Source organism: Flavobacterium hankyongi (assembly GCF_036840915.1).
In the GTDB taxonomy this organism is placed as follows: domain Bacteria; phylum Bacteroidota; class Bacteroidia; order Flavobacteriales; family Flavobacteriaceae; genus Flavobacterium; species Flavobacterium hankyongi.
The window spans coordinates 2,191,188-2,248,858 of the sequence record NZ_CP085725.1 but is presented as its reverse complement, the minus strand read 5'-3'; the positions used below and the strand labels follow the sequence as shown (position 1 = coordinate 2,248,858).

43 protein-coding genes and 3 tRNA genes (2 of these 46 cut by a window edge) are annotated in these 57,671 nt (G+C 32.0%); 24 read left to right on the top strand and 22 right to left on the bottom strand.

Translation table 11 applies throughout. The annotated features are described in order from the left end of the window. From dnaE to LJY17_RS10375, 7 genes are all read left to right on the top strand, one after another. Nucleotides 1-3,658 carry the 3' portion of a DNA polymerase III subunit alpha gene (gene dnaE, locus LJY17_RS10405; protein ID WP_264543757.1) on the top strand. It extends 866 nt beyond the left edge of the window, so 3,658 of the gene's 4,524 nt are visible here — the last part of the coding sequence; the start codon falls outside the window, past its left edge; the stop codon is at nt 3,656-3,658. A gap of 98 nt (nt 3,659-3,756) precedes the next feature. Beyond that, nucleotides 3,757-4,707: a porin family protein gene (locus LJY17_RS10400; protein ID WP_264543756.1), complete on the top strand. Its 951-nt coding sequence runs from the start codon at nt 3,757-3,759 to the stop codon at nt 4,705-4,707. Nucleotides 4,708-4,868: 161 nt separating this feature from the next. Next, nucleotides 4,869-5,186, top strand: coding sequence for a thioredoxin (gene trxA, locus LJY17_RS10395; protein WP_073307592.1), 318 nt, complete (start codon nt 4,869-4,871; stop codon nt 5,184-5,186). Between the two features lie 179 nt (nt 5,187-5,365). Beyond that, a complete protein-coding gene (locus LJY17_RS10390; RefSeq protein WP_264543755.1) occupies nt 5,366-5,953 on the top strand; it encodes a DUF4082 domain-containing protein in 588 nt (195 codons plus the stop codon). Nucleotides 5,954-6,023: 70 nt separating this feature from the next. Next, on the top strand, nt 6,024-6,950 hold the full coding sequence (locus LJY17_RS10385) for a DUF58 domain-containing protein (protein ID WP_264543754.1): 927 nt from the start codon (nt 6,024-6,026) through the stop codon (nt 6,948-6,950). Nucleotides 6,951-7,036: 86 nt separating this feature from the next. Further along, nucleotides 7,037-7,113: transfer RNA gene (locus LJY17_RS10380), tRNA-Asp, on the top strand. Between the two features lie 300 nt (nt 7,114-7,413). Then, a tRNA-Asp gene (locus tag LJY17_RS10375) sits at nt 7,414-7,490 on the top strand. A 50-nt stretch (nt 7,491-7,540) separates the two neighbouring features. Here LJY17_RS10375 and LJY17_RS10370 read toward each other — a convergent pair. After that, nucleotides 7,541-8,044, bottom strand: coding sequence for a DUF456 domain-containing protein (locus tag LJY17_RS10370; protein WP_264543753.1), 504 nt, complete (start codon nt 8,042-8,044; stop codon nt 7,541-7,543). A gap of 70 nt (nt 8,045-8,114) precedes the next feature. On the opposite strand from LJY17_RS10370, the gene LJY17_RS10365 reads away from it, so the two are divergent. Continuing rightward, nucleotides 8,115-8,579 carry a hypothetical protein gene (locus LJY17_RS10365; protein ID WP_264543752.1) on the top strand — a complete coding sequence of 155 codons (465 nt, stop codon included), beginning with the start codon at nt 8,115-8,117 and terminating at the stop codon, nt 8,577-8,579. On the opposite strand, the gene LJY17_RS10360 is transcribed toward LJY17_RS10365, so the two are convergent. The 3 genes from LJY17_RS10360 to LJY17_RS10350 form a co-directional block, all read right to left on the bottom strand. Beyond that, entirely contained in the window at nt 8,580-9,074 is a 495-nt protein-coding gene (locus LJY17_RS10360) for a carboxypeptidase-like regulatory domain-containing protein (RefSeq protein WP_264543751.1), read from the bottom strand. A gap of 109 nt (nt 9,075-9,183) precedes the next feature. Beyond that, nucleotides 9,184-10,284 carry a glycosyltransferase family 2 protein gene (locus LJY17_RS10355; protein WP_264543750.1) on the bottom strand — a complete coding sequence of 367 codons (1,101 nt, stop codon included), beginning with the start codon at nt 10,282-10,284 and terminating at the stop codon, nt 9,184-9,186. Next, on the bottom strand, nt 10,260-11,216 hold the full coding sequence (locus LJY17_RS10350) for a hypothetical protein (RefSeq protein ID WP_264543749.1): 957 nt from the start codon (nt 11,214-11,216) through the stop codon (nt 10,260-10,262). The genes LJY17_RS10355 and LJY17_RS10350 overlap by 25 nt, the downstream gene beginning before the upstream one ends. Nucleotides 11,217-11,273: 57 nt before the next feature. On the opposite strand from LJY17_RS10350, the gene ruvC reads away from it, so the two are divergent. Genes ruvC through LJY17_RS10320 form a run of 6 tightly spaced genes read left to right on the top strand, consistent with a single transcriptional unit; the run spans nt 11,274 to nt 15,398 of the window. Further along, the gene (ruvC, locus tag LJY17_RS10345; RefSeq protein WP_264543748.1) at nt 11,274-11,828 is read left to right on the top strand and encodes a crossover junction endodeoxyribonuclease RuvC; all 555 of its coding nucleotides are present in this window, start codon (nt 11,274-11,276) and stop codon (nt 11,826-11,828) included. 56 nt (nt 11,829-11,884) lie between these two features. Beyond that, on the top strand, nt 11,885-12,736 hold the full coding sequence (locus LJY17_RS10340; RefSeq protein WP_338441267.1) for a hypothetical protein: 852 nt from the start codon (nt 11,885-11,887) through the stop codon (nt 12,734-12,736). A gap of 32 nt (nt 12,737-12,768) precedes the next feature. Further along, nucleotides 12,769-13,902, top strand: a complete 1,134-nt coding sequence (gene hemW, locus LJY17_RS10335) for a radical SAM family heme chaperone HemW (protein WP_264543746.1) — start codon at nt 12,769-12,771, stop codon at nt 13,900-13,902. An 11-nt stretch (nt 13,903-13,913) separates the two neighbouring features. After that, complete coding sequence (locus tag LJY17_RS10330; protein ID WP_264543745.1) at nt 13,914-14,678, top strand: cyclase family protein; 765 nt, start codon at nt 13,914-13,916, stop codon at nt 14,676-14,678. After that, nucleotides 14,675-15,025, top strand: coding sequence for a bleomycin resistance protein (locus LJY17_RS10325; RefSeq protein ID WP_264543744.1), 351 nt, complete (start codon nt 14,675-14,677; stop codon nt 15,023-15,025). Before LJY17_RS10330 ends, LJY17_RS10325 begins: the two co-directional genes overlap by 4 nt. Nucleotides 15,026-15,029: 4 nt before the next feature. Beyond that, nucleotides 15,030-15,398, top strand: a complete 369-nt coding sequence (locus LJY17_RS10320; RefSeq protein ID WP_264543743.1) for an MmcQ/YjbR family DNA-binding protein — start codon at nt 15,030-15,032, stop codon at nt 15,396-15,398. 215 nt (nt 15,399-15,613) lie between these two features. Here the strand turns inward: LJY17_RS10320 and LJY17_RS10315 are convergent, their stop codons facing one another. From LJY17_RS10315 to LJY17_RS10300, 4 genes are all read right to left on the bottom strand, one after another. Beyond that, nucleotides 15,614-16,084 (bottom strand): response regulator, encoded by a 471-nt coding sequence (locus tag LJY17_RS10315; RefSeq protein WP_264543742.1) that lies wholly within the window; start codon nt 16,082-16,084, stop codon nt 15,614-15,616. Nucleotides 16,085-16,210: 126 nt separating this feature from the next. Beyond that, nucleotides 16,211-19,234: a PAS domain-containing hybrid sensor histidine kinase/response regulator gene (locus LJY17_RS10310; RefSeq protein ID WP_264543741.1), complete on the bottom strand. Its 3,024-nt coding sequence runs from the start codon at nt 19,232-19,234 to the stop codon at nt 16,211-16,213. A 2-nt stretch (nt 19,235-19,236) separates the two neighbouring features. Further along, nucleotides 19,237-20,376: an FIST signal transduction protein gene (locus tag LJY17_RS10305; RefSeq protein WP_264543740.1), complete on the bottom strand. Its 1,140-nt coding sequence runs from the start codon at nt 20,374-20,376 to the stop codon at nt 19,237-19,239. A 28-nt stretch (nt 20,377-20,404) separates the two neighbouring features. Then, on the bottom strand, nt 20,405-21,760 hold the full coding sequence (locus tag LJY17_RS10300) for a sigma-54-dependent transcriptional regulator (protein WP_264543739.1): 1,356 nt from the start codon (nt 21,758-21,760) through the stop codon (nt 20,405-20,407). A gap of 139 nt (nt 21,761-21,899) precedes the next feature. On the opposite strand from LJY17_RS10300, the gene LJY17_RS10295 reads away from it, so the two are divergent. Beyond that, nucleotides 21,900-22,628 (top strand): PH domain-containing protein, encoded by a 729-nt coding sequence (locus LJY17_RS10295; protein ID WP_264544904.1) that lies wholly within the window; start codon nt 21,900-21,902, stop codon nt 22,626-22,628. A 23-nt stretch (nt 22,629-22,651) separates the two neighbouring features. Beyond that, nucleotides 22,652-23,212 carry a lysozyme inhibitor LprI family protein gene (locus tag LJY17_RS10290; protein WP_264543738.1) on the top strand — a complete coding sequence of 187 codons (561 nt, stop codon included), beginning with the start codon at nt 22,652-22,654 and terminating at the stop codon, nt 23,210-23,212. 56 nt (nt 23,213-23,268) lie between these two features. Here LJY17_RS10290 and LJY17_RS10285 read toward each other — a convergent pair whose 3' ends face one another. The 4 genes from LJY17_RS10285 to LJY17_RS10270 all read right to left on the bottom strand — a co-directional run bounded on the left by LJY17_RS10285 (nt 23,269) and on the right by LJY17_RS10270 (nt 28,038). Next, nucleotides 23,269-24,369, bottom strand: coding sequence for a DUF4407 domain-containing protein (locus LJY17_RS10285; RefSeq protein ID WP_264543737.1), 1,101 nt, complete (start codon nt 24,367-24,369; stop codon nt 23,269-23,271). A 90-nt stretch (nt 24,370-24,459) separates the two neighbouring features. Continuing rightward, nucleotides 24,460-26,028: a flavin monoamine oxidase family protein gene (locus tag LJY17_RS10280; RefSeq protein WP_264543736.1), complete on the bottom strand. Its 1,569-nt coding sequence runs from the start codon at nt 26,026-26,028 to the stop codon at nt 24,460-24,462. A gap of 63 nt (nt 26,029-26,091) precedes the next feature. Beyond that, complete coding sequence (locus LJY17_RS10275; RefSeq protein ID WP_264543735.1) at nt 26,092-26,643, bottom strand: class I SAM-dependent methyltransferase; 552 nt, start codon at nt 26,641-26,643, stop codon at nt 26,092-26,094. 6 nt (nt 26,644-26,649) lie between these two features. Further along, nucleotides 26,650-28,038 carry a dipeptidase gene (locus LJY17_RS10270; RefSeq protein ID WP_264543734.1) on the bottom strand — a complete coding sequence of 463 codons (1,389 nt, stop codon included), beginning with the start codon at nt 28,036-28,038 and terminating at the stop codon, nt 26,650-26,652. 181 nt (nt 28,039-28,219) lie between these two features. Between LJY17_RS10270 and LJY17_RS10265 the strand changes: the two genes are divergently transcribed. From LJY17_RS10265 to LJY17_RS10245, 5 genes are all read left to right on the top strand, one after another. Continuing rightward, nucleotides 28,220-28,301 (top strand) — tRNA-Leu (locus tag LJY17_RS10265). 227 nt (nt 28,302-28,528) lie between these two features. Further along, complete coding sequence (locus tag LJY17_RS10260) at nt 28,529-28,990, top strand: T9SS type A sorting domain-containing protein (RefSeq protein ID WP_264543733.1); 462 nt, start codon at nt 28,529-28,531, stop codon at nt 28,988-28,990. Nucleotides 28,991-29,084: 94 nt separating this feature from the next. Continuing rightward, nucleotides 29,085-35,381 carry an RHS repeat-associated core domain-containing protein gene (locus tag LJY17_RS10255; protein ID WP_264543732.1) on the top strand — a complete coding sequence of 2,099 codons (6,297 nt, stop codon included), beginning with the start codon at nt 29,085-29,087 and terminating at the stop codon, nt 35,379-35,381. Continuing rightward, a complete protein-coding gene (locus LJY17_RS10250; RefSeq protein ID WP_264543731.1) occupies nt 35,372-36,118 on the top strand; it encodes a hypothetical protein in 747 nt (248 codons plus the stop codon). Before LJY17_RS10255 ends, LJY17_RS10250 begins: the two co-directional genes overlap by 10 nt. Nucleotides 36,119-36,134: 16 nt before the next feature. Continuing rightward, the gene (locus LJY17_RS10245) at nt 36,135-39,944 is read left to right on the top strand and encodes a T9SS type B sorting domain-containing protein (RefSeq protein ID WP_264543730.1); all 3,810 of its coding nucleotides are present in this window, start codon (nt 36,135-36,137) and stop codon (nt 39,942-39,944) included. Nucleotides 39,945-40,109: 165 nt separating this feature from the next. Here LJY17_RS10245 and LJY17_RS10240 read toward each other — a convergent pair whose 3' ends face one another. Further along, complete coding sequence (locus LJY17_RS10240) at nt 40,110-40,457, bottom strand: toxin-antitoxin system YwqK family antitoxin (RefSeq protein ID WP_264543729.1); 348 nt, start codon at nt 40,455-40,457, stop codon at nt 40,110-40,112. A gap of 202 nt (nt 40,458-40,659) precedes the next feature. Between LJY17_RS10240 and aspS the strand changes: the two genes are divergently transcribed. Both aspS and LJY17_RS10230 read left to right on the top strand, forming a co-directional pair. Then, nucleotides 40,660-42,411, top strand: a complete 1,752-nt coding sequence (aspS, locus tag LJY17_RS10235; RefSeq protein WP_264543728.1) for an aspartate--tRNA ligase — start codon at nt 40,660-40,662, stop codon at nt 42,409-42,411. Nucleotides 42,412-42,535: 124 nt separating this feature from the next. Further along, nucleotides 42,536-42,733, top strand: coding sequence for a cold-shock protein (locus LJY17_RS10230; RefSeq protein ID WP_264543727.1), 198 nt, complete (start codon nt 42,536-42,538; stop codon nt 42,731-42,733). Between the two features lie 119 nt (nt 42,734-42,852). Here LJY17_RS10230 and LJY17_RS10225 read toward each other — a convergent pair whose 3' ends face one another. Continuing rightward, nucleotides 42,853-43,293, bottom strand: coding sequence for a nucleoside deaminase (locus tag LJY17_RS10225; protein ID WP_264543726.1), 441 nt, complete (start codon nt 43,291-43,293; stop codon nt 42,853-42,855). Between the two features lie 132 nt (nt 43,294-43,425). Here LJY17_RS10225 and LJY17_RS10220 point away from each other — a divergent pair, with 132 nt between their 5' ends. Beyond that, entirely contained in the window at nt 43,426-45,201 is a 1,776-nt protein-coding gene (locus tag LJY17_RS10220; protein WP_264543725.1) for a 1-deoxy-D-xylulose-5-phosphate synthase, read from the top strand. Nucleotides 45,202-45,251: 50 nt separating this feature from the next. On the opposite strand, the gene LJY17_RS10215 is transcribed toward LJY17_RS10220, so the two are convergent. From LJY17_RS10215 to LJY17_RS10180, 8 genes are all read right to left on the bottom strand, one after another. Beyond that, nucleotides 45,252-48,476 carry a T9SS type A sorting domain-containing protein gene (locus tag LJY17_RS10215; RefSeq protein WP_264543724.1) on the bottom strand — a complete coding sequence of 1,075 codons (3,225 nt, stop codon included), beginning with the start codon at nt 48,474-48,476 and terminating at the stop codon, nt 45,252-45,254. Nucleotides 48,477-48,811: 335 nt separating this feature from the next. Continuing rightward, nucleotides 48,812-51,487 carry a T9SS-dependent M36 family metallopeptidase gene (locus tag LJY17_RS10210; RefSeq protein ID WP_264543723.1) on the bottom strand — a complete coding sequence of 892 codons (2,676 nt, stop codon included), beginning with the start codon at nt 51,485-51,487 and terminating at the stop codon, nt 48,812-48,814. A gap of 91 nt (nt 51,488-51,578) precedes the next feature. Then, on the bottom strand, nt 51,579-52,919 hold the full coding sequence (locus LJY17_RS10205; RefSeq protein ID WP_264544903.1) for a deoxyguanosinetriphosphate triphosphohydrolase: 1,341 nt from the start codon (nt 52,917-52,919) through the stop codon (nt 51,579-51,581). Nucleotides 52,920-52,981: 62 nt separating this feature from the next. Next, nucleotides 52,982-53,425 carry a GNAT family N-acetyltransferase gene (locus LJY17_RS10200; protein WP_264543722.1) on the bottom strand — a complete coding sequence of 148 codons (444 nt, stop codon included), beginning with the start codon at nt 53,423-53,425 and terminating at the stop codon, nt 52,982-52,984. Beyond that, nucleotides 53,422-53,646 (bottom strand): hypothetical protein, encoded by a 225-nt coding sequence (locus LJY17_RS10195; RefSeq protein WP_264543721.1) that lies wholly within the window; start codon nt 53,644-53,646, stop codon nt 53,422-53,424. Before LJY17_RS10195 ends, LJY17_RS10200 begins: the two co-directional genes overlap by 4 nt. 91 nt (nt 53,647-53,737) lie before the next feature. Then, nucleotides 53,738-56,161, bottom strand: a complete 2,424-nt coding sequence (locus LJY17_RS10190) for a ribonucleoside-diphosphate reductase subunit alpha (protein WP_264543720.1) — start codon at nt 56,159-56,161, stop codon at nt 53,738-53,740. Between the two features lie 221 nt (nt 56,162-56,382). Next, nucleotides 56,383-57,360: a ribonucleotide-diphosphate reductase subunit beta gene (locus tag LJY17_RS10185; protein WP_264543719.1), complete on the bottom strand. Its 978-nt coding sequence runs from the start codon at nt 57,358-57,360 to the stop codon at nt 56,383-56,385. Nucleotides 57,361-57,638: 278 nt separating this feature from the next. Next, nucleotides 57,639-57,671 carry the 3' portion of a DUF3109 family protein gene (locus LJY17_RS10180; protein ID WP_264543718.1) on the bottom strand. The gene runs 540 nt beyond the window's last position, so only the last 33 of its 573 coding nucleotides appear in the window; its start codon lies off the right edge, out of view; the stop codon is at nt 57,639-57,641.

The window sequence follows — 57,671 nt, the reverse complement described above, 5'->3', positions numbered from 1 at the left end:
TAAGATGACTGCAGTGGCTATGACAGATACTGGAAACATGATGGGAGCTTTCCATTTTGTGAGCGCTGTAATGAATCATAACAAAACGGCTAAAGCGAAAAATGATGCTGCTATTGAAAACGGAGAACCAACTACCGAAACTGAGATCAAACCTATTGTGGGCTGTGAATTCAATGTTTGTAATAATCATAAAGATAAATCTCAAAAGGATAATGGTTATCAAGTTGTTTTTCTAGCGAAAAATAAAAAGGGTTACCATAATTTGGCCAAAATGGCTTCAATTGCTTATACCGAAGGTTTTTATTATGTACCACGCATCGATCGTGGTGTAATCGAAAAATACAAAGAAGATATCATTGTTTTATCTGGTAATTTATACGGTGAAATTCCAAGTAAAATTTTAAATATTGGTGAAAACCAAGCTGAAGAAGCACTGTTGTGGTGGAAATCACAGTTTGGAGATGATTTTTATCTCGAAATCATGCGCCACAATCAGGAAGATGAAAATCGTGTCAACCAAACTTTAATTGCTTTTGCTCGAAAGCATGATGTTAAACTGATTGCTACTAATAATACCTATTATGTAGCTAAAGAAGATGCAAATGCTCACGATATTTTATTATGTGTAAAAGACGGTGAAAAACAAGCAACACCCATAGGTCGTGGACGTGGGTATCGTTACGGATTACCAAATCAGGAGTACTATTTTAAAGGTAGTGCCGAGATGAAAAAACTCTTTACCGATTTACCTGAAGCGATAATAAATATTCAAGAAGTTATAGATAAGGTTGAAACTTATTCATTATATAGAGACGTATTACTTCCAAAGTTTGATATCCCAGACGAATTTAAAGTCGAAGAAGATAAAGTTGACGGTGGTGTACGAGGTGAAAATGCTTATCTCCGCCATTTAACAATGGAAGGTGCTAAAAGAAGATACCAAGAAATAACTACAGATATTCAGGAACGTTTGGATTTCGAATTATTAACGATTTCCAATTCAGGATACCCTGGTTACTTTTTGATTGTACAGGATTTCATTGCCGAAGCCCGAAAAATGGGTGTTTCTGTAGGGCCAGGTCGTGGATCGGCAGCAGGTTCGGCGGTAGCTTATTGTTTAGGAATTACAAACATTGACCCGATTAAGTATGATTTGCTTTTTGAGCGTTTCCTAAATCCAGACCGTGTATCCATGCCCGATATCGATATCGACTTTGATGATGAAGGTCGTGGTTTGGTTATGGATTATGTAATTAATAAATACGGGGCTAATCAGGTAGCACAGATTATCACGTATGGTAAAATGGCGACCAAATCTGCTATTCGTGATACGGCACGTGTATTGGATTTGCCTTTGTTTGAGGCGGATAGAATTGCAAAATTGATTCCAGGCATGATGCCATCCAAATGGAATTTGGCACGTTTCCTAAAAGAAGATGAAAGCGAAGTGAAAAAAGCATTACGTTCTGAAGAGTTTGATCGAGTAAAAGAGCTAATTGCTATTGCAAATGAAGGTGATTTAGCGGGTGAAACAATCCAACAAGCAAAAGTATTGGAAGGATCACTTCGAAATACAGGTATTCATGCTTGTGGTGTAATTATTACTCCTGATGATATTACCAATTTCGTTCCGGTAACCACTGCAAAAGATTCCGATTTATATGTAACGCAGTTTGATAACTCGGTTGCTGAAAGTGCAGGATTACTAAAAATGGACTTCTTGGGTCTGAAGACCCTAACGTTGATAAAAGATACAGTCAAACTGGTAAAATATCGAACAGGGATTGAACTTGATCCTGATACTTTTCCAATTGACGATCAAAAAACATATGAACTTTTCCAGCGTGGTGAAACAGTAGGTATTTTCCAATACGAATCCCCTGGAATGCAAAAATACATGAAGGAATTAAAGCCCAATGTTTTTGGAGATTTAATTGCAATGAACGCATTGTATCGTCCAGGTCCGTTAGAATATATTCCTTCTTTCGTTCGCCGTAAAAACGGTGAAGAACCTATTACGTACGATTTAGATGCTTGTGAAGAATATTTAGCAGAAACCTATGGTATTACAGTATATCAGGAGCAGGTAATGCTTTTGTCACAAAAGCTGGCAAATTTCTCTAAAGGTGATGCCGACGTTCTTCGTAAAGCGATGGGTAAAAAGCAAAAAGATGTTCTAGATAAAATGAAATCTAAATTTATCGATCAAGCCATGGCAAATGGTCACGATGAAAAAAAATTAGATAAAATTTGGACCGACTGGGAAGCTTTTGCAAGTTATGCCTTCAATAAGTCACACTCTACCTGTTATGCTTGGGTTGCTTACCAAACGGCGTATCTAAAAGCGCATTATCCTGCAGAATATATGGCAGCAGTACTGTCTAATAATATGAACGATATCAAACAAGTGTCGTTTTTTATGGAAGAGTGTAAGCGTATGGGATTATCCGTTTTAGGGCCTGATGTTAATGAATCGTTCTATAAATTTACTGTAAACGAAAATTATGCTGTCCGTTTTGGAATGGGTGCTATTAAAGGAGTAGGTGAAGGTGCTGTAAAAACTATTGTTGAAAATAGAAAAGAAGGTAAATACAAGTCTATTTTTGATTTAGCGCGTCGTATAGATCTTAGAGCAGCAAATAAAAAAGCATTTGAAAATCTAGCACTTTCAGGAGGCTTTGATTGTTTTGAAGATACTCATCGTGCACAATACTTTCATCATGATGGAGATAACATTTGGTTTTTAGAAAAAGCAATAAAGTATGGTGCCAAAACACAGGAAAATGAAAATTCTTCGCAAGTAAGCTTATTTGGAGATGCTACCGAAGTTCAAATTCCTGAGCCAACAGTTCCTCCTTGTGAAGAATGGCATACTATGGAAAAATTGGCTCGCGAAAAAGAAGTGGTAGGAATTTATATTTCAGGTCATCCATTAGATGATTATAAATTTGAAATGAAATATTTCTGCAATGCAAAATTGGAACACTTAAATAGTTTGGAACAATTTGTGGGCAAAAATCTGACTTTTGGTGGGATGGTAAGCGATGTACAACATCGTACCGCAAAAAATGGTAAAGGCTGGGCTACCTTCAACTTAGAAGGTTATGATGAAAGTTTCGAGTTTCGAATTTTTGATGAAGAGTATTTAAAATTCCGTCATTTCTTGGTTCAAAACACTTTCGTTTTCTTTAAAGTAAATGTGAAAGATGGATGGGTAAATCGTGAGACTGGAAAAAAATCGGATCCTCGTTTACAGTTTTTAGAAGCTAAAATGCTTGCTGATGTATTGTCAACTTTTGCTAAAAAAATTACGATTCTTTTCTCAATTAATGAGCTTGGTGAAAGTTTGGTAAATAATTTGTACAATTTATTTCAGACAAATAAAGGAGATCATCAAGTAACATTTGAGGTAATGGAACTGGAAAAGTTTAAAAAACAGATTGAAATAGTAAATGAACCTATTGTCGCTGAAAATGTAGAAGATGCAGGTGAAAATGATATAGAGGTTAATGAAATAATGGAACCAATAATTACTGAAGTTGAAGAAACTAGAGTAGTAAACAGGGTGGCAATGCATAGTAGAAAACTTAAAATAAAGATTTCTAACGAGTTACTTTCTGAATTAGAAAAAATGCAAATAAACTTCAAATTAAATTAGGTTTTCTAGAAATAATGTAATATGAAAGTTGAAAAATGATTATGATATTAAGTTTCAGGGTTTTATTTTTGCGAAAAATTTATTAACCCAAATTTATCATGATTAAAAAATTATTATTTGCAGGCATTATGGCATTTTCTGCTACCATGGTTGCTCAGACTACAGAAGAGAATACACCAGTTGAAAAAAAAGGTTTCTATTTTAAAGTTGGTGGTTCTTATTTCTTCCAAACAGTTGCAACAGAATTTCCAACTGTAAATGGTCACGAAGCTAAAGAGGAAGTTTATACTCAGGATGGATCACAATTACTATCTTCTAAAAGTATTACAGGTTCTTTTGGTGAAGGATTTAGAACAAATCTTGGTTTAGGATACCGTTTTACTGAGCGTTTAGGTTTCGAAATGGGTGTTCATTACTATATTGGGAACTCTAGAAAAATGGCTAATTACACTAATTTAGAAGACGCTCCAGTACAAGTGGCTCCAGGAGTGACTGTACCAACAGTTATTACTTTCGAATCTAAAGGACAAATTAAAGCTTTAGATTTATCTCCTTCATTAGTGCTGTATTTAGGTGAAACAAAAGGTTTTGAGCCTTATACTAAAGTTGGAGTTATTGTTCCAGTTTATGGTTATTTAGATATTAAAACTAATGCTACTAAATCGACTACTACTGGTACTAAATTAGCTGAAGTTTATAAGAGAGATGTAGTTAAACCAAATCCAACAGTTGGTTTTATGGCGGCTTTAGGTACTTCATATAAACTTTCAGGGAAACTTAAAGCTTTTGCTGAAATTGAATACAGAAACTTTACAGTACACGGAAAAACTAAAGAAACTAAAGATTATACTGTTAATGGACAAGATAGATTAAGTACATTGCCATATTCTGAAGTTCATACAAACTATGTAAATCAATTAGATACAACTTCAAATAATCCTGAAACTAATGCAGCAGGTTACAATACTAATAATGCAAAAGAAGAATTAAGTTCTTATGTAGGTATTAGTGGAGTTGGATTAACATTAGGAATACGTTACGATTTATAATAAATAGATCATCATTAATAGAAAAGAGACCTACAAGGTCTCTTTTTTTGTTTTAAAGAATAAGAAATATCAATTATCTAATAATCAAAACTGATTTATATCGTAGCGGTCTTTTAAAATATTATCTTACTTTTGTTATACAATTAATTAAAAATATAAAAATGGCACAAGCAATAACAGATGCTACTTTTGAAGAGGTAGTATTACAATCAAGCAAACCAGTATTGGTAGATTTTTGGGCAGCATGGTGTGGTCCGTGTCGTATGGTAGGTCCAATCATCGATGAAATTTCTACAGAGTACGATGGTAAGGCTGTAGTAGGAAAGGTTGATGTAGATGCAAATCAAGAATTTGCTGCAAAATATGGAGTTCGTAATATTCCGACAGTTCTAATATTTCAAAACGGAGAAGTGGTAGGGCGTCAAGTAGGTGTTGCTCCAAAAGATACATATACAAAAGCTATTGATGCTTTGTTGTAATAGTTATCAAAATTTAAAAAAAAGTAGAGGTTCGGTTTTTCCGGACCTTTTTTATTTTATAAAAAAACAGGAAAAACACCCTATTGAAAACAGGAAAGACACTCTGTAGTAGTTTCAACATTTGTTAAATATTTGTAGTCATAAAAAACACATTATTTTTTAATCAAATTTAAACGGCTATGAAAATTATTAAAAATCTTTTAGGTATCTCAATTTTATCTGTGGTGTTCTTCTCATGTAGTAAAGATGACGACAATTCAACATCAGCGCCAACAATTGTTGAACAAAACCCATTATCTGGATATTTGTCTACGACAGGGTTTAATCAAAAAACTACTAATTATGTCAATTCAGGAGACTATGAATTTGGAATTTCTTTCACACCTCAAGCGAATGGCAAAATAACGGCATTGATTGCTAAAATACCAGATGTACGTGTGGGTATGAGAGTTACTATTTGGGACAAAGCTACTGCAACTATTTTAAGAACTGAACTTGTAGATGTAACTTCTTCTGGAGTTGAAATTACAAAAGCTATAACACCTTTAGAAGTAGTTAAAGATACTGAATACATGATTACTTACAATAGCAATGATTGGTATGATCACAGAAAAAATGATTCTTCAGTTACTACTTATCCAGTGACTGTGGGAGATGTTAAAATTACCTCATATGGTTATAAAGCTGGAACAGACCAAGCAGTGCCAAATATTTTTCCAGCGAATTATTATGCAGGAGATTTAACTTTTAAATTTGTTAAGTCTTAAATAAGGTTACTTTATTATCTCTCAGAAAAAGGTTTGGTTTTTTACCAAACCTTTTTCTTATTTTTGAGAGATGAATCTAGAAGGTCAAATAGAAAAAATATCCAGTTTTCAGCATTTAGAACTTTTGGCAAACCAAATAGTAGAAGGCTTCATATCTGGAATGCACAAATCTCCATTTCATGGATTTTCAGCTGAATTTGCTGAGCATAAAATTTATAATGCTGGAGAAAGTACAAAGCATATTGATTGGAAGCTCTATGCAAAAACAGATCGTCTCTACACTAAGCGATTTGAAGAAGAAACGAATCTTCGTTGTCATTTGATTATAGATAATTCTTCCTCAATGCATTACCCTAAGCTTACTTCAAATCAGCAGTTTTATGAAAATAAAATAGGATTTTCGGTTTTGGCTTCGGCTGTATTAATGAATTTGCTCAAAAAGCAACGTGATGCAGTAGGATTGAGTGTCTATTCAGATTCATACGAATATTATGCTCCCGAAAAAGGGAGTGATCGTCATCATAGAATGTTGCTTCATAAATTAGAAAACTTACTTGAATCAAATAATTCGACAAAACAAACAGATACAATTACTTATTTACATCATATTGCAGAGAAGATGCATCGTCGCGCAATGATAATTCTATTTACGGATATGTTTCAAGGGGCAGATGATGAGAAACTGTTTAAGGCGTTACAGCATTTAAAACATAATAAGCATAAAGTGGTTTTGTTTCATGTATTGGATAAAAAAACCGAGCTGAGTTTCAATTTTGATAATTCACCTAGAAAATTTATTGACCTCGAAACAGGTGATGAAGTCAATTTGTTTGCTGAAAATATAAAAACTGATTATGAAAAATTGGTAAAAAGCTACTTTGAAAAAATTGCTAACACATGTGCGATGTATAAAATCAAGTATGTTCCAGTATATGTTGATGGAAAGTTCGAAAAAATTATGACAACGTATTTGGTTGAAAAACAAATATTTGGTTAGTTGTAATAAAAATATTTTAATTTTTTTTCAAAAAAGACTTGTGGGAATGAAAAACGGTTGTATATTTGCACTCGCAATTAAGCACTGGTTTGGTAGTTCAGTTGGTTAGAATACATGCCTGTCACGCATGGGGTCGCGGGTTCGAGTCCCGTCCAGACCGCCAGAAAAGAGGAAGCTCCGTTAAACACGGAGCTTTTTTGCCCTCTTAAGATATTTAAGATTAGTTGTGTTGTTTAGTTCCGAGTAAAATCGGAATGGTTTAGTAGTTAGACCAATGAAAAGCTTTCCATTTGATTGGAGGGCTTTTTTATTTTTGAGCCAGTTTGTATCTGGATAGTTTTTTTACGGAATATGTTAACAGTAAATAGGTTACGATTTTAATTAAAAAAATAAGGGATTTCAGCTTATAAAAGACTTGCGAAAATGAAAAACGGTCGTATATTTGCACTCACAATTCAGTACTGGTTTGGTAGTTCAGTTGGTTAGAATACATGCCTGTCACGCATGGGGTCGCGGGTTCGAGTCCCGTCCAGACCGCCAGTAAAAAAGCCTTTCATTTGAAAGGCTTTTTATTTTTAAAACATTTTTTTCTAAAAAAGAAAATGTCTGTTTGACCAACTAACGTAAAGGAAAGTCCCTAAAAAAATCATACAAACAACAAACTTCATAAAAGAGGAAACTAAAAACCCTAAAAACGATCCAGTTGCAGCTTTTAAGGCTCTTTTATGATCTTCTTTGTCATAAAGCATTTCTCCAAGGAAAGCTCCAAGGAAAGCTCCTAAAACAAATCCAAAAGGAATAGGTATAAAGAATAATCCAATAAGTAAACCAATGTTGGTTCCCCAAATACCATATTTACTGCCTCCAAATTTCTTTGTCCCCTTTGCAGGAATAACGTAATCCAAAATTAAAATAACTAAAGTTATTAGGAGTGTAATTCCAAGTACCCAATAATTATTAGGAACTGCATTGGTAAGATATAAAAGTAATAACCCTAACCAACTTAAACCTGGTCCAGGAAGTGCTGGTAAAAAACTACCAAAAATTCCAACTACAACACAAATGAATCCTAGTATTAATAGCAATATATCCATAAAATTATTTTTGTACTTTTGAAACCTAAAATAAAGCTATTTTCTCAAACTAAATCGGTTTACCTAAAAAATGAAAAGAATTCTTCCTTTTGTTTTACTTTTATCAATGCATTCGTGTCAGTATTTTGAAAAAAATATACCAAACAAAGATGAATTGTTAAATCAGGAGATTAAAAAAATTGATTGGGAAAGTGTTGATGAATTTCCAAGTCTTGCCGATTGTGATTCATTAGAGGATAAAGCAGCTAGAAAGCAATGTTTTTTTGAATTATTGGCCAAGGATTTAGAGATGAAATTATGTAATGATACAATTCGAAGAAAATTTCCAAGCATTGACACATTGCAGTTGAAAGTTGTGGTATATCCTGATTACAAAGTTGAATTCGCTTCACAAAACACTACTGAAGATACAGTTAAGTTAGATAGTGTCATAAAATCGAAAACTGTTGGTTTACCAATTATTGAACCAGCAATAAAGAGAGGAATAAAAGTTAAGTCTGAGTTTATTATTCCTGTAATAATTAAAAAGAATTGATTAATTTCTTGAAACAATGCTTTTTGCATCTTTAAAAAGGCGGACAAAGTTTATTCCGTTCTCAATGGTTCCATCTTTTATAAGTCTATTTTTTGGAGAAGATGTGTTATCATCAAAATATTGTGTGTCTACTATTTTTTGAGAGTCAAATTTTGGACGTACAAAGGATGTAACTACAATTTCTTCTAATTCATCTCTTGAAGGAACTAATTGAACTTTAACATAATAATTCTCAGCTCTGCTAGGATCTAAAACAATCCTTTTAGGTTCGTATCCTCTGAGACCAACAACTAAAATATCTTTTGGATTCACAATAATCGAAAATAATCCATTGTCATCAGTAATAACAATATTTTTAGTGTTCAAGCTAATTATTTCAACTCCTTTTATAGGGATATTGTTATTAACCACTTTGCCATGAACAAACATTCCAGTTTGAGAGAACCCAATTTGAACTAGAAAGAACAAGATTACTATTAAAAATTTAGCTTTCATGATTTCGTGAGATTGAGTAATAAAGTTACAAAATCTTTAATTATAAATTTATGAAAAAGTAACAAATTGTGATTGTAAGTTATTGATTTACAATATTTATGATTGATGTTTATTTTTTGAAAGTTCTCTCTTTCCATTTGTAACTACCAAAAAAGCTATAGAAAACCACCGCTGTGCTGAAAAAAGGATAAATAAGATTGCTAAGTATAAGATGATTAATTTTTATTTTGAAGAATTTTGAAGTTATTAAAATCAAAAAATTATCAACAAAAAATTTTAGGGTAATTATGGTAAGAAATAAGTGAAGTGATAAAAAACAACATGACGAAAAAAAAGCAATTATTATCCATGTTAAGTTCATGACAAAAACACTTAAACCTAATTGTCTACTATAAATTCCAGAATAATTCCCTGTTTTACTTGCCCATCTTACTCGTTGATGGAATAGGGTTAACCATGATTTTTCGGTTTGGGTTCGTACTAATGTTTGATTTGATTTTAAAAAATGTACATTTATATTTTCTGTATTAATGGCTTTTTGTAATAAAAAAACATCATCTCCACTTGCGATAGCATCGTTGCCTTCAAACGCTTTGAGTTCTTCAAAAAAATCTTTACGATAGGCAAAATTAGCTCCGTTACACATAAAGGCCTGATGATTACCAAAACTTCCGATTGTCGTTCCTTGTAAACTCATTAAATCCAGTTGTTGAAAATTATCAAGAACCAAATTTCCTGTTTGATAATGAACACCAGACGCAATCATTTTTGGATCGTTTTCTTTAATAAATGCATCAAAAGTTTTTAGCCAGTTTTTAGGAATAATACAATCAGCATCTGTTGTTATAATCCAATTTGTTTCAACATTTTTGATCGCAGTATTAATGGCATCTTTTTTTGGAGAGTTTGTTTTTCTTATATTATTTAATATAGAAATCTGAAATTTTTTATCAGGAATTTCAAAAGAGTCTGTTGAGTCGTCATTTATTAAAATTACTCTGAATAAGTTATAAGGATAATTTAATTCTTCAATAGATTGTAATAGTTTAGGAAGATTGTGAGCTTCATTTCTAAAGGGGACAACAATTGTAAATAGATTTGATGGTGTGTTTTCTTTAGGAATAAATGTTTTTACTTTGGTAAAACCATAAATCAGCCATAAAATGTTTAAAACATACCATAAGGTTATAATGATGATTCCTGTTTCCATCTTGATTTAAATGTAAATACAAAATAAGTCCCTATAACAACTGGTAAAACAGTATTTAAAAACCACATAAGTGTAGTGATAAAAACCACAATCCACTCACTAACTCCCAATAATCCAAAGAAATATACAGCAACACTTCCTTTAACAGCAAAATCCAAAAACTGAAAACTTGGCAATGATGATGCTAAAAAGTAAACACTCGTTATGGCAGCCATAAGCAATAAATATGGTATTTGAACATCGAGTATTAAGAACAGAAAATAATACTGATGTGAAAAGGTTAGGTATCTTGCTATAGCTAAAAGAATGTTTTTTTGATGTATCGACTTAGGTATTCCATTGATTTTGTGTATCAATTTTTCGAGAGAGTATCCTTTTATGCTTATTTTTTTAAGGAAAAACAATGTGAGAATTACAACAAAGAAAGTCACTGTAATTATAATCACCCTTTCAGGAGTTATAATATTAAAATTAGCATTGAAATATAGTAGACCAAAAACACCAAAAATGATAGTTAAAATCATTTGGATACCATTACATATCAAGTTCAGGAAAACTATTTTTTTTGTTTTTTCTTTCTCAAAAAATAAAGCCTTACCAGCATATTCTCCAATTCCGTTTGGTGTAAAAAGAGCTAGTGTTAAAGCTCCCATAACTTGTTTTGTTGATTCATAAATACTTATTGGTCTTATTACTTTTACGAGATTCTGCCACTTGAGGATTTCTAAATATCTATTTAAAAAAGACAAAAATATCAATAAAACGATATTTCCAATTGAAGCTTTTTGTGTTATTAAATTTTTGAATTGGGACCAGTTTAATTGTGTGTCAGAAGTTAATCTGTCATAAATAAAATAAAAAGCAGCTCCTACAATCAAAAGTTTGAGTAGAAGTATAAGGAATTGTTTAGTTTTGTTATTCAATAGTGTCATCGAAGCAAAGTAACAAAACTTTGTACTTTTAAACTTTAACTTTTAAACAAAAAAAGCTTGTCAAACGAACGAATCATATTAGGGATAGATCCTGGAACAACCATTATGGGTTTTGGACTTATTCGTGTGGTAAATAAAAAGATGGAATTCATTCAGTTGAATGAGCTTCAGCTTAACAAAATGGACGACCATTATATGCGTTTGAGACGAATTTTTGAACGCACTATTGAGTTAATTGATACCTATTATCCTGATGAAATTGCAATCGAAGCACCATTCTTTGGAAAAAATGTGCAATCGATGCTTAAATTGGGTAGAGCTCAAGGAGTAGCTATGGCGGCAGGTTTGTCACGTCAGATTCCTATTACTGAGTATGAACCCAAGAAGATTAAAATGGCTATTACAGGAAACGGAAATGCCAGTAAGGAACAAGTGGCTAAAATGCTTCAGCAGTTGTTAGGATTGAAAGAATTGCCAAAAAACCTTGATTCGACAGATGGTTTGGCAGCAGCTGTTTGTCATTTTTTTAATTCGGGTAGAGTTGAGATAGGTAAGAGTTATTCGGGTTGGGATGCTTTTGTAAAGCAAAATGAAGAGAGAATAAAAAAATGACACTTTTGTTTAGAAATAAGAATATATTTGTGAAAATTTAAAATCTACTTATGAAAATGCTAAATTTTTTCGCTGTATTATTAACAGCTGTTTCTTTGGTATCTTGTTCGTCTGATAGCTCAAGCGACTCTCCTCAAGATCAAGAAGCAAATTATTTCAATTTAACATATAATGGTCAAGCAAAAAACGTTAATAGTTGGACTGCTATTAAACAAGAAAGTTTTATTGAAGTTTCTGGTGATACCCCTGACGGTCTTGGAATTTCTTTAAAATTTAATACTCACGGTAATTTATACGAGGCTTTCACACATCCAAACACAATATCAAGCACAATATCTACTTCGTCTTCGTTTGCATATTTTAGTAATAGTACTTTTACTTTTCAATTAGTTGAAATTAACACGACAAACAAAACAATTAAGGTTAATTTTAGCGGTAAATTATATGAAGATGAATACGATCACACTTCAACAACTAATACTGTTAGTGGTTCGTTTAAGATCTCTTATATAGAATATACACCACCTATTAGTGGTATTGGAACTTATGCTAAAGTAAATGGGCAAGATTGGTATGGGATTCAAAAAAGTTCTACTGGTGACGGAAGCACAAGTACTTTGTTCGAACAAAATGGAGGAGAGTATATAATAGGAATTGTTTATCCATATCTTTCGCCACAAACAGGGACTTTTAATTTTTCAAACAATTCTGCAACAAAAAGAATTTCGTTTTCAAAATATGATCCTGTAACACATCAGGAAATAGAGTACAATGTGTCAGGAACTATAACATATGCAACTGCTTCTTCTATGATAGTGCAAGGTACATTTAGCTTAACGGCAACGCATCCAACAAATGGGTCAACAATTACAATTACAAACGGGACTTTTAAAGAAGGAGCACAATAACAAATATCAGGGCAGTTTATCTGCCCTTTTTTATGGCAGGAATCTACATCCATATCCCTTTTTGTAAGCAGGCTTGTCATTACTGCGATTTTCACTTTTCTACTTCATTAAAGAAAAGCGATACTATGGTTTTGGCCTTAGCCAAAGAACTTGTTTTACGTAAAAATGAATTTAAAGTTGAAACAGTAGAAACTATTTATTTTGGAGGCGGAACACCATCAATATTGTCTTCAGACGATTTAAATCATTTAATTGATGAGGTTTATGTTAATTATAAAGTTTCAGATAATCCCGAAATTACCATCGAAGCCAATCCTGATGATTTAAATAAGGAACGAATTCTGGAGTTGGCAAAATCTCGAGTAAATAGATTATCTATAGGAGTGCAGTCTTTTTATGAAGAAGATTTGAAGCTTATGAATCGTGCACATAATGCTCTAGAAGCTAAAGAATGTCTTGAATTTGCCGTTCAATATTTTGATAATATTTCGGTCGATTTGATTTATGGAATTCCAGGTTTGACCAATGAGAAGTGGCTTCTGAACATTCAAACATTATTGGATTTAAATATTCCTCATATATCAAACTATGCACTAACTGTTGAGCATAAAACAGCTTTAGAAAAAATGATTCAAAAAGGTGATATACCAGCACTTGATGATGGTGTAGCACATGAACAGTTTTTAATGTTGGTGGAGAAACTCGAAAATAATGGATTTGTACATTATGAATTGTCGAATTTTGGTAAGTCAAATTATTTTTCTAAAAACAACTCGGCATACTGGCTAGGAAAAAAATACATTGGTATTGGCCCATCGGCTCATAGTTACGATGGAGTGAATCGTAGTTGGAATGTTTCCAATAATTCTTTGTATATTAAGTCTATTGAGGAGTCTAAATTGCCAAGTGAGATTGAAACATTATCTATTACTGATAGATATAACGAAAATGTTATGACTGGTTTGCGCACGGTTTGGGGTGTTTCTTTACAGAGAATAGAAAAGGAATTTGGGAAAGAGTATCTGGAATATTTACTTCAAAATGCACAACAATTTCTTGATGATGAAAAATTGATTCTTGAAAATGATATTTTGAAAACTACGAAAAAAGGAAAATTCTTTTGTGACGGAATTGCATCAGACCTTTTTTGGTTAAATTTGGAATAAATAATTTCAAAGTGATTGCAGAAATTCAACACCAAAAGCAGACTTTTAAAATAGATTTATCTCAACCATTAGATATTTCTTTGCCAATTTCTAATACAGAACAAAATCCAATTGCTTGGTATATTGAAAAGCCAGAAATAGAACCTGTTCGATTTGGCGATTGGGTAGGTAAAGTTTCTGAAGGGAGTTCGTCGACAAATTTCAATAATATTTTTTTCAATCCTCACGGACATGGTACGCATACCGAATGTTTGGGACACATTACAAGAGATTTCTATAGTATCAATCAATGTTTAAAGCAATTCTTTTTTACTGCAGAAGTGATTTCGGTACAGCCAGAAGCACAAGGAGAAGATTTTGTGATTACTAAAGCACAGATTGAAAATGCTTTACAAGGTAAATCTCCTGAAGCGATTATTATTAGAACATTGCCAAATTCATCTGATAAAACTTCAAAAAAATACTCAAACACCAACTGGCCTTATTTGTTGGAAGAAGCAGCAACATTTATTCGCGGAAAAGGAATTCAACATCTGTTAATCGATTTACCAAGTGTTGATAGAGAACATGATGAAGGCAGACTATTGGCGCATAAAGCATTTTGGAATGTAAAAGATGTAAATCATCTTAATCAAGATGCTAGAATGAGCAGTACAATAACAGAATTGATTTTTGTTGATGATACGATTGATGATGGATCTTACATACTAAACCTTCAAATCGCTTCGTTTGAAAATGATGCAAGTCCGAGTAAACCAACATTGTACAAAATATGATTACGGCTATTATTCCTAAATTACCCTTTATTGACAAACAGAAAACTCTTGGGTTTTATGAAAAACTAGGTTTTGTCTTGAATGCAGATTATAATGATTATTGTATCGTTTCAAAAGATAAATTTGAAATTCATTTCTTTGTTTATAAAGAATTAAATCCATTGAAATCTGATTTTATGATTTATATCCGAATGGAAAATGATATTGCCGACTTTTATAAAAAAGTTCAAGAAAATAATATTCAAATTCATCCAAATGGTAAACTAGAGAAAAAGCCTTGGGATCAAATAGAATTCTCAATTATAGATCCAAATGGCACTTTATTAACTTTTGGTCAGTCAATTTAAACAAATGAACATACAACAACTTTACGAATTTTGCTTGTCAAAAAAAGGGGTTACAGAACATTTTCCTTTTGATGAAGATACTTTGGTTTTTAAAGTAGGTGGAAAGATGTTTTGTTTAACGTCTTTGCAGGAATGGGAAAAAGGGACGCCATCTCTTAATTTGAAATGTGATCCTGATAAAGCATTAGAACTCCGTGCCGAATATGAAGGAGTTAATCCAGGGTACCACATGAGTAAAGTGCATTGGAATACAGTTGATTTTAACAAGGATGTTTCTGATAAAATGATGTTAGAATTGATTAATGATTCTTATGATTTAGTTTTCAAAAGTTTAACAAAGAAATTGCAAATAGAAATCAACAACATAAATTAAATACTCATAATATTTATCCATTAGATTTCAAGTTTTTACTATTTGTTTATTTTAGAATGTGTTATTCTAAGTGTTTTCTATCTAACTAATTTTCATAATTCAAATCTCTTTTTTACCATTTTTTTAAGATTATTTAAAATCAACAAAATTTTACTTGTCATTAATTAAAAGAAAATAGCAAAAGAATAGCAAAAGTGTTATTGACAAGGCGTTTTTTATAAGTTAAACCAACTTGTAATAGTAAATGTTGTGAATGTAAATGACAATAATTTTTGAATTGTAGTTGGATTTGATTTTTCTAATTCCTCTTTTATCTTTAATATTACTTCAATCACTTTGCTCATTTTTTCACAAATATTTGAATCTTTTACCATATAATCAAAAGCTCCGTATTTTAATGCATTTATTGCTGTTGTAATGTTTTCTTGCCCTGAAACGATTATAACATAGATGTTAGGGTTGTGGCGTTTAATTTTTTTAAGAACCTCAAAGCTAGCCAAATCTTCCATATTATGATCTAGAAAAATGATGTCTGGATTTTGATCTAAATTGTCTATGCAATCATTATCATTGGTAAAGCATTGTATGTTTGTAAAGTTTATGTTATTTAAATATTGCTGAAATACGCTTGAACAAAAATTGTCATCATCAACGATAAATAGTTTGAGCTTATTTTGCCTTTCCATTAAGTCTAATTTTATTATAATTATATAGACAGCTAATTTCAGGCCAAAAATAAAAACCCTTTATTTAAAAGGTTTTGAAGGTTTTTAGAATATTCCAATTTTTCCAAAATTTGGATTTTTTCCAATTTAATTCTTTAATTCGTTTTCTTTGAGTTGTACTATAGCTAATTGTAAACTTTCTTTTATGATCTCGAATAACCGTATAATTTCTTTATCATTTTTATTTTTACTAATTACTTCTAAATTTTTCATGTCCTCCATTAAGCTTTTAATTCCCATCCCTTCTACACTAGGTTTAATTTTATGGATAAGTTTACTAACCTCTGAAAACTCATTTGATTTAATTGCATCATTAATCTTAATTATAGTTTCTTCTGTTTGTTTGATAAATATTTCGATCATTTTAAAAACAAAATCATTATTGCCACGACTTAAATTGTAGAGAGAGTTTAGGTTATACAGTAACTCGTCTTTTGTGTTTTTTAAAAGATAATTTTTATTTAAATTTTTATAAATAACTTCTATTAAAAGATCTTCATCAAATGGTTTAGTAACATAATCATTTATTCCAGCAGCGTAGCATTTTTCTATTTCTGATTTGAAGGCGTTTGCGGTAAGAGCAATGATTGGAGTTTTTAGCTTTAGTTCGTTTCTAATAATTGTTGTAGTTTCAATGCCGTCAAGCTCAGGCATTTGAATATCCATTAAAATAATATCAAAATCTTCTTTTTTTAATGCTTTAATTGCTTCTAATCCATTTTCAGCTTCAGTAACAAGGCAATTATAGTATTGAAGTGAATTTTGTGCAACCATTCTATTTAGTTCATTGTCCTCAACAAGAAGAATTTTAGTATCTTCAATATTTATAGAGTGATTGTTTGATGTATTGGTTTTTTTAAAATCAACATAGCTTTTTGGTAAATTTAAAATAACATCTATTGATGTTCCAATGTTTTTCTGACTTTCTATATGAATTGATCCATTCATAAGATTAATCAATTCTTTGGTTATAGCCATTCCTAATCCAGTACCACCAAATTTTCTTGTTGTTTTTTTGTCTTCTTGTGAAAACTTTTTAAAAATATTCTCAACAAAATCAGCATCCATGCCAATTCCTGTGTCTTTTATAGTTATGCAAATTTGTTGACTATTAGGGTTTTCGTGAATAAGCTTTGTACTTATTGTGATTTCTCCTTTAGAAGTGAATTTTATAGAATTTCCAATTAAATTGAATAGTATTTGTTCAATTCTAAGAGGGTCCCCTTTTAAAGTTTTAACTATTTTATTATCTAAGTTTACAATTACTTTAGTGCCATTTTGAGTAGCTTTTGGTTCTAATACATTAACCACATTTGTTATGGATTTTTGTAAGCTAAAATCTTCTTCATCAAGAATCATTTCTTGAGCTTCAATTTTTGAGATATCTAATATATTATTTATAATAGCTAAAAGATGTTTTGAAGCAATACTACTATTTTCTACATAATTTTTTTGTAATTCTGTAAGTTGTTGTTTACTTAATTCTCTAAGAAAACCAATTATTGCATTTAAGGGTGTTCTAATTTCATGACTCATATTAGCAAGAAATACTTCTTTTGACTTTGAAGCTTCTTGAGCTTTTATTTTTTCTTGTTCTAATTCTATTTCTAACTTTTTTTGACTTGTTATGTCAAGATGTATCCCTATTGAACCCGTTTGATTTCCTTTGTCATCATAGTTTGGAGCTGCACTTATTGCCCACCATCTTAATTCGCCTCTTTTGTTTTTTACTGGGACTTGATAAATTTCAGAGATACCTTTTTTACGGTTTTCAATTTTATTTGAGATGAATTCTTCATTATTCCAAGCAAAGAAAATTGATGAAGGTTTTTTTCCTATAATCTCAGATTCTTCATATCCCGAAATTTCCAAAAAGCTTTGATTTACATATTTAGCAATTTCATTGTTGTCAACCTCGATAAGTCCTAAATTCATGTTGGCAATAATGTTTCTATATTTTTCTTCTTGATATTTGAGGTTGTTTTCTGCTGCTTTTCGTTCAGAAATATCCTGAATAAATGAACAAAAAATGAGTTCATTATTTTGTTGAATAGGAATAATAGAAATTTCTATTGGAAATTCATTTCCGTTTTTATGAAGCGCCCTAAGTTCAATTTGTTTGTTTAAAACTGGTCCTTCACCAGTTTCCATGAATTTTTTCATTCCAAGTTTATGAGCTTCTTTGTGTATGTTAGGAATTATGATGTCTGCTAAACTTTTGCCTAACACCTCTTCCTTTTTCCAACCAAAAATAATTTCTGCTTGATTGTTCCAAAATGTAATAGCATCTTTTGTATTTATTGTAATAATGGCATTAAGAGCAGATTTCATGATAAGCCTATTACGCTCTTCACTTTGTTTTAATAAAGCTTGGGTTTTTATTCTATTAGTGACATCAGTATATTTCCAGAGATGTCCTTTGTAAACATTTTTAATAAAAATAGGAATATAATCTCTTTCTAAAAATTTACCATGTACTGTTTCTATTAGCTCATTTGTTACTATTTTTTTGTGTAGGAGTAGTTCGGTTATTCTTGGACCAAAATTTTCTGAATCAACAAATAAGTGTTTAGATTGTTCAACAGATTCTGTGCAATCTACACCTATCATTTGATCTGGATTAATAGGAATGGAAAACATGTCGCAAAAGAGCTGATTTGTAAAATGTATTTTCCTGTTTTCGTCTTCCACTAAAATTCCTGATTGTAGATTGGCTAATAAGGTTTTAAGAAGTTCTACTGTTGTCAAAAGGTCTTTTTCGATTTCTTTACCTTTTCCTATTTGCTGATTTAGATATTTGGATATATAAAGTAAATCGTCTATGTCTTCATTTTTTATTTCATCTACTTCATCTTCTAGGACTTTTAGGCTATTGTATAAGTTGGCTATTGATTGTTGTTTTAAATTGTATTCTTCTTTGAGACTTTTATTTATTTCATTATATTCTTTTTCACTTTGAATAAAAACATGTTCCATTAACTCACGATCTCTTTCAAAAGCTAAATAGGACTGATTGACATTGTTTATGAATTCATTAATTGGGAATTGATTAGTGTCGATATCACCTAAATATTTTTTTATTTGCTTTTGTAAAAGTTTATGAAGTTCCATAGTTATATCATTTCATGAATACCAGTAATTGTCATGGTTTGATTGTGCAATTCACAATTTTTAAGAGTTTTTAATGGTGAGATTTCACCATAAGAATAAAAGCCTGTTGTGGTTGTGTTTTCTCCAAAAATATCTGTTACGGCTTCTATTTCTTCGTCTATTCGGTTGCCAAGGATGATTTTTCTACCTACACAGCTTATTAAAAAGGCAAATTGAGGTTTGTTGTTGTAAATTTCAATACAATTATTTGCTGCGTCGCTTGCTGCGTCGATGAGCCTGTCAAAATTAGCTTTCATAAATCTAACTTTGCATCCTTCAGGAATGTCACCTGCAAATGTCATAGATTTATTTTCTTCATCAATAGATAAAATTGTTCTAACTATTGGTTGTTCATTTTCTGAATTGATAATCGCTAAAGGGAATAGTAATGCTGATGAAGGTAACTCATCTGAATACTTTCCTAAATAGGTTTTGTATAGATCTAATGCATTTTTTGAGTCAATTTCATATAATACGTTTTTTGCAGATTTCGTAACTATACGCTCTAATCCAAATGTTTCCCAACCACTTATTGAACCATGAGTGCATTGTAAACAATCTCCATAAAAACCTATGGCAACAATATTTCCAGAAACTGGTATTTCATTTAATCCTACAACGGTATCTTTAAAATTAGTGCCGTCTCCAGCAAGTCCCCCGGTAACTAAGATGTCTTCGTCTTTGAATTGATTGATTCCTTTAACGAGTTCACTAGCATTAACTTTACTTCCGTCTGAAAGAATAAATAATAATTTTAAATCTTTTTGTGAAAGATTTTTAATTAAATGTTTTCCTGCATCAAAACTTGATTGATAATTTTCTATGCTTACCTTACTGGTTTGTAAAGTCGCTCTTTCAAAATAAAATACTGAGATAGAAACCGTGTGATCATAAACTTGGTTGTTATAAATTTCACCTGCTGTTGAACATAAAATAATTTTTGCATTGGGGAACTTGCTTTTTATTTTGCTGAAAAAATCTTCATTTAGTAATTCTTTATCACCAAAACCAATAACCAATTGAGCCTCGGTTTCGTTAAAGCTTGAATTTTTAGGATTACTAATGAGTGTTTCACTTTGGTATAAATATGATGCTACTTTCATATGCTTAACTAGTTTATTAGCAAGTTTTTTACAACTTGTCTCTCTTGTCCAACGATTGAATGAGGTTATAGATTGTCGATTTACCTATGTCTAATTTTTTTGCTGTTTTAATGACATCATTGTTGTTCTTTTTTAAGTGATGAAGAATTATTTCTGAGGTGTATTCTCTGAGAGTTTTTTCTTCATGTAAGAAAATGTTAGAATCATTAAAGCTTGAAAAAGTAAGATCGTTTTTTGTTATTTCATTATCATTACATAAAACACATGCAAGATCAATTACTGCTTTTAATTCTCTTATGTTTCCTGGGAAAGGGTATTTTTGAATTTTATCTTTGGCTTCTTTTGAAATTGTTATGGGTTTTAATTTGTTTTCTTTGACAAATAAATTGACAAAGTGTTTTGATAACAATAACACATCATTGTCTCTTTCTCTAAGTGGAGGCAAATAAATAGGTAATCCCATTATTCTATAATATAAATCCTCTCTAAAGTTTCCTTTTTTGACTTCTTCTGCTAAATTTTTGTGTGTTGCAATGATAAGTCTGGCATCAAATTTTATGGCTTCTTTACCACCAATTCTTATAACTTCTCGTTCTTGTAAAACTCTTAAAAGTTTACTTTGTAGGTTCAAGTCTAACTCAGCAATTTCGTCTAAAAAAATAGTACCTCCATTAGCTTGTTCAAATTTACCCATGGCTCTGGAGTCAGCACCTGTGAAAGCTCCTTTTTCGTGTCCAAAAAACTCATTCTCCATTAATTCTCTTGGGATAGCGGCCATATTTACGGCCACAAAAGGCTTGTTTTTTCGGTCTGAGTTAAAATGAATTGCTTTTGCTACAACTTCTTTACCTGTGCCAGTTTCTCCGTTTATAGAAACATTTATATTAGAATTAAGGGCTTTACTGATTTTAGTAAACACTTCTTTCATTATGTCGCTTTGTCCTATGATTGTTTTTTCAAAGCTAAATTTTTGTTCTAATTTTTCTTTCAGATCTTCTATTTCTGAAATAAGCTTTAGGTTTTCTTTTGTTTTTAAAATTGCATTCCATAAAATTTCTTTGGTATGACTGTTTTTAACAATATAGTCACTTGCTCCTGATTTTAAGAAATTAATAGCTACTTCAATGTCTTCTTGTCCGCTAATAATTATTATCGGTATTGAATTATTTATAGCACGAATTTTTTGTAATAATTTGTCACCTGTAATGTCAGGTAGTCCAAAATCAAGGCATATTATTTGTGGTTTTAAATAGAGATTTTGTAAACAATCTTTTCCTGTAGTAAATAAGTGAACTTCAAAGTCTGGATTTAAGCTTAAATGATATTTTAATGACTCTCCAAAAAAAGTATCGTCTTCAATTAAAAATATTCTTAATGAGTTCATATTATATATTTTAAGCCATTACTAATTTAACTAAAAAATGCTATTTTTCCTACATTCAATTAAAAAATTTAATAGTAGATTTGTTGCTGTTAGGCATAAATTTTGATGCCAATCAAACTTTTAATTAAAAATGAATACTATGATTGATAATTTAAAGAAAATATTAAACGAAGATCAAGATCCAAAAGCAATTGAGAAAATTACGGCAAAGCTTGAGAACTTATTGATGTCTAACGAGGAAGTTGGTTACATTGCTGTACAAAAAAAGCCAGCTATAACGGTTTTTCCAGACAGTATCGTAGTTACCAACAAGCGTATCATTTTATGCAAACCTAAAAATTTAGGTTTGTCTATGGAGTTTGTAGATTTTAATTGGGACGAAATAGGAGGAACGTTTGTAAAAGAAGGAATTTTAGGTTCTGATTTTACTTTTTCAACAAAAACTGAATTAACACATACTGTAGATTATTTGCCAAAAAATCAGGCTAGAAAATTATACACTTTTGCCAAAGAACAAATGGATTTGTTAAAAAACCCTCAGGTTGCAGTTGCTGCGGTAGAAATAGCTCCAGTCGTAGAAGAATCAGTGATTGTAGAAGATTATCCTGTTGAAGTTGTAGAAGAAGTTGAAGCAGAAGAAGTAACTTCTTTTGCTGAAATTATGCCTTCGGTTCCAGCTATTGCTGAACCAATTATTGAGGAGAAAATTGAAGTTACTGCAACAAATTCAGGGGAAAGAAAATTAAGCGAAATGAGTAGTGAAGAACTTTTTGCTAAACTTCAGAATTATAAAAAATTACTAGATAACGGACTAATTCTTCAAGGAGAATATGACCGTTTAAAAGCAGAAGTTTTGCAATATATGTAATTCTGCAATAAAACTTTTTTTAAATGAGCAAGCCTCTCTTTTTTGCCCTTTTTATTTTTTCTCATTTTTATGGTTGTACCAATAAAAATGAAAAAGAGATTTCTGTAAAAAATATGTCAAAAATAAATATTACAGAGGAGGTTAATAAAGAAGTTATAATCTTTCAAAAAAAGTTAAATAAAGAATATTTGACATCAGAAGAAGTAATATTTGCAATTGATACCTTCAGATTAAATTGTAAGAACAGAAAAAATCAAGATTTTGATTCTTCAACAGAAGCGATGAATAATTCTGTTTTGGAAATGAGGGATGGCTATCAAATGTTATTGGAAAGGTATTATCAAAAAATGCTTCAAAAACTTGATGAAAAAGATAAGCCGATATTTGCAGAATCTCAAAAAGAATGGTTAAGATTCAAAGAAAAAGATGAAATGTTTATTGAATTGATGGAGAACGAGAAATACAACTCAGGAGGGTCAATTCAATCACATATAGCAATTGGAAATTCTTTTGATTTGATAAAGATTAGAGTCGAAGAAATATTTTCTTACTATAATTCTATTGTTGAAAAAGAAGAAAATTAAAAAGAGATTTAGAATATAAAAAGGCATTAGATTATCTAATGCTTTTTTGTTTTTAGTTACATGACACTTTTTTGCTTGGTCACGTAACTGTCAGATTGCAATTTTAGAATTTCAATAGCAGATTTTTTCTTGTAATCATACAGTTCTTTATCTGACCTTATATCTTCATACACTTTGTCATAAATCATGGCGTCTGTGTCTTTTTGTAAAGCACGTTGAAAGTTGTTTTGCTCAATATGAGTTTTCAATGCAGTTTCATTATCTTCTAGTTTAAAATCGTATTCTCCTTTAGGAGATAACATTTTAGCAATAATAGGAGAGGTTTCGATAGCTAAAAATAGCAACATGATAAAAAGAGAAGGTAATAATGGCAATTTCCCCAAGGCATTAATTCTTGCCATTAACCCATCAAAATTATCTATGATTGGTTTAGAATCGGATACTTTTTTGTCTAAATCGGCTTGTAAAGTTTTTGCTCTAGCTTCTTTATCTGCAATGGTTTTGGCAGAATTTGTTTTTAGTGAATCCAGTTGGCGTAAAGCTAAATCATGTGCTTCTCTTTTCTCTTTGTAAATAGGTCCTTTACCCATTTTTTTAGTTCCTGCACTACCTTCGGCTTCTGTAATGTACGATTGATATAAATAGGCAACTTCTTTTTCTTTAGCTTTAATATTCGATTTAATACTGTCAATCTCTGATTGATTTTTGCTTACATCACTTTTAAAAAAATTGGTCACCTGATTTTTATTAGCAATAGCCATGGTATTCTTTTCTTTTAAAAGAACAGTATTAATTTCTTTTTCAAATATTTTAATTTCTAAAGGTTTTGATATTACAATTGCAATAATCATTGCTAAAATAATTCGGGGTGAAGCTTGTGCTAGTTCTGCTAAAAGATTATCTCTTTTTCTAATGGTAGATACAATAAAGCGATCCAGATTAAAAATAAGAAATGCCCAAACTGTCCCAAATGCAATAGCATAATAAGGATTGTCAAATACAGTAAACAAGGCATAAGCACTCGCTAAAAAAGCCATTACTGCGGTAAAAAAAACAGTGGCTCCAATACCTACATATTTGGTTTGTTCGCCTTCACTGCAAGAGTCTAGTAACTCCCTATCTGCGCCAGAGCACAGAATAAAAAAACGTTTTAACATGATTGATTTTGATTTGATTGATGATATACAAATTTAAGACCAAAAAAGTAATTTTTAGTTAAAACGTTGATTTATTTTAAATTATAAGTATTAATTGAAATTAATCGTCATCTTTTTCCCAGTTATTTCTTCAAGTGCCCAATCGGATGAATTGATTGCGCCTTCAATAAAACCTGTGTAATCCGAATAGGCCTCGCCAATAATATGAATGTTTTTTACATCAGAATTGTCTAATGCAAAGGCTTTAAATTGCTCTTGGATTTCCCATGATTTTACTCCTGGTCTCCAACAATGATTTCCAGCGCCATAAGGGGCACACGACCAGTCACGAATTCCATAGGACACAATAGATTTCTCAATATCTTCTTTAATTTCGTTTAAGCTCATGTTTGCATATTTCAACAAGGCTTCTTTTGTAAGTTGTAGACCTGTAGTTGACATGGCTTCGTTGCCTTGAAGCGAACGATATACGTCTTTTGACATGAAATTTGCAAACTGTTGTTTGATTTCATCGTTGTTATTTACTTCAGCAAACTCATGTTTGTTTCGGTTTTCTATGTAGTAGTTCCAAAATTCGGTAGCAGGCTTGTCTGTATACAATAAAATCATTCCATAGCCATCAAAATCGTTGGTTTTTGCGCGACGGAAGTAATGAATTTCGCGTGTAGGCATTCTATTGGCTCTCGCCTGCGGTGATTGGTTGTATTCCCACCAAGGTTTGTCTAGTATAAAGAAGACTTTAGTCATCGCAAAACCATTTACACTGTCCAACTGTTCTCGTATCTCTTCTGGCAAAGAATGATATAGTTTTTTTAATGGATATTGAGGCATTGCCAATAATAAATGATCAGCAGCTAGAGTTAATTTTTCTTCTTTTTTAGTATAAGTTGCTTCAACAAGTTTTTTCTCGTTGTTTTTGAAAGAAACTAATTTGGCACCATTTATAAGTGTCACGTTTTTTCTTTGCTGAAGTTTTAAGAGCATCTGTTTGGTAATTTCGTCTGTACCTTTTTTGATGGTAGCCAAAATTTGCCCATCTGTTTTAAAAGCTCTCAACCACCAAATAACCCATTCAATTGCATTTAAATTGTCTGGAATCATGTGATAAAATGTCCCAGTATCACGTATTTTCATCAAAGCCTGATGAGACAAAATACCATCTTCACTCAAAGCATTCCAGAATCCCATCTTCCACATAAATTTTCCATTCAGTTTAGATTCCTTACGCATGATTCTAAAATCTTCTTCAGTTAAACTATCAATCCAGTTTTGACAGCCAAAATCTAGTGGATTGTTTGGGTTTTTACCCATCATAAGTAAAATGCCTTTACGCAATAAGTCTAAAGCGTTAAGATTCTGTTCTTGTAACGGTAGATCATACTGAGGGAATTGTGAAGGATTGGCTTGTGGTCCATTAAAAGGAAGAAGCTCAATTTTTAAATCGTCAATTAATTTGCCAAACTTGGGTTGCAATTTAGTTTCAAAACGCATAGGACCCCATTCTGTAATAAAATTTTCTAAAACAGTGGTTTCTATCCTTCCGCCCCAATGATTTTCTGAGGCTTCAAGAACAATTACATTGTAATCTAAATCGCTAAGTTGAAGTGCGCTGTAAAGACCAGAAATTCCTCCTCCGGCAATACAAATTGTCTTTTTCATTTTGTGTTTGTTTGGTGGAGCAAACTTAAAAAAATTGATTAAAAGACAAGAACTGTTTTTATTTTATTTTGAACAGATGTAAACGAAGGCTGGAGGTAAGTTCAAAAGCGTAAAATTGATACTAATTTCACTAAAATATCCTTCTAATTTCTTTTTTGCATTTAATGAATATTGGAATTGAATATATTTTCCGCCTTCTGAAAGGGCATTGTCAGAATTGGTTAAAATAGAATCTACAACTTCATCTGGAATCATGGCAAATGGCAACGATGAAACGATGTAATTAGCTGAAGTAAATCCGTTTTCTTTTAAATAACCTTTTATTTTTTCGGCACTATCATTAATTAAGACCAGTCTATTGTCTTTGATTAGTTTCAGCTCTTCAATAAATGTTGGGTTGATTTCAAATGCTAAAAGTTTAGCATCAGGACGCATATTTTCAAGTAGTTTTTTGGTAAAAACACCTGTTCCTGGTCCAAATTCTACAATGCATTCTGTTTTACTAAAATCGATGGGTTCCAGCATTTTTTTTGCCAAAAAAGAGGAACTAGGCGACAAAGCGCCTATAGTTCCTGTAGATTTTAGTACTTCTGAAATAAATTTTTTCTTACTCACCGAATTTTATTTATTCATTTCAGTGAAGTATTTGTAGAATAAAGGAATAGTTTCAATTCCCTTTAAGTAGTTAAAAATACCATAGTGTTCATTTGGTGAGTGAATTGCATCACTATCCAGTCCAAATCCCATCATGATGGTTTTAGATTTTAATTCTTTTTCAAATAAAGCAACAATTGGAATACTTCCTCCAGAACGTACCGGAATTGGTTCTACACCAAATGAATCGTGGTAAGCTTTTGCAGCAGCTTGATAACCAATCCCATCAATAGGGGTTACATAGCCTTGTCCTCCATGATGTGGACTAACTTTTACTTTTACTGCTTTAGGTGCAATGCTTTCAAAGTGTTTTTTAAATAATTCTGTAATTTCTTCCCAGTCTTGGTTAGGAACTAAACGCATCGAAATTTTTGCATAGGCTTTACTTGCAATAACAGTTTTTGCACCTTCACCTGTATATCCGCCCCAAATACCGTTAACATCAAGAGTTGGTCTTATAGAGTTCCTTTCATTTGTTGTGTATCCTGTTTCGCCATATTCTGTAGCTATATCAAGAGCTTTGTTATACGCATCTTGGCTAAAAGGTCTTTTTGCCATTTGAGCTCTTTCTTCAGTAGAAAGTTCTTCTACTTTATCATAAAAACCAGGTATTGTAATGTGATTGTTTTCATCATGTAAAGATGCAATCATTTTAGTCAATATGTTAATTGGATTAGCAACTGCACCACCATACAATCCTGAGTGTAAATCACGGTTTGGACCAGTAACTTCAACTTCTACATAGCTTAAACCACGTAAACCTGTTGTGATTGATGGCTGCTGATTAGAGATCATTCCAGTATCTGAAATTAAAATCACATCATTGGCTAATTTATCTTGGTTTCTTTCTACGAACCAGCCTAAACTTTTAGATCCAACTTCTTCCTCACCTTCAATCATGAATTTAACATTACAAGGCAAGCAATTGTTTTTAATCATGTACTCAAATGCCTTTACGTGCATGTACATTTGACCTTTATCATCGCAAGCTCCACGAGCAAAAATAGCACCTTCAGGGTGTACATCTGTTTTCTTGATTACTGGTTCAAAAGGAGGTGAGTCCCAAAGTTCAATTGGGTCAGCCGGTTGAACATCGTAATGACCATATACTAGGACAGTTGGTAAGTTTTTGTCAATTATTTTTTCTCCATAAACAATTGGATAGCCTGGAGTTTCGCAAAGTTCAACAACATCACATCCTGCTTTTTCTAAACTTGCTTTTACCGCATTTGCTGTATCAATTACGTCTTGAGCGTAAGCACTGTCGGCACTTACTGAAGGTATTTTTAATAAATCAATCAATTCATTTAAAAAACGTTCTTTATTTTCTTGAACGTATTGTTTAATATTTTCCATTGTGTTTTTTTGATAAAGATTTTCAAAGATAGGGAATTGAAAGACCAATTTCTTAATTCCAAATTCTAAATTTTAATCTGTATTTATTTTTTTCTTGGAATTTCTGCTTTGGGATTTGGAATTTAAAAATAATGTGTATATTTGCACCCACTTATTGAAACAATTACTGTTTCTAAACCCTGCGGGTGTGGCGAAATTGGTAGACGTGCCAGACTTAGGATCTGGTGCCGCAAGGCGTGTAGGTTCGAGTCCTATCACCCGCACTAAGCTCAATCGAAAGATTGGGCTTTTTTTATTTTTAAAAGGTTTTTAATCATTTTGAAAAGTGTGTCTTTTACTGCTTTTATGAACCAAAAACTCTTTAACTATAATCTTCGGGAAACTTAACTATGCTTTCTATAATTTATTTGATAAAAATTAACTAAATCTTGGTGTTGTTTTATATTAGTTTTTACAAGTAATTTCGCGCCAAATTTTAAAATCAAATTTAATGAGAATTACTTTACTTCTTTTTTTGCTCTTTTTGAGTGAAACCATAAATGCTCAGCATAAAATAAAATTTAATTATGATTCTGCAGGAAACCAAACACTACGATCTTTATGTGTAAACTGTCCTACTTCAAAAATGGCAAATGATTCAATAGTAAAGGAAGAAAACATAATTACTAAGGAAGAAATTGAACAGGAAAATTTAATAAGTCAAGTGAAATATTTTCCTAACCCTGTTTTAGAAGAATTAAATGTAAATTGGATTAATTCTCAACAAAGCAGTTTACAAAAAATAGATTTATATTCTTTAAATGGACAATTTATAAAGAGCTTTCTGTTAAGTAAAAATCAAGAGTCTATAAGTATTCCTTTTAATAATTATGCAGAAGGATATTACAATTTGATTTTAAGTTTTAGTGATAATAATCGGAAGACTATCAAAATAGTTAAGATTAAAAACTAATAGTTTTTAAACGATTATAATCTATAAAAATCACTCAGATAGTTTAAAAAAAACTATCCAACTTGGACGAAAACCCTAATTTTAATTGAACCAAATGAAAAGAATATATATACTATTTCTATTTTTAACATTTAATGTACTATTTGCTCAGAATAATAGGCAACAGAATACAAACAGACTACCTGATGATCCAATAATCATTGATCCTGAAGAGCCTACTGATCCTACAGACCCTAGCTTAGCAGGTGAGGTTGGTGAAACAAAAGGAGAATTGTCAGTTTCACTGGCAGGAGCTGCAATGTACAATGTCTCAATAATGGTTCCTCCGGGGATAAATGGTGTAGAGCCAAAAATTGGATTATCATATAATAGTCAAGCAGGGGTTGGTTTAGCAGGTTTTGGTTGGAACATTTCAGGGTTATCATCTATCACACGTATTCCAGCGACAATATTTCATGATGGTTTTAATGATCCAGTTGATTTAGACAGTAATGATAGATTCGCTTTAGATGGGCAAAGACTTATATTAACAGGAGGTACATATGGTGCAGTTGGTTCAACTTATACAACAGAAAATTTTTCTAATTTAAAAATCACTTTAAAATCAGCTAATTCATCTTTTTATAATATTGAGAATGGGAGTGCCATTCAAATATATAGCAAATTGACATTCAAAGTTGAGTATCCTGATGGCTCTATTGCTTATTATGGTAACTCTCTTGATTCTAGTACATCTGTGATATCTGGCATAACATCTTGGGAAAATCCACAAGGCTTAAAAGTTAATTATACTTATGCTAATTCAACAGAATATTTATATGTAGCATCTATAAAATACGGTAGCAAAGCGTCAACAACAGGTATCAATGAAATTCAATTTGTTTATAAAGACAGAATTAATGCAGAACAAAGCTACACAAGAACTATTTTAATTAATAACAATAAATTATTAAGTGAAATAAAAGTATTAGGGAATAATTATGGGTTTAGAAGTTACACTTTAAACTACGACATTACAACAGGATATGAACTTTTGAGGACCATACAGGAAAAATCAGGTATTAATTCGAGTTTTTTAAGACCAATATACTTTACTTATGATATAAGTACGGATAACAACACTATCCAAAATATTGGTGGGCGAAATATTTATTCTGACCGTTTTTTTAGAGATTTTGACATAGGTGATTTTGATGGAAATGGAACCTTTGATGCTATAAATTATTGGTCATATAATAATACTTTAAACTTTGTAAACAATTTTTCAGATTCTGTCACTTTGACCGAACAAAATTTATCATTATCTGGGCTGTTTGTTGCTAATCCTGAGGCTAAATTTAGAGCAATAAATAATTTTGAATATGGTGTCACTGGAGTTAAAAAATCCAATAAGAGTGCTATATGTGCTGTTGTAATGGACAAAATACAACAAAAAATTTATTTTAAAATTTTCACAAAAAATTCATCAGGATTGGTTCTTAATGAAACAAAGGAACTTGACGAAACTGGCACAGATTTTTCGAGTTATCAATATTATTCTGCTTCTTCCTTTTGGAAATTTGGAGATTTTAATGGTGACGGAATATCTGACTTCATTCACTACAATAGTCAACTTAAAAAAATAAAATTTGTCAACCTTGATAATAGAATGACAACTAATTATGTTGTTAATCTTGGGACTTTAGATTTAGAGAAATATAGAGAGGTGAGGTATGGAGACTTTAATGGAGATGGGAAAACAGATTTTATTGTTATTTCTTCTTCTGGAGATTATAGTAAACTAACTTTATACACTTTAGATAAAACTAATACAAGTATTGAAAAACTACTTGAAATGAATATTGAATCTATTTATCCAAAAAATAATCCTCCATATGGTAGAACAATCCTTCAAGGAGATTTTAACGGAGATGGGAAATTAGATTTGTGGTTTACGAAAGCAAAACAGATTTTATATTATACTGCCAATACCTTTACAATGGAAACTGATAATACAGTTATGCCAGACGATGATAATACATATGCAATAACTGCTGATATTGATAAAGATAATAAAACAGATGTTGTAATTGTATCTAAAAAATTAACCTATGTTTCATCACATACGGCTTATGCCTGTGATTTTGGCCCTATGTCCATTGAATATTATCAGCAAAATTGTCCATATACTTATACTGTTGATAAGTATAGTTATGATGTTCAAATCAATACTTTAATTAGAAGAGGAAAATCATGGAGGTCTAATCAGTATACTTATCTTACAGGAGGGGTTGAATATTCAAATCAACAGCCTTCATCGCTTTCTCCTATATTTGTGGATATTAACAAGAATAGTCAAAAAAATACTTTGACACTTTGTAGTGGTTCAAATTATTTAAGGTATTTGGATTTGTCAAAATTATACAGCGAAAAAACATTAGTATCTGTTGAACGCAACAATAAAATTCAAAATATAACATACAAAAAATTAAGTGACACAAATGTATATACTTCTGTAACTGCAACAGAAGATTTTCCTAATTACGATATGCCTTCTGTAGATACATACAAAGTTGTATCTAAGATTAGCGATAATAGTTCTGGGACTATTAAAACTCAAGAATTTAAATATTATGGTGGTGTGAGTAACTTAGAAGGTCTTGGCTTTTTAGGGTTTAAAGGTGTGTCTCGCACAAATTGGCACTCTAGCTCATCTCAAATAATCTCAAATATTTCTAAAATTGACATATCTAAAAGAGGTGCAGTAATTGATAATTTTTCAGTTTTAGGTGATATAAATCCAGATTTTAATTTAACTGTAGGTACTCCATTTATAAGCAGAACACAAACTTTTTATAATAATGAAGATACTGTTTATGAAAATCCATTATTGTCAAACAAGGTTTATAATTTAAAAGCAACACTCATTAAAAATTTCAATGGTCTTGAAAGCACAAGTATTGAAACAGCAAAAAAATACAATGTGTATAATTCGATTGTAGAGGTCACTACAAATTATAAAAATGGGGCAACCACTGATAAAACAGTTGTTGTGAACAATGTTTATAGTGGTGTTTCAAGTAATCCCTATATGGTCGATAAGTTAACACAATCAAACAGTTTATCTACTGTTTTTCCAAGTGGTGATACTTTTAGTACAGAGGAGCAATATTCGTATAATGTTAATTTGTTAACTCAAATAAAGAAAAAAGGGGATGGAACAGATTATATTACAGAAGATAATCAATATGATCCTTTTGGAAATATTAAGACTAAGACCATTTCTGCTTCTGGAGTAGCTACAAGAGTAAACTCTTTTGAATATGATGCATCAGGTCGTTTTTTGACAAAGAAAACGGATATAGAAGGCTTTATAACAAATTATACCTACAATAATTTTGGGCTCTTATTAACAGAATCTTTTCCAACATTAACCACAACATCATTAAAAAATCAGTACACTTATGATGCATGGGGAAAATTAATATCAAAAAAGGATTTTTATAATAAAATAACAACGTATGCATATCAAAATACTTTTGATGGTGGATATTCAAAAGAAACCACATATCCTAGTGGAGCATATTCTAAAATAACATATAATTTGTTGGGACTAGAAGTTCGAAATGAAGTTAAAGATATAAACGGAAATCTTTCATTTGTTGATACGAATTATGATATTGATAATAAAATCATTTATAAATCTCAACCACATAATGGTGTTGCAAATGTTTGGAATGAAATCCAATATGATGCTTATGGAAGAGTAACTCAGACATCTAATTTAAAATCAGGTGCTTCTCCCGGAAAAGTGACTGTTTATAATTATCCATTAGGTACGACGACAGTGACAGAAAATGACGGTGTAAAATTTAAAACGACTACTAAAAACTCTTTAGATCAAATAATAAGCTTGACGGAAACACCGGGAGGCACAATTAATTATAGTTACTTTCCAAATGGAAATTTAAAATCTACGAATTGTAATGGGGCAACCATATTGATTATTCAAGACGGTTGGGGTAGAAAAAAAGAATTAAACGATCCATCTGCTGGAAATAGAAAATATGAGTATAATAATTATGGAGAACTAACAAAAGAAGAAGTTGTTGGTAAAGGTGAAATTATTTACAATTTAAATGGTGTTGGTAAATTGCTAACAAAAACTATTAAAGATGCAAGTGGTGGTGTAAAAAGTTTGAGTACTTATACATATGACCCAACAAACAAAATTATTAAAACTATACGTTTAGATGACTATGCAAATAGCACATTTTCGACCAATAGTTTTCAGTACGATAGTTTTAACAATGTTATTGAAGATTCTGAAGAATTGTCAGGTAAAGCTAAATTTAAAAAGAATATAACTTATGATAGCTTCGGAAGAAAAAGTAACACAATATATACAGTAGAAAATAGTTTAGATAATAAAAAATCGACAAAATCTATAACTCACACTTATAAAAATGGTTTTGAGTGGCAATTAATTGATAATGCAACTGGTTTACCTATTTGGGAAACAAAAACAACTAATCCTAATGGACAGATTTTAACGGCATCATTAGGGAATGGTATCAATATTACAAATGCCTATGACATATATGGTTTTCCTACTCAAAACAAGCACGATAAATCGTCAACAAACATTATGACTTTAAATAATACTTTTGACCCTGTAAGTGGAAATTTAACATATAGATCAAATAATATGTTTGGTAGTTGGGATGAAACATTAGCATATGACAATGCTGATCGATTAACTAGTTATAAAGATGGGTTGAATTATCAAACTCAAAGCTACAACAACAATGGTACTATTTCTAACAATGCTATAGGAAGTTATGCTTATAGTAATTCTGCTAAACCATATCAAACTACATCAGTAACCCCTCTTAATCAAGATTTAGCTCAGGGTTATTTAGCATATTATGGAGCCAGAACTCAAAATATAACCTATAATATTTTTAAAGCCCCAGAAAAAATTGATGAAGCTTCAAAAGAAATTATAGATTTTGAATACAATGCTTTTAATAACAGATCAGCTATGTGTTATGGTAGTTTAGATCCAAATAAAGTTTTACGCCCGTATAAAAAATATTATTCGGCAGATGGATCTATGGAAATACGAATTAAAACATCTGCTCCAGCATCAATAGAATTAGTAACCTACATTGGTGGCAATGCATATAATGCTCCTGCATTTGTCTCAAGCGATGGAACAACTCAAAAAACATATTATTTCCATAAAGATTACCAGGGTACCATTGTAGGTATTTCAGATAATTTAGGAACTATAGTAGAAAAACGTATGTTTGATGTGTGGGGTGAAATGATTAAATATCAAAAAGGAATAACTACCACAATTCCGTTTGATACAGGGACAATGTTATCAGACAGAGGTTATACTGGGCATGAGCATTTACAAGGTGTGAATTTAATTAACATGAATGGTCGTATTTATGATTTTAAATTTCACAGATTCTTACAGCCAGATAATAATATTCAGGATCCTTACAATACACAAAATTACAATCGTTACGCTTATGTAATGAATAACCCTACAAGATATACTGATGAATCAGGTGAGACTTGGGGAGCTTTTTTTGGATGGTTGGCTGGTGCAATATTTTCTACCTATGTGCATGGGGGACAAGCAACTGGAAATCCTAATCCTTTAGAATGGAATGCAGGACAGTGGGGAAGTGCAGTGTCCTCTGCTGTAGCTCCCACGGTATTTAGTTACGCTTCTAATGCAGCTACAGATAGCGTAAATGGCTACATAACAAGTTATGGACAACCAACCGCAGCACAACAGGAATATATGAATAACAATCCAATTGTTAATGTTGCCGAAAGTCATGGGTATATTAGTAGCAGAATAGGATCCAGTAATAATGTGATTATAAGTAATGAAACAAATAGAGAGGAATTTGAAGTTTTAGCATCAATAGATTTGCCAAAAGTTTATCAGAGAGACAAAAACACAGGGTTTAATTCTGATCCATCTTCGACTTGTGCATACGATTGCAAAAGAAGTATTGATAAATTTTATTTTAAAAAAGAAGTTTATGATGAGGCATTTTTTAATAGTGCTGAAAATGGGACTAACACATTTTTCACGACAAGAGATTTTTTAAAAAATGAAGGATATAACGTTTCTAAATTTACACGTGGTGTAAATTTAGCTTCATTAGCTAATAGCATTAAAGCAAATCAAATAACAATGATTCAATGGATACCTCCAACACTTGAAGGTAGCGGTTGGACACATGCCAGCCTAGTCAAGAGCGTAGAAAGAGGACTCCAAAGCGGTCAGTACAGAATAGGTATAATGGATCCTGCGGGCTATAGATCATATATATATCAAAATGAATTTAACATAATAAAAACTCTTTTAACTATATGGAAATAAATATCAAAAGAATAATTTTTTATATTATTTTCTTTAACCCTTTAGTGTTGCTTTCTCAATCGATTTCAAGTGTTGATTCTATTTATGCAAAAATAAAAATCAGAAAAATAACAGAATTGTCAGAAAAAGATTTAAAGAAAAAATACGAAATAACACTTTATGAAAGAGAAAATTTAAATCAAGAAATAGATTCATTTAATTGTAAAATTATTTCTGATTACAATTATGACAAATTATCAGTTAAAGCAGTTCCTGTGTTTAATTTAAAAAAGAACTACAATCTGAATAAAAATATAGCACATTATATTGATTTTAAATCAAAATGCAGAAACCTTTTGGTTTACAACATCTATTACAATGATTTATTTTTAACTACAAATTTTGTTAACAGACAAAATGAAAAATTATTTCCAATAATTTTTAATTGCGATTTAAGTATGCCAATTGATAGTAATATGTTGACAATGATGAATCTAAAATTACAAGACAAGTATTTTGTGTTCCAAATCAATAATATACGAGGGGTTTTATTTATTGTTGAAAAGGGAGAAATTTTTGCTATAACAAATCCAAAAATAAACGGGGAATATGAAAAATTTGAAATTAATGATTTTTTTAGAAAAAATAATTTAACCTATGAGAAATACATTTCAAAAAAATTGGGAGCTACAGAAATTATAGAACAAAATACAGAATTACAGAAGCAAAAATATTATCTAAAAATTGAACAGAAATAAGAACTGAAGGAATCAAATGAAACAAAAATTAGCCGTTATTTTTCTTCTTTTTACCACACTCGCTTACTCCCAACAAGAAGCGAGTGTTTGGTATTTTGGTGCAAATGCTGGGATTAAGTTTAATAGTGATAATAGCATTACCACGCTAACAGATGGTCAATTGAGTACTAGCGAAGGTTGTGCTACTATTGCTGATAGTAATGGTGATTTGTTGTTTTATACGGATGGAGTAAGAGTCTGGAATAAAAACCATCAAGTTATGCCTAATGGTTTAGGTTTAATGGGGCATACTTCCTCGACGCAATCTGCAACAATAGTCCCTAAGCCTGGATCGCCAAATCTGTTTTATATTTTTACATTAGATTATGAAGTGCATCCTAATGGTTTTCGTTATTCGGTTGTAGATATCAATCTAAATGGAGGTTTAGGAGATGTAACAAATGAAAAAAATGTTTTAGTTTATGCTCCATCAAACGAAAAAATATCAATTGTAAAACACGCCAACAATATTGATTATTGGATAGTCACTCATGGTTTTGGTAACAATACTTTTTATAGTCATTTATTAACATCATCAGGATTGAGCTCAACACCAGTCTTGTCAAATGTGGGTACAGTAGTTTCAGGTTCTACAGAGAACGTTTGGGGCTACATGAAGATTTCTCCTAATGGGAGTAAATTAGCCATATGTAATTTAATGCAGGCAGAACTTTTCGATTTTGATACTGCATCTGGATTAGTTACAAATCCTAAAACACTTTTTACAACTACAATAGAAGGGCCCTATGGTGCCGAATTTTCTCCAGATAATAATATACTATATATTACAATTCCAAACCCTTATAAAATAATTCAATATGATCTTAATGCAACAAATATTGCATCAAGTGCATATGAAATTATACTGCCTAATATTTATCCTGGTGCTTTACAATTAGGACCTGATAGCAAAATTTATATTGCCCAAATGTTTAAAACTAAGTTGGGAGTAATAAACAATCCTAATACTTTGGGTGCAGGCTGTTCCGTGCAAATAGACGCAGTTGATCTGAATGGAAGAACATGTGCAATGGGGTTGCCTCCTTTTGTTTCTTCTTTCTTTTTTACTCCTGTTATTCAATGGGATTCGAGTTGCGAAAATGATAATATTAATTTTTCTATTAGTAATGTCCAAAATATTATATCTGTAGTTTGGGATTTTGGAGATGGATCGCCTGTTCAAAGCAATATAACAACAAATCATATATATGCAATACCTAATACTTATACTGTTACAGCTACTGTAACAACTCCATTAGGAGTGGCTACAAATACTAGAATTATAACAATTTCGGAAGTACCTACAGCTACTCAGCCTTTGGATGTTTTACAATGTGATGATGATAATGATGGATTCTATAATTTTGATTTAACCACATTAGATTCGGTAATTCTAAATGGTCAAAATCCCAACCAGTTCAAAGTAAAATACTTTGCCAATAGTATAGATTACAATAATAACATTGCTATTGTTGCACCTCTTAGTTATCAAAATGCAGTTGCTTACCAACAGCAATCTATAATAGCTGAAGTCTACAATATTCAAAATAAAGCTTGTAAAGCAACTATCACATTTAATATAGACGTTTTTGATTCACCAAGTTCTACGACAAATATATCTAGCTTAACTTCTTGTGATAATATCACTTTTGGTACAGATACTGATGGTAGAATCCGTTTTGATTTGACCCAAAAAGTAACCGAAATCCTAAATGGGCAATCAAGTATTCAGTTTACGATAGCTTATTTTACTGATGCGGGTTTGACTAACCCCATTGCAAGTCCTGCCAATTATGTAAATGCCAATAGTGCAGAAACGATTTATGTAAGAGTGAGTAATGTGGATAATGTTAATTGTTTTGCTACTACCTCTTTTACTATTGAAGTATTTCCTTTACCAACGATTTCAAATGTTGTCGCTTTAAAACAATGTGATGACAATATTGATGGCTTTAGCATTTTTAATCTTACCGAAGCAAATAGGTTGATTTCCGCCAATTATGCCACTGAAACTTTTAGTTATTTTGAAACGGCAACCGATGCACAAAACAACGTCAATCCAATTCTGAATTTTACTACCTATGCAAATCAAGTTGTAAGTAATGATGTGGTTTTTGTGAGAGTAGTCAATGCAAAAGGTTGTTTTAAAGTTGGAACATTAAATTTAAATGTTTCAACAACTCAAATTCCTTTAAATTTTACTAGGAATTTTACAGTTTGTGATGATGCTGTTTTAGGAACAAATATAGATGGAATTTCTAGTTTCGATTTTAGTAGTGTTACATCGCAAATTCAAAGTTTATTCCCCATAGGTCAGCAATTAATTGTTACTTATTATCGCAATCTTTCCGATGCACTAGCCGAAAGTAATGCTATAACCAATACTGCCAACTACAGAAATATTGGTTATCCTAACACTCAAAGTATTTACATTAGGGTTGATAGTGCTGTAAATAATGATTGTTTAGGGTTAGGACAACATATCACTCTAAATGTAGAACGTATTCCTATTGTAGAAGCGCAAAAATATACTCATTGTGATGACAATCAGGACGGGCAGTTTGCTTTTGATACATCAAATCTGCAAATCACTTTATTAAACGGAATAACTAACGTATCTGTTGCTTATTTAGATGCAAATAACAATCCGTTGCCAAGTCCATTGCCTAATCCTTTTGTTACAGCGACACAAACGATAAAAGCAGTGGTTACAAATAACACGGTAACTGCTTGTGATTATCAAACTACAATCACGTTTGTTGTGGATGATTTGCCCGAAGTCTTTCCTATTAGTTCTAATTTAACATCGGTTTGTGATGATGAATTAGATCCTTTAATTCAAGATGGTATATTTACTTTTGATACTTCTACTTTTCAAAACACAATTTTAGGAAGTCAAACAGGAATGATTGTCAATTATTATGACCAAAGTAATAATTCATTACCGAGCCCGTTGCCGAATCCTTTTACAACAGCAACACAAAATGTGCGTGTCGAAGTTATTAATCCGGTTAATGCTACTTGTAAAGCGATTTATATAATTCCATTTATGGTGTGTCCAGTGCCTAGAATAGAATTAGAAGGGAGTGAGATTGTTTGTAACCAGTTAACTCTTACTAAAACATTAGATGCGGGTATTTTAGATGGAACACCAACAACTGATTACACTTATATTTGGAAAAAAGATAACACTTTACTTCCATTTGAAATTAACTCAACATTAAATATAAATCAAGAAGGAATTTATACAGTTGAGGTTAAAAATAGCGTTGGTTGTATACGTACAAGAAAAATAAAAGTAGTTGCTTCTGATTTGGCAACTATTTCTAATGTTCAGGTGACTGATTTGTCTGATTCAAATTCAATCATTGTGAGTGTGAGAGGTAACGGAGATTATGTGTATAGTTTGGATAATATTGAATTTCAAGAATCTAATGCTTTTTATAATTTACCTGCGGGCATTTATACAGTTTACGTTAAAGATTTAAATGGTTGTGGGATTTCAAAGGAAGAAGTGAGTATTTTAGGTATCCCAAAATATTTTACTCCTAACGGAGATGGTTATAATGATTATTGGAATATTAAAGGAATTGATAGTAAAGTAAATGCTAAAACTCAAATTTATATTTTTGATCGTTTTGGTAAATTATTAAAACAAATTAGTCCAGCTTCTGAAGGGTGGAATGGTAGTTTTAATGGGCAATCTTTACCAGCAGCTGATTATTGGTATTTTGTAAAGTTAGAAGATGGTAGAGACTTAAAAGGTCATTTTGCTTTGAAAAGATAGATGTCTATGAAATAATGCCTTTAAGAAGATGTATCGTATGTTGTAGGTTCGAGTCCTATCACCCGCACTAAGCTCAATCGAAAGATTGGGCTTTTTTTATTGTTTAAAAACAAAAAATCCTTTCAATTTGAAAGGATTTTTATATAAGTAAGATATGGTTGATGTTTAGTTTCTGTGAACTAATGTGCCTTGTGACCATTTTTTTGCTTCAGCAACACGGCTGTCATTATAGTCGACCTCGTTAAGAGTGTTTTTGTCCCAAAAAAACCATTTTCCAGTTTTTTCTCCGTTTTTATATTCACCCATTGCAATTTTCACTCCTTTTTCGTCAAATGAAACCCATTTTCCGTGAACTTTTCCATCTTTGTAAAAACCTTCTTGTTTAACGGTTCCATTATCATTGTAGTAAGTGGCTTTAACTAGGTTTCCTTCTATTTCATATTTAGGTTCGATATTTTGAGCCATTACAATACCTGAGAAAACTAATGCGCATAGTGTAATAATCTTTTTCATAGCTTTGGGTTTTAAGATTTTACAATCATTTATATATCAAAGCTATAAAAAATATTTACATTAAAAAAACTTTTACTTAACAATTTGGTAACATTAGATGAAAACTTAACATTGGAATTCTTTTTCAGGAAAGTAAATAATTGTTTTATGTAGCTTTTAACTTGTCCTAAATTGGTTAAATTTGCACTCAAATTTTTATATAATGTACAGAAGTCATACTTGTGGAGAATTAAATGCTTCGCATATCAATACAGAAGTTACCCTTGCCGGATGGGTACAAAAATCACGTGATAAAGGTTTTATGGTTTGGGTTGATTTACGTGATCGTTATGGAATTACCCAATTAATTTTTGATGAAAACCGTACAGATAAGACAGTTTTTGAAATGGCAAAAACTTTAGGACGTGAATTTGTTATTCAGGTTAAAGGAACGGTTATTGAGCGCGAATCTAAAAATCCAAACATGGCTACTGGTGATATCGAAATTTTGGTATCAGAATTAACAGTATTAAATAATGCCATAATACCTCCTTTTACAATTGAAGATGAAACAGATGGAGGAGAAGAGTTGCGTATGAAATATCGTTACTTAGATATTCGCCGTAACCCTGTAAAGAATAGTTTGTTATTCCGTCATAAAGTAGCAATGGAAGTTAGAAATTTCCTTTCAAAAGAAGGGTTTTGTGAGGTTGAGACTCCATATTTAATAAAATCAACTCCAGAAGGAGCTCGTGATTTTGTTGTGCCTTCACGTATGAATCCAGGACAATTTTATGCTTTACCACAATCACCTCAAACATTCAAGCAATTGTTGATGGTGGGAGGAATGGATAAATATTTCCAGATTGTAAAATGTTTCCGTGATGAGGATTTGCGTGCAGACCGTCAGCCTGAATTTACTCAAATAGACTGTGAAATGGCTTTTGTTGAGCAAGAAGATATTTTAAATATGTTTGAAAGCTTAACACGTCATTTGTTAAAAGAAATAAAAGGAGTTGAAGTAGATAAGTTTCCAAGAATCACTTACGATTATGCAATGAAAACTTATGGTAATGACAAACCAGATATCCGTTTTGGGATGGAATTTGGTGAGTTGAATACTGTAGCAAAACATAAAGATTTTGGTGTTTTTAATACTGCCGAATTAGTGGTAGGTATTGCAGTTCCAGATGGAGCTTCTTATACCCGTAAAGAAATTGATGCATTAATTGACTGGGTAAAGCGCCCTCAAGTTGGTGCTTCAGGAATGGTATACTGTAAATATGAAGCTGACGGGAGCTTAAAATCGTCTGTAGATAAATTCTATGATCAGGAAGATTTGAAAAAATGGGCTGAAGCTACTGGTGCTAAACAAGGAGATATTATTTTTGTTTTATCAGGTCCAGCCAATAAAACTCGAGGCCAATTAAGTGCGCTTCGTATGGAAGTTGCAACTCGTTTAGGTTTGCGTAAACCAGATGAATTTGCGCCTCTTTGGGTAGTAGATTTTCCTTTATTGGAATGGGATGAAGAAAGTGGAAGATATCATGCAATGCATCACCCATTTACTTCTCCAAAACCAGAAGATATTCATTTAATTTCTACTGAACCGGGAAAAATAAGAGCAAATGCTTATGATATGGTTCTTAATGGTAACGAAATTGGTGGTGGTTCAATACGTATTCATGATAAAGGCCTTCAAGCAAGAATGTTTGAATTGTTAGGATTCACAAAAGAAGAAGCTGAAAATCAATTTGGATTCTTAATGAATGCCTTCCAATATGGTGCTCCGCCACACGGTGGTTTGGCTTTTGGATTAGATCGTTTGGTGGCTATTCTTGGAGGTCAGGAAACTATCCGTGATTTTATTGCTTTCCCTAAAAACAATTCTGGGCGTGATGTGATGATTGATGCTCCTTCAGTTATCGATGACAAACAACTGGATGAATTATTTATTAAGCTGAACCTTAAATAAATAATTAGATTTTAGTTGCGTTTTGTAAGAATTTAACATTTTTTTATAAAATAAATTTAGCAAAACTTTTTTGTTTCAATAAAAAGTATATCTTTGATTTATTATTAATTTATTATTTCAAAGAATGCGCACAGGAAAAGTTAAATTTTTCGTTGAATCTAAAGGTTTTGGATTTATTACTGATGATGAAACAGGAGCTGATATTTTCGTTCACGTTACTGGTACAAACGGTAAAGAACTTAAAGAAGGTCAAAAAGTTTCATACACTGAAGAAGACGGTCGTAAAGGTAAAGTAGCTACTAACGTAGTAGTTATCGAATAATATATATTATTTTTGATTACCAGAATGAAGTTATACCACGCCATTAGGCGTGGTTTTTTATTTTTTAGATATTTTTTGATTTTAAGGCAACAGAGAGCGTAAAATAAAAAGTTTCTTAGCTATCTTCTTTGTTTAAAAAACTCTTTCATAAGAGAGGAGCATTCGTTTTTCATAACTCCTGATATAACTTCTGTTTTAGGATGAAGTTTTCCACCCATAATACGGTAACCTCTATGCTCATCAGAAGCACCGTATACAATTTTTGAAATTTGGCTCCAGTATAATGCTCCAGCGCACATTTGGCAAGGCTCAAGTGTTACATAAAGTGTGCAACCTTTTAAGTATTTGCCTCCTAAAAAATTAGCTGAAGCCGTAATGGCTTGCATCTCAGCATGTGCAGTTACATCGTTAAGCATTTCGGTTAGATTGTGGCTTCTTGCAATGACTCTGTTGTCTATAACAATTATTGCGCCCACAGGAATTTCGCCTCTGTCAAAGGCAATTTCGGCTTCCTGTAAAGCTTTTTTCATAAAATACTCGTCTGTGAAAATATTTTTCATAGAAACAAAAATACGATTTCATATGTTTATATTTTATTTTTTAGAGGTAACATATGTATCGCTTTTTTGTTATTGATGTTTGTTTGCAACAAACAACTTGTTAGTGGCGAATTCATATTGTACATTTGTAGTATGTCAAGCAATCTCCTACAAAATATTAATTCTTCGGCTGATTTGAAGAAGTTGAAACAGTCAGAATTACCAACTCTAGCAAGAGAACTTAGAGATTTTATAATTCAAATTATTTCTCAAAAAGAAGGGCATTTAGGAGCAAGTTTAGGTGTAATCGAACTTACGATTGCTTTACATTATGTTTTTGATACGCCAAATGATTTGTTAGTTTGGGATGTGGGACATCAAGCCTACGGACATAAGATTTTGACAGGCAGAAGAGATGTTTTTCATACTAATAGAGATTTAAACGGTATTTCTGGATTTCCTAAGAGAAGTGAAAGTGTATATGATACTTTTGGTGTTGGGCATTCCTCTACATCTATTTCGGCTGCATTAGGAATGGCTTTGGCTTCTAATATTAAAAATGAAAAAGAAAAACAACATATAGCGGTTATTGGCGACGCTTCGATAGCTTCAGGTATGGCTTTTGAAGCCTTAAATCACGCTGGTGTTACTGATGCTAATTTATTAATCATTTTGAATGATAATGCTATTGGAATTGATCCAAGTGTTGGTGCGTTAAAGGAATATCTTGCTTCATTTAAAGAAGGAGAAGTTCACGAAGAAAATAATATTTTTAGAGCTTTGAATTTTAATTATTCTGGACCAATTGATGGTCACAATTTAGAATCCTTAATTTCTGAATTGAGTAGATTAAAAAGCGTAAAAGGGCCTAAATTCCTACATGTGATAACTACAAAAGGAAAAGGTTTACAATTGGCTGAGGAGAATCAGGTAAAATATCATGCTCCTGGAAAATTCGACCCAGAGACAGGTAAGATTTATCCAAAAGAAGAAGAAAATCTTCCGCAAAAATTTCAAGATATTTTCGGACATACTTTAGTTGAATTAGCGGAACAAAATGATAAAATCATAGGTGTAACGCCGGCAATGCCTTCAGGTTCTTCTATGAAATACATGATGGAGAAGTTCCCACAAAGAGCATTTGATGTGGGTATAGCTGAACAGCATGCTGTAACTTTTTCTGCAGGAATGGCAACGCAAGGCATGACAGTTTTTTGTAATGTCTATTCTACTTTTTTGCAAAGAGCTTACGATCAAGTTATTCATGATGTAGCGTTACAAAACTTACCAGTTATATTTTGTTTAGACAGAGCTGGATTTGTTGGTGAAGATGGTGCCACACATCATGGTGTTTTCGATTTGGCTTATTTAAGTTGTATACCAAACATGATTCTTTATGCACCATTAAACGAAATTGAACTTCGCAATATAATGTACACAGCTCAATTAGGTTTAAATCACCCAATCGCTATCCGCTATCCACGAGGAAGAGGGTTTATTAAAGATGAATGGAAATTGCCTTTTGAAAAGGTTGGGATTGGGAAGGGATATTGTTTAAAAGAAGGAAGTGAAGTGGCTATTATTTCGACTGGAACGATTGGTAATAATGTTGCTGAAGCAATAAAAAGGGTGTCTGATAGTTCAAAACCAGCACATTATCATTTTCCTTTTGTTAAGCCATTAGATGTAGCTCTTTTAAATAACATAGGTAGTAAGTTTAAAAAGATTATTACTGTTGAAGAAGGGGGCGTTAATGGAGGATTCGGTAGTTTGGTGAGTTCTTTCTTTATGGAAAATAAATATGATATTAATATTAAGAAATTAGGTGTACCTGATGAATTCATTGAACAAGGAACAGTTAATGAGCTTCACAAGTATTCTGGTTTAGATGTTCTATCTCTAATTACGGTTTTGCAGAATATGATATAAAACAAAAAGCGCTCAAGTGAGCGCTTTTTTATTGGATACCAATTTTTTGATTAGTTGATGATAATTTTCTTGGTTAAGTTTAGTACAGTGCCTTTGATTTTTACAATGTAAATACCCGCTTGAAGCTCACTTAAGTTAACTGATTTCTCAGTACTGAAATCAACATCTTTCTGAGAATATACAACACGACCATTCAAATCAACAACCTCAAGGTTTGCAACTCCTTTAAATTGATTTATTTGAATAGCGAACAATCCGTTTGATGGGTTTGGATAAATGTTGATATCTGTATCATTCGATAATTTGTTATCTAAATTTAAAGTATTATTTTTTGATGACGAACTTCCACCACCATAAGTATAAGTTCTAGCGCATAATACATTTCCATTAGCGTCCAATGCTTCTGTTGTTACAGTAAAAGGTAATTCCCCAGTTGCTGTATAACCTACTGTAGTATATCCATTTGTTGTAAAAGGACTACCGTTACCAATTGTCCAAGTATTTCTTATTGTAAGTGACGTACAAATAGAATTACTGTTAGTAAGCTTTATAAGAAACACATTGTCAAGTTGTGGATGAACAGTGTAGATAATTGTGTTTAAACAATTACAACTGGTTTGATTAATACAATTAGGATCAGTAGCAGATAATACTGTAACAGTCATTGTTGTTAATGTGCTACTTGCGCATTGTCCACTATTGGGAGTAAATGTGTAAGTTGTAGTGGCATTAGTGTTTAAATTTTGTTGTGACCAACTTCCTGTAATAAAATTCGTTGAAGTTGTAGGTAACGGCTGTGTAGCTGAACCAGCACATATAGGGCCTATTTGGGCAAAAGTAGGTACAACTGTGTTGGTGTTTACAACTTGTATCGAATCAGAAATAGAAACTGAACATCCAGAACTATTTGTGTAAGTGTAGGTAATTGTATGAGTTCCAACTCCTGCTGTTGTAGCATTAAATGAATAGACACCATTTGTATTTATAATGCCATTTCCTGTGAAAATTCCATTTGTAGGTGTTGCTGTTAAATAATTTGTAAGATTAGGAATAGTTACCGTGTTACAAATAGTTGCTGGTAAATCGAAATTAGCCCCGTTTAAAGGGATAAGGCTGACATTGTCTAGGTAATAATATGGAGCAGCCCATCCAAAATAATCAACATTACATTGTCCATTATGAACTGAGGTTGGAGTTATAAATGAATCAGGAATAATTCCACTTAAGCCCCCGCCTATATATAAATATTGTTCTCCAGCTATATTGTCAGTAGTAAAATTAAAAACTACATGTTCCCAACCGTTTGTTGTTGTATTATAGTTTGAAGATGTAAAAAGCATATTAGGATTAGTAATTGGCATATATGAATAACCTGAAGGGATTATTAAATCTTTACTCAAATAGGCTTGACATTTATTAGCTGTTCCACTAAATTTTTCCGTTAAGGAAATATCAAAACTCAATTGATAGCTTGTGTTTTGTTGAAGAGGTTGATTTAATTTTGTTCTTATGCTTTCATTGAAAGGATATCCTCCATTATTTGCTATAAACATTCCTACATATGCATTTTGATTATGATTGTCTGTCTCAAATCCATTACCATTACATGGGACTTTCAAATTTGGAAGATTTAAAGTGGATGCAGAATGATAATACTCACTGCTTTGTTGTGTATGAATTGCATTCCAGCCACAAACAATACCATTTAATTTACTTGAACTTGTTGGTAATCCATTGTGTTGTTCAAAATCTCCATTAATGACTAAATCACAAGCATTAGGAACACCACAAGAATTTGGTTGATTTACATACACATATATATAGGTAATATTTCCTTTTTTCCCGGCAGTATTTAAAGGGACGTATCGTAATAAGTGTAATCCAGGAACAGTACTACTGAAGTTTATTGTTCCTGAAGTTACAGATATAGTTGCGGTATTGTCAAATACATCCTGTACACATTCGAAAGAAACTGCATTGTAATCGTTTGCTAAAATTCCAGAAATTGATATATTACTTCCAGTATTTCCAATAAAGGCATATGCAGATAAACTTGTGATTCCATCGTTAATACCTTCTATATCAAGACCGGTTACAGATGCTCCTCCATAATCTTTAAAGCTACCAAAAACATCAAAATCGCCATAAATGGTATTTAAGCTGTAGCCAATGTCAAGTAGCGAACTACGTTCTTCAGGTTTTAAAAAACGTTTAGTACTATTGGTTTTAGTAGCATTACTCATTACGAAGTAAGTGTCGTTACCGGTATTTGGAGAGGCAATACACATGTCTTCAAAATGACTATAGCTACTTCCTTGTTCAAAACAGTTGGGCGTATAAATTGGAACTGTTGTTGAACCAACAAATTTTAATGCATTGGAGCAAGTTGTTGTATTCGCAACACAATTAGAAGTGTTAGGTTGTAATATGCTAGTTGCTAAAGCACTATTAAAATTGTAATTGTACATAGACGAACATGCACCAGTATTGGTTAATAAAAACTGTGTGTTCGCATTGTTTTTCAAGAAAGAATCATAACGTGAGTAGTATTGGTAACCACTTCCTAGAGCAGATGTTCCGTCTGGCTTTAGTAAACTATTAAATCCTAATGCATGAGTTACTTCATGTAAAACTACGCTGTATAAATCATATTGTCCTTTTCCAGCATTAGTCTCCAAATCAGTATTCCAATTAATATTGTTAAAATTCAAAACCACCATCCCGTGATAATAAATACCTGAGGAGTTAATTAATGGAGCTGCTGTGTTTATATAAGAGTCTTTCCCTCCTTGAATGGTTTTGTAAATTTCTCCGTCGATAATACCTCCAAAATTAGCAGCAGCATTATTAGGAGCAACATAAAATGAAGTTGCCATTCCTAAAGCATTGCTTGGCATATCAGTATTTGCAGCATTTCTAATCCAAATTTTAACTTTAGTGTTTGTATTCTTTAAAGGGGTGTTAATAAAGTTTGATAAATCCTGAAAAACACGACAAACAACATCACGACGTGCATTATTTGAAGCATCAGCAGTATTTTCCATACCAGATCCTGTTTCAAAGTATAATTGGAAAATTCCAGAATCACAGCTTATACTAGTAGTTTTACTAAAGCCATCATTTGTAATCGCATTTTTGCCAGCTTCTAAATCTTTTATGAGATATTGTTTCCCAAAACGATCTAACACAGTGTCAAAATACCCATTAGGAGTTGTTTTTAGATCATCGATGGGATTTACTTGCGAAGAACCTATCCACGTTATCACTAACGTCATAAAAAGATTTTTTTTTCATTTAAGTGTTTTAAAGTTAAGTTTATTCAATAATTAAGTTTTAATGAATTAGTATTTTTTTACTTAAACATTAGAGATGTAAAAATAGATAAATTAATTTCTTATTTACAAAATCAACCCTTAATTTGTAAGAAAATATTGCGTACCTGTATCATCATATTTCTGTTTTTAAATGATTTTAAGTCAATAATTTATATAAATAATAGTTGTTAATGTTAGGTTTTGTAACTTAGTTAGCTCTTTCTATACTGAAAAGAAATTATTATAAAAAAAGCGCTCAATAGAGCGCTTTTTTATTCATTATGATAATCTATTAATTAGTTAAGAATAATTTTCTTAGTGTAATTAAGTTCATCACCACTTATTTTTACTACATAAACACCAGCTTGTAAATGATTTAAATCTATTGATTTTTCATTACTAAACTCTGTATTATTTAGAGAATAAACAACTCTTCCGTTTATGTCGACTACTTCAACAGTTGCTTTGCCGATGAAGCTATTGATTCTAATATTAATTAATCCATTAGAAGGGTTAGGGTAAATTAAAATGCCATTGTTGTTGTCAAAATGATTTACACTAAGTGTACAGTTTGGTCCAGGTGCTGGTTCAGTAAAGTCTTCAACTTGGTCTTGAATACCTGCTATGCCAGAATTTGTTCCTGAAGAAGCATTTACACCTAATCCTCTTCTAGCAAATGTTTTCCAAATCATACAGTAATTTTGACCTCCAGTTGTTGCTTGATCTGCAGCAATAATGGCATCACGAGCAGTAACAAATGTAGGACTACATCCGTCTAATTTTATTGCATCTAAAATCAAGCGCATAACTTTATTATTTCCACCCGTTCCAGTATAAATATTTGGGTCATAACCATATTTGTCAATATAGTTCCAAGCCAAATCCCAAAGCATTACTGCCCAAACTGACCCTACAGAATGTGAATCTACAGCAGTTCCATCAGGAGTTAACATTCCATTTGTACTACCAAAAGTATGAGGATTCACTGCCATATCGGTAGAATATCTGTATTGTCTTATTCCAGGGCCATTAGTTGCTTGGTTCATCGCAAAAGTTCCAATACCTTTTGCGTTATTGCGGGTGTCACCTGGTTTGATTTGCATAATTAACCAAAACCAATCTGACCATCCCTCACCTTGTTGTTCAGATCCACTTAAGCAGTTTCCTGATAATCTTGTTGAAATTCCATGCCCATACTCGTGAGCTATAATCCCATTGTCGAAGTCTCCGTCAGTGTTTACGAAAGTAACATTTGTATCATTACGTAAAGTGCCATTTACTGTACCAGATCCAATAGCTGCAATAATAGCTTCACCTACTGTGTAAGATACAAATACTGCTGGGATTGTTATACTTGCATTAGCACCAGACATATTAAGATTGTTGGCATCAGGATTTGCTGCATCATTATTTACAATGATTACTGCTGCTGCTCCTCCAAGCTGAGCATTATAAACTTTTGCCTGAAATTCACAATTACCACGTCTTATAATAACAATTTTTCCTGAAAGTTGTGTACCGTTTACAGCAGCTTCACATGCATCAGATCCAGTGCCTACAGCATCATCATACAAAATTATATTTGTAGTTAAACCAGGTGCAGCAGGTAAGTTAACATGTCCTGGGCTAAATACATTGTCTCTGGCAACATATTCACCCGCTATAGAAGCTGGGGAGTTAATTATTAAATTTTTTGGTGCAGGTCCTACATTCCATAGATACATTTGCATTCTTGGGGCTGAACCGTCAGTTGGAGTTGCAAAATTTGCATTATTGATATTCGGATCGATACCTCCACCATCTTGAGCATCTGCGTTTACAGGATCCCCTCCTAAACCTCCACGGCCATAGTTTGATTGCTGAAAGTTTTTGTTGGCTTCATTAAATCCATATTGATACCACAAATCATGCATAATATTATTCATGTAGAATAGGTTCGTGGTTGCAGCATCAATGTATGTGTTGGCTGCAACACTTGTGCCTGGATAAGGAAAGTCGAAGGTTAAGTCTGGATAAGTCCCAGCGCCAGTTGTTAAATTACCACCAGTGTTATTTGTGTCAAAATCGTCTTTTGCAAGAACGTTATTTCCTCTTGTGGTAGTAAATCTAGTTGCTATACTTCCTCCGCCAATTGTACCATTATTGTTGTGCCATCCATTTGGTGATGCATTGGTAACATACTCAGGGTTAGTTATTAATGCAAATGGACTATGGTTAGGGCTTTCATAATTCCAAGGAATTACTCTATATTTTGTTGTTCCAGGATTTAGAAGAGTACTGGTTGTATTTTTTTTATAAAATGATTGTGTAAAATGATTGATTTCAGCATGAGAATGATTGCTGTGATTAGATCCAAAATTACATGAAATTACCAAGTCATTTTTGTCTAATATTTTTCCTGTTACAGCATCTATTTTTAAATTCCAAAGATGTTTTGTGTCTTGAGAATAAAATTCATAGTCCCAAGAAAGTCTAATTGTGTTAGTTTCAGTTTGAAAGTAAACTAATTGTGCTCTAATAGGATCCTCAGCTAAAATTCCATTACTTAATTTGTATTTGTTAGCACCAGATTCTAAAATTTGTACTGAATTAAGTTGACTATTATCAATCTGAGAAAGAATTCCTGAAAGAGCATCTGTTACAGATAGAGAAGGATTTGACGTGTTTATTTTTTGGATAAGATTTGGAATGAATTCTTCTCCTCCATTAATAACTTCATTACTTTTAATCCAAAAATTTGAGTCAGAATTAAAAACTTCTATTCCTGAAATCCTTTGTTTAACATGATAATTATTTATTCCTGTCGTTTCAGAACTAAAGTCATTTACTATGACTAAATCAGAAATATCTTGATTGGTGAGTCCAAATTTGACTTTGTTCTCACTTATATATTTTTTTATTTTATCAATGGGCTCTTGTGAAAAGACCGCTGTAGATATAAATAAAAAAAACAATAAAGTAATTTTTTTCATAATTATTCTTTAAGGTTGCGTTAATTAATAATTGCAAATATATTATTTTATCGTTATTTTGTTTGTTTACAATAGTTAATTTTTGTTTTATTTATTTATTATCACTAATTATTTTGTTAAACTTTAGTGCGTTTCCATCTGTGAGCATAGATATAAAATGACAAATGTGTAAAAGACGCTCGTAGAGGGTTTCTTTTTCTATATGATGTTTTTCAGGTAAGATTTTAAGTAGTAGATTGTCAAAATTTGAGGTTTTTCCTTCGGCTTTGTTGTTGTAGGCAGTTATGAATTTATCCAATAAGTTGTTTATTATTTGATAGCCATAAATCTCTTTTTCGATTACTTCTCGACTTTGGTATATTTTTTTAACACTAAGTTTAATGATGTCATTTATTTGTGCTTTGTATTTGCTTTTGTCTGTTAAAGCGAAAGGGAATTGTCCTTTTAAAATATCATCTTCATTTTCAACAAACACATTAACCGCATCATTAATTAAGCTTCCAATTGCTAAAGCTCTAAGATAGCTAATACGATCTTCTTTTGTGGTTAAAGCGTTATATTTTGAAGAATCGATAGAATCTTTTACCAGTTTTATTAAATATTCTAAGGCATAATCTTCTGACACTAAACCTAAATTTATTCCATCTTCAAAATCTATAATAGTGTAGCAAATGTCATCTGCTGCTTCAACTAAATAGGCAAGAGGATGCCTTTCGTAGCCAATATCATTTCCTTTTTTATTTGAAATTAATCCCAATTCATTAGCTACTTCTTTAAAAAAGACTTTGTCCTGCTGGAAGAAACCATATTTTTTATCGGCAATGTTTTGTGTTGGTTTTTTTGGAAGGCTTTCTTTTGGGTATTTCATAAATGCTCCTAAAGTTGCGTAAGTAAGTCGCAAGCCTCCTTCTACACCTGGTCGCGAACCTGTAACTACAGAAAATCCATTAGCATTCCCTTCAAAATCAATTAAATCTTGCCATTCTTTTTCAGTGAGTTCGTTTTTGAATTTTTGACCGTTTCCAATCGAAAAATATTCTCCAATAGCTTTTTCTCCAGAATGCCCAAAAGGAGGATTCCCTATATCGTGTGCCAATGAAGCTGCTGCAACAATGGCTCCAAAGTCATTGGCTTGATAACCATGAATTTCTTTAAGATATGGGTGTTTTTCTAAAATTTTTTTCCCTACTAATCTCCCTAATGATCTTCCAACAACAGAAACTTCTAAACTATGAGTAAGACGAGTATGTACAAAATCTGTTTTAGATAACGGAATAACTTGTGTTTTGTCTTGAAGGCTTCTAAAAGCTGCAGAAAAGATTATTCGGTCATAATCGACCTCAAAACCCAAACGAGTTTCATCTTGTTCTTTGCGTAATCGTTTACTGGTGTCGCCTTGACGTTTTAAAGATAGAAGTTGTTCCCAGTTCATCATAGGATTTAAATTTTCTAAAGTTTAGAATAGGTGTTGATAAGAAATCGAAGATAGTGATTTTAGCTATCTTTCTTCATGCAAATGCTGTTTTCTACTCCAATGTATTGGCCGTAATTAGGAATAAGATGATAACCGCTTTTTTCGTATAAAGCAATTGCACTAGTTAGTTTTGGTGAAGTTTCTAAGATGTAGGATGAAAATCCTTTTTCTTTGGCCCAAATTTCCAGTTCGTTTAGAATTAGACGAGCAATCCCTTTGTTTCTGTGATTGGGATGTACAAACATTCGTTTAATTTCGGCAGTTGTATTATCATATTTTTTAAAACCACCACAGCCAACAGCTTCTTCATTTTCATAAATAACCAATACATTTTCTAGAGTGACATTGTTGTAAAAGGCAAAGAATTCTCTTTCGTCTCCATCAATATCAACTAAATATTCATCGAATAAAGCGGATAGTTTTTTAAAATCTAAATTCTCAGAAATGGTTTTTACAAGATTCATTTTTTATCGTTTGCTAAAAAGAAGTTGCTTGATTTTTTAGGGTATTTGTCGTAACTCTTGTCACTAGGATTTTCAATCACAGTTTTAAGATTCACAATATCACCAATTTTAAAGTTCTTGACTGTGTATTGATAATCTAACAAGAATTCTCCACAGAAAAAATTTCCATCTGCATCTTGTTCTATAGCTCCTGTGTAAACTCCTTTTTTATCTTTTGACATAATTTTTTTATTTACTTCAAAGATACGGATTTGTTAAATAAAAAAACAGCCATCACTAAGATGACTGTTTTTAAACATATTGAGATTAATATTAAGACCCACACATTTCACAATCTTCAGGACCAGCATTTTTTGCTAGTTCGATCATGGCGCGGTATTCTTCTGCGCTCATTGGAGCTGGTTCCGCGACTACTTCCATAGCAACTGCTTGTGCTTCTTCAATTATTGCCGTTGGTTCTGCTTTTTTGTCGTTATTTAAGGTGAACTTAATCGCATCTACTGCTGCTTTTGTTCTTAAGTAATACATACCTGTTTTTAAACCTGATTGCCAAGCATAGAAATGCATTGAAGTCAGTTTTGCATAGGTTGCCCCTTCCATGAATAAATTCAAAGATTGCGATTGGTCAATAAAATAACCTCTGTGGCGAGACATGTCGATAATGTCTTTCATTGACATTTCCCAAACGGTTTTGTACAAGTCTTTTAAATCTTGCGGGATGGCATCGATGTTTTGTACTGAACCGTTGTGACGCATGATTTGTTGTTTTAAATCTTCGTTCCACAATCCACGGTTCACTAAATCTTCTAACAAGTGTTTGTTAACTACGATAAATTCTCCTGATAATACACGACGAGTGTAAATGTTAGAGGTATACGGTTCAAACGCTTCGTTGTTTCCAAGAATTTGTGATGTAGAAGCTGTTGGCATTGGTGCCATTAATAAGGAGTTGCGTACTCCATGCTCCATTACTTCTTTTCTAAGAGAAGCCCAGTCCCAACGTCCTGATAAGTCAGAATCTTGGATTCCCCAGAGGTTGTATTGGAATTCTCCATTTGAAATTGGAGAGCCTTTGAATGATGAATACGGACCTTCTTCTTTGGCCATTTCCATCGAAGCAGTAACGGCTGCGAAATACATGGTTTCGAAGATTTCTTGATTCAGTTGTTTGGCTTCATCACTGGTGAAAGGCATTCTTAGCAAAATGAAAGCATCGGCTAAACCTTGAACTCCTAATCCAACTGGACGGTGACGCATGTTTGAATTTTCGGCTTCTTTTACTGGGTAGTAATTTCGGTCGATTACTTTATTTAAGTTGCGAGTCACACGTTTGGTTACATTGAATAACAATTCGTGGTTGAATTTTCCGTTTTCAATAAACATTGGTAACGAAATAGAAGCCAAGTTACATACCGCAATCTCATCTGCTGAAGTGTACTCCATGATTTCGGTACACAAGTTAGATGAACGAATCGTTCCCAAGTTCTTTTGGTTCGATTTGCGGTTCGCAGCATCTTTGTATAACATATAAGGAGTTCCAGTCTCGATTTGAGATTCTAAGATTTTCTCCCATAATTCACGAGCTTTGATGGTTTTTCTTCCTTTTCCTTGTGCTTCGTATGAGGTGTATAGTGCTTCGAACTCATCACCATATACATCATATAATCCTGGACATTCGTTAGGACACATTAACGTCCAAGTAGAATCTTCCTGAACACGTTTCATGAACAAATCGGAAGTCCACATGGCAAAGAATAAATCACGAGCACGCATTTCTTCTTTTCCGGTATTCTTTTTTAAGTCTAAGAAATCGAAAATATCAGCATGCCAAGTTTCTAGGTAAATGGCAAAACTTCCTTTACGTTTTCCTCCACCTTGATCTACATAACGAGCGGTGTCGTTGAAAACACGTAGCATAGGAACAATTCCGTTAGACGTTCCGTTAGTTCCACGAATGTAAGATCCTGTGGCACGAACGTTGTGGATAGATAATCCGATACCTCCAGCTGATTGCGAAATTTTAGCTGTTGATTTTAATGTGTCGTAAATTCCATCAATACTATCATCTTGCATTGAAAGTAAGAAACAAGAGGACATTTGTGGTTTTGGAGTACCGGCATTAAATAAAGTTGGAGTTGCGTGAGTAAAGAATTTCTTCGACATTAAATCGTAAGTTTCAATTACAGCTTCTAAGTCGTTTAAGTGAATCCCTACCGAAACACGCATTAACATATGTTGGGGGCGTTCTACGATTTTACCGTTAATTTTTAACAGGTACGAACGCTCTAAAGTTTTGAATCCGAAATAATCGTAATTAAAATCACGATTGTAGATAATGTGCGAGTTTAAAAACTCAGCATTATCCATAATTACTTTGTGTACTTCTTCTGATAAAAGAGGTGCTTCCTGATTGGTTCTAGGATTTACATAATGATACATTTCATTCATCGTTTCAGAGAATGATTTGTTGGTGTTTTTGTGTAAATTAGAAATTGCAATACGGGCAGCCAATTGTGCATAATCTGGGTGCGTAACGGTCATCGACGCAGCAGTTTCGGCAGCAAGATTGTCAAGCTCTGAAGTTGTTACTCCATCATACAAACCTTCAATAACACGCATAGCTACTTTTACAGCATCTACCATGTCATTTAAACCATAGCATAGTTTTTTAATTCTATCTGTGATTTTGTCAAACATTACTGGCTCTTTGTGGCCATCTCTTTTTACAACGTACATAAAGTTTTAGTTTTTTGAAAATAGACAATCCCTTCTCTATCTTCGGGTTCTTATTTGATTTATTGATAATAACGCAAGTCTCCCGACTTTATAAGCGTTCTATTGTTAATGTCGTGCTAAATCCGATGAAAACTCTTTCCCCTTAAAGAGATTTTTTTTACTTTCTTTGAGTTGACAGTTTGTTTTTAAATTTCAAAAAAAATCTAACCAGTTCGTTTAGATTAAAAATCGGCGTCGAAGCTAATTTTGTTGGCATCAGTGTCATTATTCATAACACCAGCTTTTTGATATTCAGCTACACGTTTTTCAAAGAAATTTGTTTTTCCTTGAAGCGAAATCATATCCATAAAGTCAAATGGATTTGAAGCATTGTATTCTTTGTCGCATCCTAATTCTACTAATAATCGATCAGCAACGAATTCTAGGTATTGTGTCATTAATGTAGCGTTCATTCCAATTAAACTAACGGGAAGTGATTCGGTAATAAACTCTCTTTCGATGTTTAATGCATCAACAATGATTTCTCTAATTCTAGCTGTAGGTACTTTGTTGATTAAGTGGTGATTGTGTAAGTGAACCGCAAAATCACAATGAACTCCTTCGTCACGAGAAATTAATTCGTTCGAAAAGGTTAATCCTGGCATTAAACCTCTTTTCTTTAGCCAATAAATTGAACAAAACGCTCCAGAGAAGAAAATTCCTTCTACTGCTGCAAAAGCAATTAAACGTTCTGCAAACGAATCTGACTCAATCCATTTTAAAGCCCACTCTGCTTTTTTCTTTATGGCAGGAAATACTTCTAAAGCATTGAATAACTCATTCTTTTCATTATCATCTTTTACATAAGTGTCGATTAATAAAGAATATGTTTCGCTATGAATGTTCTCCATCATGATTTGGAAACCATAGAAAAATTTTGCCTCTGGATATTGTACTTCGTTTACAAAGTTTTCAGCAAGATTTTCATTCACAATTCCATCTGAAGCTGCGAAAAAAGCTAAAATATGTTTGATGAAGTATTTTTCATCATTATTTAACTTATTGTTCCAATCTGACAAGTCTTGATGTAAATCGATTTCTTCGGCAGTCCAAAAACTTGCCTCCATTTTTTTGTACCATTCCCAAATATCATGGTGTTTGATTGGAAAAATTACAAAACGGTTTTTATTTTCTTGTAAAATGGGTTCAATAGTAGCCATAGCCATTTGAAAATTAGAGATTTAAAAATTTTGATTTTTGTAACGATTGGGGCTTACAAAGATTCTAATTTGAAATCAAAAAAGAAAGACATAGTTATTCACAATTTCCTTGAGTTTTTAACAACGTAGGAAAATAAGGGCTTCAGAAAGTTTTTTAATTATTTGTCTGATAATCAGAAAATTAAAAAATATATTTTTTGAAAAGTATTGTAAAATAAGGCGTTGAAGATTACTTCAAAAAAGATGAAATTTAGCCATAGAAAATTAATGATTTTTTTCTATTTTCCAGATTGTAAATCTTTGGCTACTTT

Bases quoted from the DNA above. Each gene is read 5' to 3' on its own strand.
- LJY17_RS10400 (WP_264543756.1), top strand. From the start codon at position 3,757: ATGATTAAAAAATTATTATTTGCAGGCATTATGGCATTTTCTGCTACC.
- trxA (WP_073307592.1), top strand. From the start codon at position 4,869: ATGGCACAAGCAATAACAGATGCTACTTTTGAAGAGGTAGTATTACAA.
- LJY17_RS10390 (WP_264543755.1), top strand. From the start codon at position 5,366: ATGAAAATTATTAAAAATCTTTTAGGTATCTCAATTTTATCTGTGGTG.
- LJY17_RS10385 (WP_264543754.1), top strand. From the start codon at position 6,024: ATGAATCTAGAAGGTCAAATAGAAAAAATATCCAGTTTTCAGCATTTA.
- LJY17_RS10370 (WP_264543753.1), bottom strand. From the start codon at position 8,044: ATGGATATATTGCTATTAATACTAGGATTCATTTGTGTTGTAGTTGGA.
- LJY17_RS10365 (WP_264543752.1), top strand. From the start codon at position 8,115: ATGAAAAGAATTCTTCCTTTTGTTTTACTTTTATCAATGCATTCGTGT.
- LJY17_RS10360 (WP_264543751.1), bottom strand. From the start codon at position 9,074: ATGAAAGCTAAATTTTTAATAGTAATCTTGTTCTTTCTAGTTCAAATT.
- LJY17_RS10355 (WP_264543750.1), bottom strand. From the start codon at position 10,284: ATGGAAACAGGAATCATCATTATAACCTTATGGTATGTTTTAAACATT.
- LJY17_RS10350 (WP_264543749.1), bottom strand. From the start codon at position 11,216: ATGACACTATTGAATAACAAAACTAAACAATTCCTTATACTTCTACTC.
- LJY17_RS10340 (WP_338441267.1), top strand. From the start codon at position 11,885: ATGCTAAATTTTTTCGCTGTATTATTAACAGCTGTTTCTTTGGTATCT.
- hemW (WP_264543746.1), top strand. From the start codon at position 12,769: ATGGCAGGAATCTACATCCATATCCCTTTTTGTAAGCAGGCTTGTCAT.
- LJY17_RS10325 (WP_264543744.1), top strand. From the start codon at position 14,675: ATGATTACGGCTATTATTCCTAAATTACCCTTTATTGACAAACAGAAA.
- LJY17_RS10320 (WP_264543743.1), top strand. From the start codon at position 15,030: ATGAACATACAACAACTTTACGAATTTTGCTTGTCAAAAAAAGGGGTT.
- LJY17_RS10315 (WP_264543742.1), bottom strand. From the start codon at position 16,084: ATGGAAAGGCAAAATAAGCTCAAACTATTTATCGTTGATGATGACAAT.
- LJY17_RS10310 (WP_264543741.1), bottom strand. From the start codon at position 19,234: ATGGAACTTCATAAACTTTTACAAAAGCAAATAAAAAAATATTTAGGT.
- LJY17_RS10305 (WP_264543740.1), bottom strand. From the start codon at position 20,376: ATGAAAGTAGCATCATATTTATACCAAAGTGAAACACTCATTAGTAAT.
- LJY17_RS10300 (WP_264543739.1), bottom strand. From the start codon at position 21,760: ATGAACTCATTAAGAATATTTTTAATTGAAGACGATACTTTTTTTGGA.
- LJY17_RS10295 (WP_264544904.1), top strand. From the start codon at position 21,900: ATGATTGATAATTTAAAGAAAATATTAAACGAAGATCAAGATCCAAAA.
- LJY17_RS10290 (WP_264543738.1), top strand. From the start codon at position 22,652: ATGAGCAAGCCTCTCTTTTTTGCCCTTTTTATTTTTTCTCATTTTTAT.
- LJY17_RS10285 (WP_264543737.1), bottom strand. From the start codon at position 24,369: ATGTTAAAACGTTTTTTTATTCTGTGCTCTGGCGCAGATAGGGAGTTA.
- LJY17_RS10280 (WP_264543736.1), bottom strand. From the start codon at position 26,028: ATGAAAAAGACAATTTGTATTGCCGGAGGAGGAATTTCTGGTCTTTAC.
- LJY17_RS10270 (WP_264543734.1), bottom strand. From the start codon at position 28,038: ATGGAAAATATTAAACAATACGTTCAAGAAAATAAAGAACGTTTTTTA.
- LJY17_RS10260 (WP_264543733.1), top strand. From the start codon at position 28,529: ATGAGAATTACTTTACTTCTTTTTTTGCTCTTTTTGAGTGAAACCATA.
- LJY17_RS10255 (WP_264543732.1), top strand. From the start codon at position 29,085: ATGAAAAGAATATATATACTATTTCTATTTTTAACATTTAATGTACTA.
- LJY17_RS10250 (WP_264543731.1), top strand. From the start codon at position 35,372: ATGGAAATAAATATCAAAAGAATAATTTTTTATATTATTTTCTTTAAC.
- LJY17_RS10245 (WP_264543730.1), top strand. From the start codon at position 36,135: ATGAAACAAAAATTAGCCGTTATTTTTCTTCTTTTTACCACACTCGCT.
- LJY17_RS10240 (WP_264543729.1), bottom strand. From the start codon at position 40,457: ATGAAAAAGATTATTACACTATGCGCATTAGTTTTCTCAGGTATTGTA.
- aspS (WP_264543728.1), top strand. From the start codon at position 40,660: ATGTACAGAAGTCATACTTGTGGAGAATTAAATGCTTCGCATATCAAT.
- LJY17_RS10230 (WP_264543727.1), top strand. From the start codon at position 42,536: ATGCGCACAGGAAAAGTTAAATTTTTCGTTGAATCTAAAGGTTTTGGA.
- LJY17_RS10225 (WP_264543726.1), bottom strand. From the start codon at position 43,293: ATGAAAAATATTTTCACAGACGAGTATTTTATGAAAAAAGCTTTACAG.
- LJY17_RS10220 (WP_264543725.1), top strand. From the start codon at position 43,426: ATGTCAAGCAATCTCCTACAAAATATTAATTCTTCGGCTGATTTGAAG.
- LJY17_RS10215 (WP_264543724.1), bottom strand. From the start codon at position 48,476: ATGACGTTAGTGATAACGTGGATAGGTTCTTCGCAAGTAAATCCCATC.
- LJY17_RS10210 (WP_264543723.1), bottom strand. From the start codon at position 51,487: ATGAAAAAAATTACTTTATTGTTTTTTTTATTTATATCTACAGCGGTC.
- LJY17_RS10205 (WP_264544903.1), bottom strand. From the start codon at position 52,919: ATGAACTGGGAACAACTTCTATCTTTAAAACGTCAAGGCGACACCAGT.
- LJY17_RS10200 (WP_264543722.1), bottom strand. From the start codon at position 53,425: ATGAATCTTGTAAAAACCATTTCTGAGAATTTAGATTTTAAAAAACTA.
- LJY17_RS10195 (WP_264543721.1), bottom strand. From the start codon at position 53,646: ATGTCAAAAGATAAAAAAGGAGTTTACACAGGAGCTATAGAACAAGAT.
- LJY17_RS10190 (WP_264543720.1), bottom strand. From the start codon at position 56,161: ATGTACGTTGTAAAAAGAGATGGCCACAAAGAGCCAGTAATGTTTGAC.
- LJY17_RS10185 (WP_264543719.1), bottom strand. From the start codon at position 57,360: ATGGCTACTATTGAACCCATTTTACAAGAAAATAAAAACCGTTTTGTA.